This is a genomic window from Brevibacillus sp. AG (assembly GCF_028369215.1).
GTDB lineage: Bacteria > Bacillota > Bacilli > Brevibacillales > Brevibacillaceae > Brevibacillus > Brevibacillus porteri.
Window position 1 is genome coordinate 227810 of sequence record NZ_JAQMYO010000006.1, and the last position, 57671, is coordinate 285480.

Sequence of the window (57671 nt, forward strand, 5' to 3'; positions counted from 1 at the left end):
CCTTCACTTTATTGGGGATGCTGGTCTTTGCCCAATTGATGTTTGTCGCAGGGCTGATCGGATTTGGCTTGTACCTTGTTATTTCTCCCAAAAAATCGAAATCGGCCTCCTGATACACGTAGTCTTTTTTTCACCTTCTAGCCATAGGATGTACCAGTTGGGAGGTGTCGGGATTGGCCGTATTTCGACCCCGGCGGCGTTGGAGAAACCCGCTTTCACGTACGAAAGCGTTTTTGATCGCGTTGGTTATCTTTTTTGTTTTGACGATACAGACACTTGTGTTTTTGCAAAATCGATTGGAGCCTACTCTCTTGATTCTGGCTACGCAAAAAGCTGAGCAATTGGCGAAAGAAGCGATAACAGATGCCGTAACCAAGCGGATTTCACAGCAAGGCGTCGATTTCAACCAGATTGTCAAAATCGAGAAGAACAACGAGGGGCAGATTCAGGCGTATCAGTTCAACTTCAAGGAATATGCAAGAATCGTGGGCGAAACAACAGCGAGAGTCCAGAACAAGCTCCAAGAGTTCGAGCAAGATAAAGTAGACCGCACGATCCCGCTTGGTTTGGCTACCGGAAACTCCTTTTTGGCATCGATGGGGCCGAATTTGCCAGTGACTTTCGTGCCCATCGGCTCGGTCAAGACTAAGCTGGAGACAGAGCTGAAGGAAGCAGGCATCAACATGGTGCTGGCGACGGTATATATTTTCGTGGAGGTCGATCTGCGCATTGTTATCCCTTTTGCGACTGAGGAGCAGACGGTCACGACGAAAATCCCGATCACCCACTCCTTGATCATTGGCGATGTCCCGACGTATTTGTACAACAACCCGGAAGGCAAGCCGGATGTGCCGCGGATTCCTGGGGATGTACCGAATAGCACTCCGTAATCGCGGAATAGGAAAAAGCGACAGCGCATTGCTGTCGCTTTTTTTGTGCGCACCCAGCATGTAGACTTGGATGATACAGGTAAAATCCTTCGAGAATAAGTTTGAGGAGGAAATTTGATGAATATCACTAAGGTAGTTGAGGGCATATGGGGAAAGAAATGGTCTCCTTCAGAGTATGTGGAACAAGTACAGAGTGTGATACAGCTCTCTTAGATCATAGTCATCTTGTGGCGGAACGTTTCCCGCAAAAAAGCTTTAATCTGGATAGATTCCCCTTGCAAATAAAAAATCAAACTGTTTTTGAACAGGTAAATATCTTTTTTGATAGGACGGATGATAATCCTAGCCTACTTCCATCCTATCTAAGAGAAGAAGAGAAATTTAAGCAGGTATTCCGTAAACTTTGGGCGTACAATTCAGTTTGGATTGAAACAGCATTACCTAATGTAAACGTGGAAATAGCAGCAGATGCTCTAGATAGTGAGAATAAAAAAATAAGGGTTAAAGAAATTCATTCACAATTGAAAGCATCTGGTAGTAAGAGCATGAAAATAAATAATCTACATGATTTTGAATTATTCCTTGAATTAGGGCTTCGTGAGAAAGTTTCTACCGTGTTTGTATTTGAAGATATGAAGATTTGTGTATGGTCAAATTTTGATTTTACGTTACCGTTGTATTCTGATGATGATAAATACACGGAGCTACTCCAAACGATTTGTACTACTGAGGGAATATATTTGCGCTCATTAACTGATTGATCACTATGAATTGACGAGATCACGTATTAGGAAGGAAAATCGCGTCTATGGACTTGAAAAAACTACACTACTTTATTGCAGTTGCAGAAGAACTGCATTTCAATCGCGCTGCGAGTAAACTGAATATGACACAACCACCGTTGACTCAACAAATTCAAGGTCTGGAGGAAGAACTCGGTGTGAAGCTGTTGGAGCGGACCAAGAGACAGGTTCGTCTTACGGCAGCAGGCGCGATTTTTTTGGATGAATCAAGAAGAATTGTTTCCCAGTTGGAACGAGCCGTTACGAGGACAAAACGGGCAAGCCAAGGGAAAATTGGACATTTGTCCATTGCATTTGTAGATTCGGCAGTAGGCGGTATGTTAGTTAACGTCATAAAGGGATTTCGGGAGCGTTTTCCCGAGGTGGAGCTGTCTCTATTAGAAATGACATCTGCCGAGCAACAGAAAGCTTTACTGGACGGAAAAATTGATGTTGGCTTCCTTCGTGTGGCAGAACCGTCCATCCATATCACTTCTCGCTTGTTTACCAACGAAACACTTGTTGCTGTATTGCCGAAGAATCATCCCCTTGCCTTACAGCCATCCCTTTCTGTACAGTCATTAGCGGACGAGCCTTTTATTTTGTTTCCGCATCGGATGGGGGCTTCTTTTCACGACTTCATTTTAGACTTTTGCAGGCAACATGGATTTTTGCCTCACATCGTGCAGGAAGCTGTTCAAATGTATACCATTGTGAATCTGGTAGCTGCTGGTATAGGTATCTCCATTGTTCCCTCTTCGGTAGCTGTATTCCAACGCAGTGATGTCGTGTTCCGAACTTTTATCGAAGAGCCACCTCTCGTCCCACTCTATGCCGCTTGGAAAACTGATAGAAGCGAGTCTGTTCTGGCAAACTTTCTGGATGTGATGGAAGAAACGACAGCTTAGCCTGTTTTTCTGGGGTCAAACTCTGCGATGCCAGCTAACATGTGATTGATTTGCTTCATGACCTGAGAATCTAGTTTGACTCCTGCAGCTTTGACGTTTTCTTTGATTTGTTCGGGGGTAGAGGCGCCAATAATAGCGGAGGATACATGCTGGTTTTGAAGAACCCATGCAATGGCAAGTTGCGGAAGCGTCAAACCGGCTTCTTGTGCCATCGGCTTGATTCTCTCTATTACCTGAAGAACTTCTTTTTGTAGCCATTGTCCGACCAGTTTATCGAAAAAGGGAGAACCAGCGGTCGAAGCCGCTCGGGAGCCCTCTGGTAGTGGCTTGTCGGGTGCATATTTTCCAGAAAGAATGCCTTGCGCCAGTGGTGACCAGACAATCTGTCCGATTCCTTCACGCTCGCAAGCTGGTATGACCTCGGCTTCAATCACACGCCACAGCATGGAATACTGAGGTTGACTGGCTACAAAGGGAACTCGATATTCCTTTGCCAAAGCCGCTCCCAGTTTGATTTGCTCTGCCGTCCATTCACTTACCCCTACATAAAGCACCTTTCCCTGCCGAACCAAATCGGAAAAGGCCAAAAATGTTTCTTCCAGAGATGTAGCTGGATCAAAACGGTGTGCATAATAGATGTCAATGTAATCCGTTTGCAATCTGCGAAGGGATGCGTGGCAGGCTTCCATGATGTGTTTACGGGAGAGCCCCCGATCGTTTTTTCCGGTACCGGTCGGATGAAAAACCTTCGTGCACAACTCAATACTCTCACGACGAATCCCCTTTAAAGACTCACCCAAAATTGCTTCCGCTCTCGTCTCCGAATACACATCAGCGGTATCGAACGTAGTGATTCCAGCGTCTAATGCAGCGTTTACGCAGGCTTGTGCTGTGGTGTCATCTACTTGTGCACCGTGAGTGATCCAGTTTCCCAATGCAATTTCGCTTATGGACAAGCCGCTTTTGCCAAGTCTCCGATATTCCATGAAGTCCTTCCTCCTTTCGAATTTCAAACTGAGTATAACAAGTGAAATTAAATATGGAAAATATATAAAATCATCAGGATTAATATGAAAAACATATTATTTGGATCAATCCGTATCCATTCACCAAGGTTTGTTAATTATTCACATTTTCTGCAATCATTTGCCGCTATGATGAGAGTTGGATGTGATACCTATGAAGAAACAAAGGAAAATCCTCTTTCTCATCTTGTTTGTGGCAGGAACTCTGCTCGATTGGTCCAGTAGTCAGCAAAAACAGGACGTCGATCTTTACACGATAGGAATTGTGATTGCCAATGAGGATAGAAAAGATAAAGTAGCGGGATTAAAGGCGGGATTGCAATCGTTAGGTCTCAGTGAAGGCGCACGTGTTCAGTATGTGCCCGTTTATTTGAATGCGGTTCAGACGCTAGAAGAGGAGCGCTCCCTTGTCCAGGACTTGATTTCAAAAAAGCCTGATGTAATCGTAACGACAGGTGCGCACGAGACCTTTTTGATTCAACAGGGGACAGCGACGGTTCCGATTGTTTTTATCGGTGTCGCCTCAATGGCAGAGCTACCGCTTGTTGAGACCGAGGGAACGGTTACGTGTGGCATCAGTAATGGCCAAATGAATGTCATCGGGAAAAGATTGGAGCTGACAACTCGTTTGTTGCCTGACGCCAAGCGCTTTCTGGTCATTGCCGATTCTCATGCTCCTACGACAGAGCAAGCCATCGTAGAAGCAGAGTCAGCTGCTGCCTCGCTTGGCATTCGTTTACAGGTGAAGCAGGTTGCCTCCCCAAAAGACTTAGAGCAGTTGCTCAGTGGGCTCTCTCCAGGAGAATACGATGCCATGCTTCCTTTACCTAGCTACGTTCTGGAAGATGCGCTTATCGATTGTTTACCTCTTTTGATCGAGAAGCAATTGTTTGTCATGGGCGCATACCCCGAGCAGGTGAAGGCTGGTTTGTATGCCGCTTACGGCGTTTCTTTTCATGCACAAGGCATGCAGGCTGCTCATATGGTGGCTCGGGTGTTGGATGGAGTCCCTCCTACCGCTCTGTCAATCGAATGGCCGGATGACGTGCGGTTAGCTGTCAATGCCACTTCCCTGTCCAAGCTTCCCATTACCGTAACCGACCAACAATGGTCACTGGCACAAGAATGGTATGGAGTGAGGAACAAATGAGGAGGAGCAGACTACCGCGAATCAATCGACTGAAGACAAAAATGCTCCTGTTTGGGCTATGTATGTCCATCATCCCTTTTCTGATTCTTGGTTATTTCAATTTGCATACCAGTAAAGAAAAGGTTCGAGAAGAGGTAGACAGAGCCAATCAGATCTACGTGGAAAATACGTTGGCGCAGTTAGATATGCTTTTTTTACATACGTCCCAATCCATGCAGGTGGTTCAGCAGCGTTTTCTCAATGAGCGCCCTAGCGATGACGATGCTTATTTCTTGCTGAATACGTTATTGAAAACGTCAGCTTACATGGAGGAAGTCGCGCTTTTTCATCAGGATGGAGAGCCGCAGTATTTGCTGAATCGCTGGAAACACCATAGGCAGGACACACCCAAAGAGAGAGACAACCAACTTCTTTCCACGATCCAGTCGGGAAAACCATACATCGGAAGCATTGTCCGATCAGCAGAAGGGAAGCTGCTGGTAACTGTCGCGATCCCTCATGTATCTGCCAACGGTGTAAAAGGCGGCATGTATGCAAAGCTCAATGTAAAACAGTTACTCGAACAAATCACACTGCGAGCTCGCTATGAAAACGAGGCCTATTTGTTCGTCACAGATGGGAAAAGCGATAGGTTTGCCGATCCATTTATGCTGGGCAAGCCTTCTGATGGCTCTTTGACCTATTATGAACAAGCGGTTCCTCCCTCCTGGACACTACCAGATCGAACGGAAAAGCCTGTTATCCGTACGTATCAAGCTTCCAATGGAGATGTCATGGTCAACTATGCCATGCGCTCTTCGGTCACACATTGGGTCATTATGCTGGAGCAGTCAAGCCAAACGGCGTTTGCTGCCTTTTCAAAATTGGAACAATCTCTGCTCTTTACGACCTTATTTATCGCACTTATCGTTCTGGGGATTAGCATTGTGTTCTCTGTCTCGTTTAGTCGATTAATGGAAAAGATCGAATCGGCTGTGCAAAAAATCGCAGGTGGCGACTTATCCGTACGAATACCAGTGACGACCTCAGATGAAATTGGCAGGTTAGCAGCGTCCTGTAATGCAATGGCACAAAGTCTGGAGATGAAGACCAATCAGCTTCTCGAAGAAAAGAAACGGCTTGATCTCGTCGTCAGTGGTATGGGGATGGGGCTGATTCTCGTAGATGAGTCTTTTCGCATTCGCTGGATTAATCAAACAGCATCGGCGTGGTTCCAGGATGCTTCTAATCTCCTGGGAAAAGACTGCCATCAGACGATTGGTCAGCAATTCAGTTCATGCAGTGGTTGCATGCTCCGAACGCGACAAATGGTAAACGAAAAACAGACTGACCTTATTTCCTCCAGAGTCGATCAGGATGGACGTGTCCGTTCTTATCGACATCAGGTTTTCCCTCTGCATCCGGAGAAAGAGTCGTCTGCTTTTCTAGAGGTCATCGAGGACATCACGGAGAAACGAGAGCTAGAAGCCGCTATTGCACAAGCAGACAAGCTCGCTGCTATTGGACTCTTGGCATCGGGCATCGCCCATGAAATCAATAATCCATTAGGTATTCTGTCGGTGTATGGACAAGACTTGCGAGACCGTCTCGTGGACGAGGATATTCGAGATTTGCAGGACACAGGTGAGCTTACCCAATACTTGGACACGATGGATAAACAAATTAACCGTTGCAAGGAAATCACGACCCGATTGCTGCATTTTTCGGGGAAATCACCCGTTACCGTAGAAAAAGTAGATATTCATCAAGTCCTATCAGACATTCTCATTCTTCTGTCCCATGAAATACGTGTCAAACAGGTAACGGTGAACCTGTCTTTGCTGGCTTCTGCTCCGTATCTTCTCGCTACGCCTGGACAACTTCAGCAAATCGTGCTCAATTTGTTAACCAATGCGCTGTACGCGACCACAGAGCGAGGAAATATCGAGATAGCAACTGATTCTCCATCGAATGATCGACTCCGTCTGTGGATCAGAGATGATGGATGCGGTATACCCGCAGCAGATTTGCCCCATGTTTTGGAGCCTTTTTATACAACCAAGCCTCCTGGAAAAGGGACTGGTCTGGGGTTATCGGTCTGCTACGGGATTGTGACGAATTTAGGCGGAGAAATCGAGATCGAAAGTACACCAAACAAAGGCACGACTGTTACGGTCATCCTGCCGTCAGCAAAGGGGGAATGAACAAAAGATGCACGCAGACACACGTATACTCATCGTTGATGACGAAGCAGATTTCCGCCATCTATTAACCAGTCGATTAAAGAGAAAGGGATATACCACGCTGGAAGCATCTGACGGAATCAGCGCACAGAAGCTAGTAACCAGCGAAACGATTCATGTCATTCTGCTTGATTTGAAAATGCCCGGGATGGACGGCCTCTCCTTTTTGCAATGGTGCAAGGAAACCTCTCCTGCCATTCAAATCATTGTTGTGACCGGACACGGAACAATCGAAACAGCTATCGAAGCGATGAAACGCGGCGCTTATGATTATTTGACAAAGCCTTACAACCTCAATGAATTGGAGGTTTTGATTTCCAAGGCCGTCGAAAAACAGCTGCTGACCGAGGAAAACCAACAGTTGAAAGAAGCTCTATCGACAAACGGGAAAACGACGTTTCAAATCGTTGCGGAAAGCCCGAGGCTAAAAGAGGTCCTAGCAACTGCTAGGCGAGTAGCCAGCACGGATTTTCTCGTTCTCTTAAAAGGGGAAAGTGGAACAGGGAAAGATGTCATCGCGAGACTCATTTTTGAATGTAGTGAGCGAGCAGCAGAGGCATTCGTACCGATCAATTTGGGGGCGATACCAGAAACGATGCTGGAGAGTGAACTGTTCGGGCACGAAAAGGGAGCTTTTACAGGCGCAACGGCGCAGAAAAAGGGACTGGTAGAGATTGCCCATCTGGGGACGCTCTTTTTGGATGAAGTAGGGGACTTACCTTTTCCTTTGCAGGTCAAGCTACTCCGTTTTCTGGAAACTGGCGAATTTCGCCGAATAGGGAGCCCGATTCTGCACAAGGTGGATGTTCGTATCATTGCTGCTACCAATGCTGATCTGGAGAAGAAGGTGGAAGAAGGAACGTTTCGATCTGATCTTTATTTCCGGCTGCATGTCATGGATATAACGATTCCACCTCTCATAGAGAGAAGAGAGGACATTTTGCCACTGTCGGCTTTCTTTTTGAATCGACTCAAGCGAAAGTATCCAGTCAAACCGCTTTCTGTGAAAGCGCAGGCAGCTCTTTTGGCCTACTCATTCCCGGGGAATGTTCGGGAGTTGGCTCATATGATCGAACGGGCTGTCGTTTTGGCAAAAGGAGAGGAAATTGACGACAAGGATCTCTTTCCTCACGAACAGCCAGTACCTCACAACGCGTCAGATAGGAAGCTCATTTCATCAGCGGAAACTGGCGAGGAAGAGGCGTTTTTACTGAAAAATGTAGAGCGAGAACATATCAAGCATGTGCTGGACGTTCTGCAATGGAACAAGACCAAGACAGCAGAGAAGCTGGGGATCAGCGTACGTAATCTGTATCGAAAAATCGAAGAGTATGAGCTGCGACCGTGACATTTTGTCGCGTACTGACCATGACATTTTGGCATGGTCTTTTCTTTTTCTTGCTATTCGGAAGCGTTAGGCCGTTCGTTTTCCTGCATCTATCGTATGGCACGCCTCTTGCTACTCTCCTGTAGTGAATGCACGATCAACATGGAGGAGTGAGACCTATGATTAAAAAAGAGAAGACAGGCTGGAAGAAGCTGTCTATGGTAGTAGTGGCGATGCTGGTCTTTGCAGGCTGCGCTACACAGCCGACCGCTCAACCCACCTCAACAGCGAGTGAGGCCAAAGATAAAACAGCGAGTGGGGCAACTGGAGCGAGCAATCTAGATACCTACACCCCGCCTAGTATGGACAAGGTACCAGAGGGGCCATTGGGAGAATCGATTAAGTATGGACATAAGTTAATGAATGAAACGAGTACAGCGATCCCTGAATACACAGGGAATAAGCTCTCCTGCTCCAGTTGTCACGGAAATGCCGGAATGGATGCTACCTCTCCTTTAACGGGTGTCACAGCAGTCTATCCCCAGTACATTCCAAGGTCTGGCAAAGTGCTTACCATTGAGGATCGCATTAATGGTTGTTTTCAACGAAGTATGAACGGAAAGCCATTGCCTTACAACAGCGATGAAATGAGAGCGATGGTTGCCTATCTGACGTATATCTCAACAGATGTACCAGTAGGAATTAAAGAGCGTCCGTGGATAGAGAAAAATGATATGAAGAGCGTACCTCAACCGAATGTGGCAAATGGAGAAGCACTCTTTCAAAAATCGTGTTTGCAATGCCATGCAGCTGATGGTTCAGGAACAGGACCAAACTCTGGACCAGCGCTATGGGGAGATAACTCCTTCAATATTGGTGCAGGTATGGCCCGAATTTCCAAAGCTGCTGGCTACATTCAGCGCAATATGCCTCTAGGTGAAATGGGCGGTATCAAGCAAGGCTCGCTAACGGATCAAGAAGCAGCGGACCTAGCAGCCTATATTTTGTCCAAACCACGTCCAGACTTTGCCAAAAAGGCACAGGATTGGCCAGCTGGAGGAGTTCCAAAGGATGTGCCGTATGAAGTAGAGAGCGCCAAGAAGAAGCAATAGGAACTCAATATCTAACCCAAAAAGGGACTGTCCCAAACGTTATAAAATGACGGAGGGATTGTCCTCTTTTTGATAAAATGGAAGTATCAATCACAGAACAGCTCCTTTTCATATTTGCAATGGACGGTAGGAGGCTTGTATCCTTGCTTTTTGGGAGGACATGCAGCACTATCAATCCTTCATGGAGATGGACCACGATCCGATTTTTCATCAGTCGGGGCAGAGTCAGACGTACGAAGCCATATCGGTAAAGCTTTTCTCAAAGATCGTGGATATGGGTGAACGAAATATCCTGGATGCTCTTGAGAGCGGGGAAATTCTTCGCGTAGTCTGTGCGAAAGACGGGATGTCAACGACCGAGACCATGCTGGGAGGAGTCGTTGCTCAAAGCCAAAAGAACAGCATGGAGTATTTGACCGTGTCGCTGTGGAAAAAGGATAGTAGCCAAGTCAACGAAAATGAGCAGCCACCAGATTATTCCGTTATTCTTGAACCAGCATGGCGTGTTGTCAAAAAAGGAGGCGCAAAATGAGCAGAACCTTTCAAAAAGGCATTATTTTCGATATGGACAACACTTTGTTGCAATCCAGGATCAACTTTGCCGAGATGAAGCGGGCCATTTTTCAGCTATGGGTGGACAATGGGATCGTTCCTTCTACACTTGAGTGGGAAAAGCATACCGCGTCGCAGCTTATTGAGATCGGGCGAAAAGCGGAGCAGATGACGAGCGAGTTGGAGCAAGCGATGTGGGATGCGGTAACCGCGATCGAGAAGGAAGGGATGCATGGCGCTGTATTGGAGCAGCACGCGGTAGAAGTGCTAGAGGAGTTGAAGAACCGCTATCAGCTGTATATCCTGACCAACAACGCTTATGCCGCCGCAGAGGAGGCTTTGAACGAGACGGGAATCGCCTCTTACTTTGATGAAATCGTAGCCCGCGAGCAGATGATGGTCTTGAAGCCATCCCCATCGGGCATTCACTATATTCGCAGCCGCATGCCAGATTGGCCTGTTTCGGCTTGGACGATGATTGGGGATTCGTGGATCGATGGAAAGGCGGCATGCGACGGACAAGTCGCTTTTATTGCCTATCAAGGGAATGAGCAGGACATGGAGCAAAATGGTGTTGTGCCAAAGGCGTACATAAATGATTTGAAAGAACTCCTGACGGTCCTCGAAGAGTGCGAGCAAGAGTAAGTGCACTTCTCCAATAAATGATTACAGACAATAGCGAAAAATGTGCTATACTTTGCCTAACTGAATACCAGCCTTCAGGGTAGGGTGCAATTCCCGACCGGCGGTAATGACGAACGCACGTCTGAGCCCGCGACTCGCTATCGTAAGCAGTTGATAGCGACTGACTTGGTGCAAATCCAAGGCCGACGGTACAGTCCGGATGGGAGAAGGTATTTGGAACGGCCTGTTTCGCTGTTTTTTCAAAAAACGGTAGAAACAAGGCTTCTTTCTGAACGCCCTGAGCATAATATTCATGGGCGTTTTTATTTTTCATAAAACTTCATAGCGACAATCTTCAGGGCAAGGTGAAATTCCTGACCGGCGGTAATGGCGTACGTACGTCTGAGCCCGCGACTCGCTGACCACGCTTGCAGCGACTGATCTGGTGAAAACCCAGAGCCGACGGTACAGTCCGGATGGAAGAAGATTTTTGTGCTTTCTTCATTTGTTTTTTTCAAAAAACGGATGAGGTAAGGCTTCTTTCCCTATGCCCTGAAACGCTTTGAGGTTTCAAGGGCTTTTTGCGTTGTGCTTGGCTGGAATGCTGGACAGAAAGGAGTGCGGTATGGAACAGGACAGCAAGTACATGGATCTGGCGCTGGAACTGGCAAGATCGGCAAGAGGCCAAACCAGCCCGAATCCCATGGTCGGAGCTGTGATTGTGAAGGATGGAACCATCGTGGGAATGGGAGCGCATCTGCGGGCAGGAGAGCCCCATGCTGAGGTGCACGCACTGTGTATGGCTGGGGAAAAAGCGAAAGGCGCGACCGTGTACGTGACGCTGGAGCCTTGCAGTCACTACGGGAAAACACCGCCGTGTGCAGAGGCGTTGATCGCAGCTGATGTACGTCGTGTCGTTGTAGCGACGCTCGACCCGAATCCACTAGTGGCGGGAAGAGGAATGGAGATGCTGCGAGCAGCAGGGCTGGAAGTGGCGGTGGGCGTGAGAGAAGAGGAAGCGAAGGCGCTCAATGAAGTCTTTTTCCATTACATCCAGACCAGACGTCCATTTGTGACGGTAAAGACGGCCAGTACATTGGATGGGAAAATAGCTTCGTTCACGGGACACAGTCGGTGGATTACTGGAGCAGAGGCTCGGGCAGAGGTGCATGAACTGCGCAGGCAGCACGATGCGATCCTGGTTGGGATTGGGACGATTCTCGCTGATGACCCACTGTTGACGGCGCGCCAGGAAGAGCAGTGTTTTGGAAGTCAGCCAGTTCGAGTGATTTTGGACAGTCATTTACGGACGCCGCTGGATGCCCGCGTCGTCCAGAATGCAGATACGAAGACATGGATCTTTACGACAGATGCAGCGCCAAGGGAAAAGCAGAAGCTGCTTGCGGCAAGAGGAGTAAATGTCATCACGACGGAAGCGCCAATTCGCGTGGAAAAGGTGCTGGATACGTTGGGAGAGCTGGGGATTACCTCGTTGCTAGTGGAAGGCGGGCAGGAAGTAAACGGCTCCTTTTTGCAGGCGAGAGCGATTCAAAAGGTAGTGAGCCATATCGCGCTAAAGCTGATCGGGGGAAGCGGCGCGCCCTCGCCATTCGGTGGTCAAGGCTTTGCGACGATGGGAGAAGCGGTACAGCTGACAAATGTTACTGTCACACCGATCGGGAAAGGTGATGTACAAATCATCGGGTACCCACAATGGGAGGATCAGACGTAGCAAGTGAGGAGGAGAGAGCATGTTCACGGGACTGGTCGAAGAAGTGGGCGTGTTGGAATCGATTCAAGGGAACGAGCAGGCGAGTCGACTGGTCATCCGCGCACAGCAGGTACTCGAAGGGGTGAAGCTCGGGGACAGTATCTCGGTCAATGGCATTTGCCTTACGGTTACTGCTTATACGAATCGTCAGTTTAGCGTCGATGTGATGCCAGAGACGATGAACAAGACGAGCTTGCGGCAATTACGCAGCGGACAGCGAGTGAATTTGGAGAGAGCGATGCGGTTGGGGGACCGTTTTGGCGGGCATATCGTCTCCGGGCATGTAGATGGGACTGGAATGGTTGCTTCACGAGAGGTGAATGCGAATGCTGTCGTGTTTCGGATTGAGGCCAAACAGCAGCTGTTGAAGTATGTTATTGCCCGTGGATCGATTTGCATAGATGGCATCAGTCTCACCGTGGTGGACGTAAACGATAACGGTTTTACCGTTTCAATCATTCCGCATACGCTGGCGAATACGAGTCTTGCAGACAGACGACCTGGGGACTTGGTGAATCTTGAAACAGATGTCATCGGCAAATATGTAGAGCGTTTGTTAGGTTATCAAAACCATGGCGGTACAGAGAAATCTGGCGGGCTCAGTCTAGCCTTTTTGCAGGAAAATGGCTTCGCGTGAGAAGGAGGGAGAAAGTATGTTTCATCGCATAGAAGAAGCATTAGAAGATTTGCGTCAGGGCAAGGCGGTCATTGTGGTAGATGATGAGGATCGGGAAAACGAAGGAGATTTTGTCTGCATGGCCGAAGCGGCTTCGCCTGAAATGATCAACTTCATGGTTACACATGGAAGGGGACTCGTTTGCGTACCGGTGACAGAAGAGCACGCAACTCGTTTGCAGCTCCATCCGATGGTGAAGTCCAATACAGACAAGCAAGGAACGGCTTTTACCGTGTCCATCGATGAAGGGAGTACACACACAGGGATATCCGCTCACGAGCGCTCTCAGACTGTCTTGGCGATGCTGGATGATCAAAAGACCGCAGAAGATTTCCGTAGACCGGGACATATTTTTCCGTTAATCGCGAAGTCTGGCGGTGTATTGCGCAGAGCGGGACATACGGAGGCGGCAGTTGATTTGGCTCGCTTGGCGGGGGGCATACCGGCGGGAGTCATTTGCGAAATTATGAACGAGGATGGCTCCATGGCACGTCTGCCGCAATTGGTAGAGATCGCACGCCGCTTTGATCTCAAGCTGATTACGATTGCAGACTTGATCGCGTATCGGATGAGGACAGAATCGATGGTGAAAAGGGAAATCGAAGTGCAGCTACCGACCGCCCACGGTGATTTTCGGATGGCAGCCTATACGAACGAGCTAGATGGAAAAGAGCATGTGGCTCTCATCAAGGGAGAGATCGGACCGGATGAGCCCATTCTCGTTCGCGTTCACTCGGAGTGCTTGACAGGAGATATTTTCGGCTCTCATCGCTGCGACTGCGGTCCACAGCTGCACGCTGCATTGGAACAGATCGAAGCGAACGGACGCGGCATTTTATTGTACATGCGCCAAGAGGGCAGAGGCATTGGCTTGATTAATAAGCTGCGTGCCTACAAGCTGCAGGAGGAAGGCTTGGATACCGTTGAGGCCAATGAAAAGCTAGGGTTCGCCGCTGATCTGCGAGATTACGGTATCGGTGCGCAAATTTTGCGAGATTTAGGAGTGCAACGCATGCGGCTTTTGACTAACAACCCACGAAAAATCCGCGGGCTTATCGGTTACGGATTAACCGTAGAAGAACGGGTGCCGCTTCAAATGCCGGAGCATCTGCACAACAAACAGTACCTATCAACAAAACAAGAGAAGCTGGGTCACCTGCTTCATCTGCACGGATAAGGAGAGGGAATAAGCATGAGAACATTCGAAGGACATTTGGTTGGAACAGGTTTGCGTGTAGGGATTGTGGCAGGACGCTTTAACGAATTGATCGTAAGCAAGCTGGTCGGAGGGGCTCTCGATGCCTTGAAGCGTCATGGTGTAGAAGATGAGCAGGTAGACGTGGCTTGGGTACCGGGGGCATTTGAAATTCCGTTGATCGCTAAAAAAATGGCAGAATCCGGTCGCTATGATGCGGTTGTTACATTGGGAGCTGTCATTCGTGGCTCCACTCCGCACTTCGATTACGTCTGCAATGAGACCGCAAAAGGAGTTGCGTCCTTATCGCTATCGACTGGGATACCTGTTATTTTCGGTGTTTTGACGACAGACAATATCGAGCAAGCCATCGAGCGAGCGGGAACAAAAGCAGGCAACAAAGGCTGGGAAGCAGCAACGGCAGCGATCGAAATGGCTAATTTATCTAAGCAGTTCGCTTAATCATTTCATAGGGAACGAGATGTTTCAACGGGGGCTACGGCTCCCGTTTTCTATTTTTTTGGATAAAATCACCACAGACAGGCCAAAGTAAGAAAGATTTTCCTGAAAAAAGGGGGGATCTAGCGTGAAGCCGACTGATTGGTGGAGAGCGCAAGTACAGGCCATACAAGCAAAGCGGCGCATCGGTTCGGTTCAAGCGCGGCGAAGCGAACAAATTACACCCGATATGGTAAAACAATGCATGCAAAACGTGGATGACCTCAGTAGCTTGTCATTGAAGATGAATGACGAAGAGGTACACGTTTTTTTTCTCGATACGCTGGTGGATGTGTCCCAGATTTATGAGAATGTCTTTCTTCCGTTGCAGCGTTCCGATGGTAGAGATCCGATGCAGGCGCTTCCTTTCTCTCAGGAATGTCTTTTTGACGATATGGAGACGTTGATGAGTAACTTGCTACGCGGTCATACCATCTTGTTTTTCCTGGAAAGAGACCTCATTCTGCATGTGAATACATTTCAGGTCGCGCATCGTTCCATTACGAAATCCGAGACGGAGGCGACCGTCCTTGGACCGCAAGACTCCTTTGTTGAAATGCTGGAGATCAATTTGTCTTTGCTTCGGAGAAGACTGGCTACGCCTCATCTGAAAGTATCGAGCTACACGATTGGTACCCAGGCACAGAACAAGGTAGCTGTGATTTATTTGGACAATATCGCGAACGCGGAAAATGTGGAGCGCGTGAAAAAAAGGATCGACAATGTCATTTACCACGGATTTGTCGGGATGCCTATATTGAAGCAAATGCTGGAGGACAAGCCATACTCTCCGTTCCCGCAGTTTGGCTTGACGGGTCGGCCTGACAATGCAACAGCAGCTTTGTTGGACGGCAGGATCGTGATCATGCTGGATGGCAGTCCGGATGCCGCGATCTGCCCGACTTCCTTTCTGGAGATGTTTAGTAGCCCTGAAGACTTTTATAATCGATGGTCAACGGCGAGCCTGCTGCGGATGATTCGCTTTTTCGGTTTATTTATCACTATTATGCTCACATCCAGTTACGTCTCTGTCTTGACGTATCATCCGGAAATGCTTCCCCCCGCTTTACTGACGATTTTGTCTGAATCGCGCAGCCGGGTGCCATTTCCGCCTGTGATCGAGGTGCTCATTATTGAGCTTGTCATCGAGATCCTGCGGGAAGCGGGGATACGCATGCCGACTAAAATCGGCCAGACCATCGGTATCGTTGGCGGTATCGTGATCGGGACAGCGTCTGTACAAGCGGGGTTAGCCAGTAATATCTTGATCGTCCTTGTTTCTGTATCGGCACTGCTTTCTTTTGTGCCACCCAATTTTTTGATGAGTAATGCGATTCGGCTCGTTCGCTATGGTTTCATCTTGATGGCAGGTGCATTGGGCATGTACGGCCAGATACTGGCACTGGCCTTTTTATTCGCGCACTTGCTCAATCTCACTTCACTCGGGACGCCGTACATGGCTCCGGGGGTTCCGCGTCAATGGACTGATTTGATGAATAGTCTGGTACGTGCACCATTAAGGTTTATCGTCAATCGCAACCGCATGTCCCGGGCAAAGCAAAAGCATGTCCGGCCAGTTGGGGAGGACTAGGGTAGATGGATAGAGGGAGAATTCACAGCCTGAATCCGATCCTGGTAATCGGATTGATTATGAATACGATGGTAGGGGTTAATTTACTTGGACTGGCTCATCATGCGAGCAAAATGGGCTACAATCTGTGGTGGTCTCCGATTTTGCTGGGATGCATCGTCAGCTTAACGCTAATCCCGATGATGGCCTTGTGCCGTCGCTATCCAGAGGATAATCTTTTTCGGATTCACGAAAAGCTGTTGGGAAAATGGCTGGGAGGCTGTTTCAATATCCTGATTATCGTCTACGCCATTCTGAATGTATCTACTGCGAATGAAGGATATATCAGGTTGGTGCAAACCTCCATGCTGAACAATCAGACTGTCACATTGCCCTTGCTAGGATTGACATTAGTCATGGTCTACATTACAAACGGCGGCGTCAAATTGATCGCACGTTTTTGCCTGCTAACGTTCTTTTTTACGGGCTGGATGATTTTTCTTTTGCCGTACGGATTTCAAAAGGGAGGAATGATGCATATTTTTCCTCTTTTTCATACAGATTGGCGCAGTATAGCCGAAACGGTTCACAATTCTTACGCGAGCATGCTTGGGTATGAAGTGGTCTTGTTTTTTTATCCATATATCCAAGAGAAGAACAAGGCACACAAGCATGTGCTGATTGGGGTATGGATCGTTGTTTTGTTGTACGTCATGATTCTGCTCACGAGTGTGTCTTATTTTTCCGAATGGCAAATGGACAATCTCATTTATCCCATTTTGAATTTGTTTAAGGCTGTAGAGCTGTCTTTTTTGGAGCGGATCGAAAATCTCGGGATTGGTCTCTGGGTCTTCCTTATTCTCAGCACGAGTACGGGTTATTTGTGGGTTGCGCGTACTGGTCTTGAAGAAATGGCAGAAAAGACAAGGCTGTGGCATCTACTTGTACCGACAATCATTTCGTTTCTATTCATTGTGGGGCCATTATCTGTAGAAAAACAACGCTACATTTATGACAAGGTGACAATTTATATGGCCTATGGATTGATCTTGTGGCCGATTTTTTTGTTATTGCTGCATTCCTTGAGGTTTGGTAGAGGAGAGCGAGTATCATGAAGAGGGCGAGCTGGCTCATTGTTTCGGTTATCCTCTTGCTCAGCCTTTGCAGTTGTGGGCGTGAACTCGAACGGCCGGCACTGGAAGACATGGCCATGATTGGGGTTATGGGCTTCGATTATGTGGATCGTGAAAAGATAGATATCACCGTAGCGGTACCGGTTCCCTCCAAAAATAAGGAATCGACACAGGTGTACTCGACTCATGCCTCGATGACGAGCGAGGCAATGCTGAATCTCGCAACAAAAGCAGAGAGGACCATGTCCCTCTCGCAATTGCGTGTGATTTTGTTCAGTGAAGAATACGCCCGCAAAGTAGGGATCGGAAAAGTCATCCTTGATCTCTATCGCAATCCGATTGTAGGAGAAAATGTATACATTGCCGTCGTAAAAGGAAAAGCGAAAGATGTCATCAAAGGAACCTATAACCACAGGCCGGAAATCAACACGTATTTGAACAACTTGCTTCGTCCGCGAGTGGAAACGGCCTTTTCTTCTTTTTCGACCATTCACGATTTTGTTTTTATGATGACCAGCAACACGATGGACCCCAATCTTCCTTATCTCATTCACAGCAACGGAGAGATTCAGATCATCAAGGCGGCTCTTTTTCGAGTAGACAGGATGATCGGAATGTACACGCAGCGAGAGGGGAAGCTGGTTCAGGGGTTTTTGGGAAGAGAACGCTTGCCCCGTATGAGCTTCGAGTTCCAGCACGAGACGAAGACAGGTAAAAAACAAACGGAAAAGGTCGTCTTCGATTTTGTGCGAGCAAACACGAAGGTAAGAAGCAAAGGCAGCCTGAAAAAGCCTGTCATCAACATCGAGCTTCGGGTAAGAGGGATGCTGGTGGGCTATTCAGGCAGCAAGGATTTGGAGAAGCGGGCTCAATTTCGGACCATGGTTCAAGAACTTGAGAAAAGAATCAAAAAGGAAAGCATGGAGATGCTGGTACGTTTTCAAAAGCAAGGGGTTGACCCGGCGCAGCTAGAAGAGAGCATTCGCCAAAAATATTATGGCAAATGGACACGGCAAACGGGTCTCGCCCTTTATAAAAAAGCGAAAATCAACGTTAAGGTTCATGTGGATATCGTCGGTTTTGGCACACTGAAATAAGGAGCGATAGCAATCCGGCGTGGTTAGAACAGACGCTTGAATTCGCGCCAGATCGCACCCAAAGTCCGACGATTTACATTTTGGAGCTTGCCGTACAAGAGGTTCGTCAATCCAATAAAGGTGAGCTCCTGATCTTTCGTATACGGATACCAATTGAACTCACGCTTGCGTTTGCCCGGATCATGGATGACAGAGATGCTATGCGTAAAGGCTTGCAATCCGGAAGGTCCGCGATAACGGCCGATGCCACTCTGTTTGACTCCGCCAAAAGGCAGATGGGGATTGGCGTAGCTGATAATGATGTCATTGATGCACACATTGCCGCTTTCGAGCTGACGAGCTACGCGATCTGCTTTTGTTTTATCGGCTGACCATACCGAGGCATTCAGCCCGTACGGTGAGCTGTTAGCCAGGCGGACAGCCTCCTCTTCGGTGGCAAAAGTCATGATCGGCAATACCGGACCAAAGGTCTCTTCCCGCATGATTTTCATGTCAGATGTCACGTTTGTGAGAATGGTCGGCGCGATATACATGCTGTCAGAGGAAGGGAGTCCTCCGGTGACTGCTGTCGCGCCCGCAGCCAGTGCTTCGTTCACATGCTCACGGACAATTCCGATTTGTTGGGAAGACGTCATCGAACCGACCTCGGCCTGATTCGGATAACTTAGGCGCAATGCTTTTGTCTTTTCAGTGACCAGCTTGAGAAATTCAGGATAGACCCTTTCATGGACAAAAAGCCGTTCAACAGACATACATACCTGCCCGGAGTTCGTAAAAGCCCCCCATACCGCGCCATTTGCTGCCCGTTCCAGATGAGCGTCTTCAAACACGATCATCGGGTCTTTTCCGCCAAGCTCCAGTTCTACCGGGATCAAATGCTCCGATGCTGCCGCCATAATTTTTTTGCCTGTCGCGACAGAGCCTGTGAAAAAGATTTTATCTGGGCGAGCAGCTACCAGCGCCTGTCCAGCTTCGCGTCCTCCATGCAGAACGGTAACGACTCCATTCGGCATAGAAACAGCGGAAAACACCTCTTCAATGAGCAGTCCGGTAGAAGCAGTCACCTCGGAAGGTTTTAAAATAACGGTATTGCCTGCTACGAGGGCAGATAATACGGGAATGACGGCAAGCTGAAAAGGATAATTCCACGGAGAGATAACCGCGACGACACCCATCGGCTTGTAGTGGATAAACGATTTCTTCGGCCACAGCACGAGGGAGGTTGGTACCGGCTGATCGACAAGCATCTGATAAGCATGTTTTTCATAAAACCGAATCGTGTCGACAGTGACGAAAATTTCGGTCATGTACGCTTCCAATGTAACTTTTCCGGTAGCCTCACTAATTTTTCGGGCGATTTCTTCGCCGTGATCGACTAAATAGTGCCGCAACCGTGTCAAATAGTCCAGACGCTCAGCCAATGATGTAGTGGACCAAGCTGGAAAGGCGAGACGCGCACGTGCCATCGCGTCTTCTACTTGTTCTGGAGTCGCTTCCTGTAAAGAACCAAGCAGCTCTCCAGTGGCGGGATTTTGCATGGACATGACTGCCATCATGATTCACCTCGATTTAGGAGATAAAGATTCAGAAGAGAAGAGTGTATGCATCAAATAGGCAAAGGTCTGTTCAAAACGGGCAATCGCTTCTTCCGGCTTCTGTGACTCATCGAGCAAAAGTTGAAAAAGGAATCCGTCGATTGCAGAGTAAATGAGGGAGATTGCGGAGTCTTCGTCGATGGTCAATGAGGATTGTTCTTCGCGCTGCAACCGTACGAGCATACGAGAGATGAGCTGATGCAGACGGGACCGAATGACTTTTACCTGCTCACCAAACGCAGGAACGTACATGGCCTGTACCTGTAAGTCATACCAGAGCCGATGCAGCTTCCGATCCTCTTGTAGACTCCGGCACAAGACACGAGCTAGAGCTGCTGACCATTCACCAGATGGAGCTGCGATCACTTCGCGTTCCAACTCTTCCATGAAACGTCCTTTGTAGCTAGAGATGACAGCGAGCAAAAGCTCTTCTTTGCTTGCGAAGTAATAATGCAGAATGCCAAGTGAGACGCCAGATTCCTTGGCTATGTCGCGCAAGGAAACATGTGCATACCCTTTTTCAGCCAGACAAGCAGTCGCTTGCTCAATCAAAAATGCCCGTTTTGCTTCGGCTTTTTTCTGGGTAGTCACTTTTTCACCTCTTTATTGGACGACTGTCCAGTTTTTCTAATTTTATTGTATTTTTACAGATGATGTCTGTCAATGAAAAGAGCTGCCCATAAAAAAGAAGCGGCTTCATTGCCGCTTCTTTTGCCGTTCCCAACGACGTAAATACGGATAAGGATCAAATGACCAATCTGCGCCACCTGTTTCCCGATACATACCGTAGTGCAAATGGGGAGGGAATTTGCCTGAGGTGCCGGGCTTCCCATATCCAGAGCTGCCGATATATCCGAGCACTTCTCCTGGCTCCACGATGTCACCCGGCTTCAATCCCTTTTTAAATGAGGACAGATGTGCGAAGTAATGGTAAACATTGCCCATGTCACGCATGCCGATCCGCCATCCGCCAAACCTGTTCCAGCCGATTACCTCAATGACTCCGTACGCTGTGCTGAGTACAGGGGTGCCGTGACTCGCAAAAATATCGGTCCCCTCGTGGATCCGACGACCACCCCAGCCGCGTGGTGCCCCCCATGTACTGCGGTAGCTGTAATCGTACCTCGCAGGGATAGGAAAATGCCGCTCATCCAGGTGCAGATGGTGATACTTTGCATACACCTGCGCGAACTGTCTGATCGTCTTCACGGAACGATCCCGCTGGTAGTACGACCAAAGACCAATTTGCCAATCCTCATGGGAGAAGCCGTATTGGGATAGGTAGTGAATGAAGGTAGTGAGTGCATCGAGATCGTTGTGACGATCTGCGACACCATCGCCATCTCCATCCATCCCGATGCCTTTAAAAAATTGGATGGATACCGGATTCGTATCCTCTGCATCAGGATTGAATGCACCTGCCCAACGATCGCTTGGAATGTCCACGGCTGTTAGTCGTGAAACGTTTTCTTGCTCCTGCTTCTTCCGGCGTATTTTCATGGTTCGCTCGTATTGATCAATGGCTGCTAAATAATTCCACGGAATGCCGTACATCGATTCCAAGCGCAAAAAAACTTGCAAGCGCTCTTGAAGAACCGGGTCTTGCTCATTGGCGGACGGAGCAACTCCGGCGACGGATTCTAGTGGTGAAATAGCTGCAACCACGCACAAGCTGATCTGAATGATTAGGCGGAAAACTCGCATGCCGTCTCCCTCCAGCCTCGTAGTCTTTTGTTGTAGTTTCTGCCAGTTGGAGTGGATTATCCAAGATACTTTTGGAAAGCGTTTTAGTTGTTGTCGAGGAAAGTTTTGTAAATTCGCAGGAAAGGAGGCAGGAGCATACTGTACAGCCAAAGAATTGAAATCAGGAGGAGTGTATTCCTTAAAAATCGTCATGAGGAGGCTGTGTGATGAGCAAAAAAGTGTTGATTGTAACAGGTGATGCTGTAGAAGCACTGGAGGTTTTCTATCCGTATTACCGCTGCTTGGAAGAAGGGTATGAAACGGTCATTGCAGCACCCAGCGTGAAAACCCTACACACCGTTTGCCATGATTTCGAAGCACACAGTGAGACATACACAGAAAAGCCAGCTTATCAGCTTCCAGCCCATGCTGCATTCTCAGACATTAACCCTGAGGCGTTTGACGCCTTGATTATTCCGGGTGGAAGGGCACCTGAGCATATCAGGCTCAATGAACACTTGAAGCCGATTGTGGCGCACTTTTTCGAGACCAACAAGCCAGTCGCAGCCATCTGCCATGGTTCCCAAGTATTCACCATCGTTCGCGAGCACTTAGCCGGACGTGAAATCACAGCTTACCAGGCATGCAGACCCGATGTAGAGGCGTGCGGAGCGATCTACCAAACAGAAACGCTCCATGTCGATGGCAATCTTGTTTCCGGACATGCATGGCCAGACTTGCCAGGCTTCATGCGTGAATTCCTTCGTTTGCTCAAGTAAAAACCAAATCCCCCCAACTTCCGTCACTGCTGGCGGAAGTTTTTTCGTTCTGACAGATGCTTTTCATCCAGCCTTTTCCTCTGTATCATAAAGGGAAAGTATGTTCGTCTGTTTCATGTGAGGAGTGGAATTGATCGTGCTGTCATTTATTCATACAGCGGATGTCCATCTGGATGCGCCGCTTCAAATGTTGGGGGAGCGTTACGAGCTGCGTCAGGATGATTTTCGTCAAACGATGAAAAGAATCCGTGACCTCGTCCGAGAAAAGGAAGCAGACTTCTGGCTCATTGCCGGAGATTTGCTGGAATACCACGGGGGAAGACGATCAACTGCGATGTTTTTACGTGATCTTTTTGCCGGCATCGCACCAATCCCTGTTGTGATCGCACCTGGCAATCACGATCCGTGGCGAGCAGATTCGTTTTATCAAACGTTGGAATGGTCAGGGAACGTCTACTGGTTTACACCCGAGTGGGGTGTGTATGAATTTCCCGAAAAGTCATGCGTGATCTATGGCTGGGGCTTTGGGCAACCACATGTGTACGAGTCGCCACTCGAGACGTTTCCAGGAAAATTGGAAGGGTATGCCCATCATTTGATGGTTCTGCATGCCAGTGTGCTTTCCGATTCAGGTGCCGAAGAGCATCATCCGTATGCGCCTGTCACCTTGCAGCAGCTCGTACAGACGGGCATGGACTATGTTGCGATGGGACACATTCACAAGCCGGAGCAATTCATACATCCTGTCAAAAAACAACCGTTCGCAGCTTACCCTGGCTCTCCAGAAGGATTGACGAGTAAGGAAGCGGGAGAACGTAATGTTTTGTATGGAGAGCTAGATCATGATGGCAGATTGCAGCTCACGGCGATTCCTGTCCAGTCACGCAAAATTAGAAAGCTGGATATCAAAGGGAATGGAGTCGAAACGACTGAGCAGCTCATTGATCGGATGGAGCAGCAACTCGCAGAGGAAAAGGATTCCGATATGATGTACATCACGCTGACAGGAGAACGTGCTGCGCATTTTCAGCCTCCATTGTCCGTCCTTCAACAGCGATTTTCCCGTTTTTTTGTGCTGCAGCTGACAGACCAGACCTGGCCTGATGTGGATGAGGACAAGCTGATCGCAGAGGGTGGCGTCTGGGGGAGATGGCTTTCCAAGCTGGCAGAGGCGGAATCCCGTGCGCAAAATGAGGACGAGCGAGAAATCGTCAGGTTAGCCAAGCAAGAGGCTTTGGCGCGGATTGGAGGGACCATTCGATGAAAATAGAGGAGCTAGTGCTGGGGAGCTTCGGAAAATGGCAGGATGCTACCTTTCGTTTTGCTCCAGGCATCAATCTGTTTTATGCCCCTAATGAGTCAGGAAAATCAACGATCCTACAAGGTATTTTCGCTGCCTTGTATGGAATGAAGCGTGATTACGTCAAATCGGCAAGATACTTGCCTGAATATGAAAAATACCGTCCGTGGCAGAGTGGTGCGTACGAAACGATCATTACGTACAAATTAGCGGGCAAAACTTATCGCCTCCATCGTCAGTTGACGAAGGAACGGGAGGATGCGCGCCTCTTTTTGGACCCCGAATGGACGGAAATGACTGATCTTTATTTGGAAGACAGACGCAAAGAACGGAATTTTATCGAAAAGCATACGGGTCTTACACGCAGTCTATTTACGGATTTGACGTGGATCAGGAGGGAACCACTTCAGGCGGCTGAGCATTTGATTCCGACTTTTACGACTGCGGAAGAAGCCAATCCGGCTGTCCAACTAATTTTGGCGGAGCTGGATCGGGAGGTTGCGGTCATCGGCAAAAAAGAACGGGCCGAAAATACACTTTTGGGAAAAGCCGCTACGAAGGTGGCGCAAAAAGAGCAGGAGAAGGAAAACGCAAAAGAAGCGTGGCGAACGATCAGCCAACTGACGCTGCAAATAGCGGAAGCCACAGAAGAATGTCAGCAATTAGAACTGCGGCGCAGCAGATTGCAGCAGCGTCTGGATCGCTCAACCGGACAAGCAAAAGCGTTGCAGGAACGCTGGCAACGAAGCCATGCCCCTGTCAGTCAACAAGACTGGACGTGGTGGGAGCAAACGGCTCGCTCTGAAGCCGAGCTGGCTATTCACGAAGAGGCAAGACGTGGTTTCACTCAGGTAACTATGCCGACGGTAGCCGTACAACAGAGTGATGGCCAGCTCATACCCTTACAGCACGATTATGAAAAAGGCGTACAATTGCTCAAACAGCGAGAAGCATTGCATATTCGTTTGGCGTCACTGGCTGTATCGGCCCTTTCCACAAGTCCGCGAAGTACAGCATCACGAAGGACTCGCCAAGGCAATCAGGCGAAAAGGAAGCGGGGAGCTGCACTCATGTGGGGCGGCGCAGGGATATTCTCTGTTCTCGGGGTAATCGGCTTCGTGAGTGGACATCCCGTTCTGGGAGGAGTTTCTGTGACTGCCGCTTTGTTGCTGTTCGGCTTTGGGGTTTTCTTGCTGCGAGTAAAAGGGAGTACGGGCGAACCGAAACAGATAGCAGAAAATGATACGGTACAGGAAAGTCAAAGAGTACAAGAAGAGATCGCTTCACTCGATGCTGAACTCGCCATACTCGTTCAGAAATGGGGGACGAGTAATTGGGATACATTTTTGGAAAGACGGGAAGAGCTACTGAAAAGCACGCGCACGCAACAATCTGAGCAGCTACTATCCGAGATGGCGAAAACGAAGCAGGAGGCTGATCTGTCTGCAAGCTGGGGGGAGGCACTTCGAACCCTACTTGATCAGGAGAAAAACGCGCTTGAGACAGAGCAAGGCAAATTGCGTATCGAGATGGTGGAGATTGAGGAGAGACTGCAGGAGCTGCGGGAACAAATGGCTAGAGGAAATGGGGAGATGGCGGTTCATGAGAGCCTGTCATTATCTCGCGCGACTGATGAGCTTGAGGAAGCGCAGGCAGCACTTCGTCAGCTGCAAAAAAAGCGGGATGCTCTTCAGTTGGCTCGGGAAATGCTTCAGGAGGCAGTAGGGGAATGGAGACGGGATAGCACCCCTGCTGTAAATCAGCAGGCTTCAGAGATCATCGAGCATATTACAGGGGGAGCGTATCGGGATGTCAGACTCGATCCCCGTGACGGATTTGCCATCCGTTTGCTTTCGCCGACCAAACAAATGGTGCTCGAACAGGACCAATGTTCCACGGGGACCATCGATCAGCTATACCTTGCCCAGCGTTTGGCATTGGTGCATCATGCCAAGCAGTCAGAGCCATTGCCGCTGTTTTTCGATGATCATTTTGTCCATTATGATGAAGAGCGTCTGCGTCGAACGCTTGACTATGTCGCGATGCTGGCACAAGAACAGCAAGTGTTTCTTTTCACCTGTCATGAACGAGAGCTGCGTATGCTGGAGCCATTGCTTCGTCAAGGGAACCGTCATACCGTGCATCGGATTGGGTAATTGTTTCCGGGGGAGGAAAGAGGTTGCCCCTCCGAAATCCAACCTCTATAATGGAGATTGTTATTGTCTTGTATCATGATGTCACATGAGGAGTGAGCCCTATGACGCAACGCAAGCCGGAGTGGCTCAAGATCAACCTTGTTTCAGGATCAGAACTAGCCAGCTTTAAAGAGCTTAAGCAAACCATGCGCACGAAGACGCTACATACCGTTTGTGAAGAAGCAAAATGCCCCAACATTCATGAATGCTGGGCAAGCGGTACAGCAACTTTCATGATTTTGGGTGATATATGTACCCGAGCCTGTCGGTTTTGTGCAGTAAAAACGGGACTACCGACGGAGCTGGATACAGCTGAACCAGAACGTGTAGCAGAAGCAGCAGAACAAATGCGTTTGAAGCATGTCGTTGTTACTTCCGTTGCTCGTGATGATTTGGCAGATGGAGGCGCACAGATTTTTGCCGATACGATTCGTGCGATTCGTCGTCGACTGCCGTTTGCCTCTGTAGAAGTATTGATTCCCGATTTTATGGGGAACTGGGATGCGTTAAAAGTGGTCATGGACGCAAAGCCTGACGTACTAAACCACAACATTGAGGCGGTTCGCCGGATGTCAGATCGCGTACGGGCAAGAGCCAAGTACGATCGGACGCTGGAACTGTTGAAAAAGGCGAAGGAATTCCAGCCGAGCATTCCGACGAAGTCCAGTCTGATGATTGGTGTAGGCGAGACGATGGAGGAAATCATCGAAACGATGGATGACCTGCGTTCTGTCGACGTCAATATCATGACGATTGGCCAGTATTTGCAACCGACCAAGAAGCATTTGAAGGTAGAAAAATTTTACCATCCAGATGAATTCGCTCACTTGAAGGATGAAGGCATGAAGCGTGGCTTTAGTCACGTGGAGTCAGGTCCATTAGTACGCAGCTCGTACCACGCTCACGAGCAGGCGAGTGCCGCGAAGGAAACGATTGCGAAAGAATCCATGCCGAAAGCGCAATAATAAGTAACCCCCTCAAACCGCCCTACACGAGCGGAAAAGAGGGGGTTTTTCACTATATGGGGGAGAGGGCTTTAGCGACTGGTTGTAGCTTTGTGAGTTGCCTTCACGTTATGAGATGTTCCACCCATACGCTTGATAAGCGTTTCAATGCTTTTCGCATCTTCTGTACGTGCTGTACTCACGTTGCTGGAGCGGCTTGCTACACGAGCGATTTCTTGGATGTCATTCGGATTATCGGTAACATACACTTTGTAATAGCGTGGTGAAACCGATTCAGCGTTCATTTTTGCCTGTTTTTTCGCTGTGTGCGCATCTGCTCCTTGTGTGTGCACACCTACAAAAACTTCTTTATCCGTTACCAAGACCGTAGAACGCTGAACGCCAGGGCAACTGGCAGTGACATTCCCTACAGCTTTTGCCAATGCATCACGGTCTACATAGACGTTTGTTACACTGGCGGTTTTCATATGCTGACGGTCAGTCTGCGCATAGCCCATGCGTGGCATTCCGGTTTGCATGACTCCTGCTCCACCGCGGTTCCAAGAATGCTGTTGATAAATGGAATGGTGTCTTCCGGTCGGAGTATTGTAAACACCTGCTGTACCCGTACCCATACCAGCTTTATGATCCGTAAAGGCATTGTACGGTCTCATCCCGCTGGTGAAGGCGTTGTAGTTGTTTACATTTGCTCGTGGAGAGGTACCATTTGGATAGACACCGTTGTTAATCCCAGCATTGTTGGTCAGTCCCATGCCATCGTAGTTGCGGACGTGAAGCCCGTCACGCATGCCATCGTAGTTACGGACGTGCATTCCATCAAAATTTCGAACGTGCGGAGCAGACTGGTACGACATCGTCTTGTTCGGATGCGTGTAGTTAGGCGCAGCATTGTTGTAACAACCAGTAGCTAAGAGCGCAATACCTGCAATCGCAGGATACAACCATGTCTTTTTCAATGGTAACACCCCCTACACGATAGAATGTCCAAAGGCACAGGTCAGTTATCGTGGGAAATTTAGCTCATGTTGCGTGAAATATGATAAGATGGACATAGTATACATGCGTAAGGAGGAAGCGAGTTTGATTCGCACGCAAGCCGGTACTTATGAAGTCATGGAAGAAAATCGAGACGGCTGGAACCTTGAAGCGTTCAAGGAGCGCTATAGCGACATCCTCGACAAGTACGATTTTATTGTAGGGGACTGGGGCTATGGTCAGCTTCGTCTTCGTGGGTTTTATACTGACGCTAATCGCAAAGTACCGTTCGAGCAGCGGATCGCCGCTTTGGATGAGTACCTGCATGAGTTCTGCAATTTTGGTTGTCCGTACTTCGTTTTACGCAAAGTAAAAGCAAACGTTGGCAACGGTGACGACCAGAGCGGGCAAGACGAAGCTGGCTTTGATGTCATCATTGATATTCGTCAGGACATCCCTCGTGAAGAGGGTGGCTCTTCGCCTTTTGTAGAACGAAAAGATCGCAGACGCTATCACCCGCGTCAAAATAAACAGGATCGCCAGAACAATACTGGCGCTGATCGCAATGGGGCAGGGAGAAACGAGCGTGGGGAGAAGCCAAAGTTTCAAAAAGATCGACCCGATAAAAACGGCAAGGATTCCAACTCACGAGAGCGCCGTCCCAATCAATTGAAACCCAATCGCGAACGCGATAAAGTCCCAACAGGACCAAATACGCCGAAACGTGAATCCTAAAAATGAATCAGAATAACCGAAGCATAAAAAAGAGCCCTGTATGTCAGGGCTCTTTTCGTTTTTCGATCTAAAAACCGCCGCCAAAACCACCGGGTCCGCCAAAACCACCGGGTCCGCCAATACCACCGGGACCACCAAAACCACCGGGACCACCAAAACCACCGGGTCCACCAATACCACCAGGACCACCAAAACCACCGGGTCCCCAACCAGGCCAGCCCCATGTGGGCCAATAGCCAGGCCAGCATGTATTGCATCCCCACCAAGGATATGGCTGTGGGACGACAACGACTTCAGGACCTCGTCTTCTTCGGAAAAAGACTGGATGTGCCTGATCTTCTGGAATGTATCGAAAATCCTGGTCTGCTGAGTAATAAGGTGGTTGGTCATATTGAGCGGGAACAAATTGGTTTTGATCGTATTCGTTTTGATCATATTGAGTTTGATGGTATTGATTTTGGTCATATGAGCTTTGGTCGTATGAGCTTTGGTCGTATGGATAAGATTGCATGATGCGATTCGCACTCCTCTCGTTATCTGTCTGTGCAGTAGCAGTATACGAGGCATACGCCTGTAAGGAGCATTGTCCAGTAGGAAATGGGCGGGAGCTACAAATAAAAAAAGGAAGAGCCCTCAATCGCTCTTCCTTTGGTGAATTAAATAGCTGCTTCCAAAAATGATTTCAATTCTTCTGCTTCACTCTCGTTCAAGTTGAACGCGAATTCCAGATAGCCTTCTTCTTCCAGATCATCATGTCCAATAATAGCGGAGCGTCCATTTTGAATGTTGATGACAATCGCCTTCCCATAAAAACGGTTGGTCGTTGTAATCGCGAGGTCAAAACGTGTAGCTTCGCCCGTGAAGCTGACAAAGCGCGTTCGCGTATCCTCAGCTTCGTCGTACAAGTAAAACAAATCATTTGCCATATAGGTATCCCTCTACTTCCATAAAAGATTTGGTTTGTGTTCGGTATTGTGTACAGCGCGGACAAAGCGAATGGTTTTGGTTTGGGCACGCATGACGATCGAATGAGTTTCCACCATATCATCACCGAGATAGCGCACGCCTTGCAACAGCTCTCCATCAGAGACGCCTGTTGCCGCAAAAATGGCGTCGTCCCCTTTGACCAGATCGTTCAGCGTCAAGAGCTGCTCCGGATTGTCGAGCCCCATTTTGATGCAGCGTTCGCGCTCGATGTCGTTTTGCGGCTTGAGCTGGGCTTGCATGTCGCCACCCAGGCACTTGATCGCCGCGGCACTGATCACGCCCTCTGGCGCACCACCGATACCCAAGAACAGGTCAATCCCTGTATGCGGCAGACAGGCAGCAATCGCAGCACCTACATCGCCATCTCCAAAAAGCTTCACTCGCGCACCCTTTTCACGAATGGCGTCAATAATCGCCTGGTGGCGGTCGCGTTCCTGAATAATGACCGTTACATCTTGCACGCGCTTGTTGTTTGCTTTTGCTACAACCTCTATCATTTTATCCACGGGATCGTAAAGGTTGATTTGTCCGGCAGCACGTTTGCCGACGGCCATTTTCATCATGTACATGTCTGGTGCATGCAACAGTGTTCCACGGTCGCCGATGGCGATAACAGACATGGCATTGTTGTGACCCTTGGCGACAATCGTCGTTCCTTCTAGCGGATCAACCGCCACATCTACCTCAGGCCCGCCTGCTTCCGGATTACCGAGCTTTTCACCGATATAGAGCATGGGGGCCTCATCCAGTTCACCTTCGCCAATGACGACGGTACCCCTCATGTTGATCGTATCAAACATGGCGCGCATGGCGCTGGTCGCTGCTCCATCTGCTTCATTCTTTTTCCCACGTCCCATCCAGTGAGAAGAGGCGAGTGCAGCCATTTCCGTTACCCGCACAATTTCCAGAGCCAATTCGCGTTCCACAGTGTGTTCCTCCCCTTATGCTTGCCGGCAAAAATTCACCCCATCATTGTAACATAAAGTGAACGATCAAAAAGTCGTCTTTTCAGCACCGAGAAAGTGGCGAGAACCTGTAGAAGGAGGAGCGGAGTGTAGGGGAGCTACATGAGCACCCGTGATCAAAAGACGAACGTGATTCGTGACAGGTCGTACAAATTTGGTATACTGAGGGATGAAAAGAGGTGAAACCGGTGAGCAATTCCTATTTGCAGGAAGGGGAATTGGTGCTTCTCGTCCTGGTGCTAACATTTGTGTTTACCGTTTACTACTCAAAACGCAAATCAAAAAAGCGAAAGTAAGGAGAAATATATGTACGACGTGAATACAAAACGAATCGACCAAGTATTGGAACATATGTCTCGTATGCTTGATCTGTTGGACAAGCTCAGCGAACGAGGAGCCAAAGCGGTTTTGGCAGATGAAGTAGCTGTTGCAGCGATGGAGCGAGCCCTGCACTTGTCTATCGAAGGAATAGTGGATGTCGGAAACGCGCTGATCGACGGATTCATTATGCGCGATCCAGGAAGCTACAGCGACATCGTGGAAATATTGCGGGATGAACAAGTCATCACGGATGAACAGGCTTTGATCCTGACACGTGTTACTGATTTCCGCAAGCATCTGGTTAATGATTATACAAGTGTGCCGGCCAATGAGATGTACAGCCTGGTAGAAGAAGCTGCCGGTGCCATTCGTCAGTTTGAGCCACAGGTGAGAGCCTTCTTGAAAAAAGAACTGTTTTAAAATGTTTTCATTCCAACACTAGGTAGCGGATATTTTATACAAAAGACTTTCGTTTGTTTACTAAAACGTCTACATCCACTACAATAGGGAGAAAGGACGGTGATACGTATGACAAACGAAGGAACGTCCACTCGTGATCAAATCCTGCACATGCTCAAGGTCAAAGGTTCACTCCCTGTCAGCGACATGGCCGTCGAGCTAGGGATTACTGAAATGGCGGTTCGACGTCATTTGAACACCCTGGAGAGAGATAATTTGATCAAGTCTACGCTTGTTCGCCAAGCGATGGGACGCCCAACGAATGTTTATTCATTGTCGCAGGAAGCAGACGAACTGTTCCCGCGCAATTATTCTCATTTGACATTAGATTTTTTACAAGACATAAAGGAAATCGATGGTTTGTCCAAAATAGAAATGCTATTTAGACGCCGCGAGAATCGCTTGGAGGAGACTTATCGCTCCCACATGCAAGGTGACTTGGAAAAGCGTGTAGCCAAGCTAGCCGAGCTGCAAAACGATAAAGGCTACATGGTGGAATGGGAAAAGGACGAAAATGGAGACGGCTATCGGATTCAGGAGTTCAATTGCCCAATCTCGCAAGTAGCTCGTGAATTCAACCAAGCGTGTAGCTGTGAGCTCTCGTTGTTCCGTCGGGTCTTGAATGCCAATGTCGAGCAAACCACGTGCATGGCAAAAGGCGGAGACAAATGCGTGTTCCACATCAAGGAAGCGAAATAACGAGCTATAACGAAAGTCCACTCAAATCGGGTGGATTTTTTTCTTTTGTTTACAAGATTTTCGCGGCACAGGATTCGGTTAGGGTCCTGTGCCTTTTTTCTGTAAACAGGCAGGTATTAAGTACCCTTTTACTACATTCTAGCAATCTTAATGTTGTTTTAACGTTTTCTTTATGTTGGACATCTACTATTTATGGTGTAAAAAACAACAAAACACAGGGAAAACAACAGAAGGGCGGAATGATATCAGGATAATATTGCTTATTCGGGTGGGTGTCGTGACGAAAACAGATGAGGAGTGATCCGTAATGAAAAAAATGGTATCAAGTATAGCTGCTTCTGCCATCTTGTTGGGTGGAATCCTTCCAGTCGATGATTCCGCTCATGCAAAAGAGAAAAAGGTGACGATGACATTTGACGTGATCAGTGACATCCAAGGAGACCTCAGAGATTTTGATCACGTTTTGCAAGACATTAATGAGGAAAATTCAAAGTCCGAAGCGCTGATCATTAACGGTGATATTACTCCTCGCGGCTATGATTTTGAATATCAAGCCGTTCAAGATGTACTCGATAAAAATCCTCACCCTGAAAACGTGTGGTACAGCATCGGTAATCATGAGTTTTATGTGCCGAAATGGAAGAATCCCCAAACGCTTGCACAAAGTAGCTGGCCAAACGGCACAACGGAAGAAGAGTTGTTCGATAACTTCTACGAATTCAGCGGAGAAGACAAAGTCTATCACCAAAAAGAAATCAATGGATATCCCTTTCTCTTCCTCGGCACAGAAAAATACATGAAATACCACGATCCAAAATTGTGGGATGAAGTATACATGAGCGACGAGCAACTGGATTGGCTGAAAGAAAATCTGAAGCATTACAGCAAGCAGGACGAGAACAAGCCCATTTTCGTATTCTCCCACCATGTGCTTCCAGACAGTGTCTCCGGCTCCAAACAAAATCCATACATGAACGATTACCTGAAGGTGGACAAGCTCCTTGACATCTTGAAAGACTATCCGCAAGTCGTTTTCTTCACGAGTCACACCCATTGGGATCTGAACCTACCGGACTGGGCAGGCAAAAAGAAAGTCAAAGGCGGAGACAAACGCGGTTTTACCGTCGTAAACACGGGCGGGATTGAAACGGGATGGATGTCAGCCGGTCCAGACGGCGGCGAAAAAGTCGCGCCGGATGGAGGGGCTTTCAAGCAAGGACTACGCTTGCAAGTGTACGGTAATGATGTCGTCATCCAAGCGTATGACTACCAACACGACAAAGTCATTAAGAAGCTAGGCATCCATAATGGAAAAATCGAGCAGTTGCCGCCGGATGTACAGGCAGATGATGATAATAATGTGCTTGTCAACGCGACGCCATACATGGAGTACGCAGTTGGCAAGCAAAAAAACTGGCGGGATTTTGATCCCGAAAATCCACCGACATTTCCAGGAAACCAGACCGTGTATGTCCGTCATAAAGGGGAAATGAACCTAGAAGACGGCAAGCCAATCATGGTTAAATTCAAGAAATAATGGGACTTCCGTGCATTGTTCGTTAAAAGAGGGCCGATCGGGTCCTCTTTTTTTGCGATAGAAAGGATGAAGGTTTACACTAAGAGGGGAGAGCTTGTACAACCGGCTTACGAAACAGATGGGAGATGGAACAACGTGAAACCATATAAAGGCTATTTACTTGATCTGGATGGAACGATTTATCGGGGAAAAGAAGCGATTCCGGGAGCCGCAGCATTCATCACCCACTTAAAAACTCATCAGATTCCGTATTTGTTCCTGACCAACAATTCTTCAGCCTCTGCAAAGCACGTGGCGGAACGACTGGTGGCAATGGGCATAGAGGCAGAGGCTCGGGACGTATATACCACGAGCATGGCGACCGCTACTTATTTACGAGAGCAAGCACCAGCGGGTACACGCGTCTACGTGATTGGAGAGGCGGGCTTGCATGATCAGCTGACGGATGCAGGTTATGTGATTACAGAAGAAGATCCGGCTTATGTCATTGTTGGGATTGATCGTGCTTTTACGTATGAAAAGCTGGCGATCGCCGCACGCGCTATCCGTGCAGGAGCAACCTTTATCGCTACAAATGCAGATGCAGCCCTGCCGACGGATGCCGGTCTGTTCCCTGGCAATGGTTCACTGGTGGCAGCCGTCTCCGTTGCGTCTGCGACCAAACCAATCGTGATTGGCAAACCAGAGTCCATCATCGTCCGATATGCTCTGGATCAGCTTGGTACTGCTGCGGCTGACACGCTGATCGTCGGGGACAATTTATATACGGACATTGAGGCAGGTGCCAACAGCGGCTTGGACAGCTTGCTCGTTTTGACAGGCTATTCCACCCGCGAAGAAGCAGACAAGCATCATGCTGCGCCTACCCATATTGCCGAAGATTTGCCTGAATGGCAGCGACAAATCTCCCTATGATTCTGCGCATTCTTCCTGCTGCTTCTGGCGGTGGGCAATACGGCTGGAGGCGGCTGCTGCGACCGCACCGACGAGATCGTCCAAAAAAGTATGGACACCAAAACGCTTGTCGTTGAGGTCGGCGAGTTTGCCGTGCTTCAGCTTGTCTACATAACCGAAGTTGGTGAATCCGATGCTCCCGTACAGGTTGACGATGGCGAGGGCGAGTACCTCGTCTATGCCATAGAGAGGCTCGTCTGATTCAATAATCGCCTGGAGCGGAGGCAGCAGCTGCTTTTGTTCTGCGAGGATGTCGAGTTGAATCCCAGTCAGCAACGCGTTTTGGACCTCACGTTTTTTCAAGACGGCAGTAACACTGTCCAGACACATGTCCAAGGTGATGTCCGGGATATATTTTGACTGTAGGAACATGACAATTTCAGCAATGTCGTTCATACTGACTCCTCGTTTTTCCAAAAGCTCAATAACGAAGTCCAGACAACTCTCACTATTTAGTGGATGCTCACTCATGCTTGAGGTTCCTCCTTTTTCACGTGCGTGTTCAATAAGTCGACTTTTCAGCACCCAGAAAGTCGGCATGAATGTATCTAGTATCTGCATACAGATAGGCACCTATCCCGATCTAACGACATACAATGCCAGAAGAGCAGTATGCAAGGAGGGTGAACGACTGTATGGAAGAAAAAGAGCTTCTTCAGGAGAAGTACGGTTTTGAACTCCAGGGATATCGCACGACGGGTGCAAGCAAGGTACTGGAAACGGATCGAGGCCTTTACTACATGTTCGAGGCGCCAGCCGGATATAAATACAAAAGCAAGTTTATTGAAAAAGTAAAAAATCATTTGAGTCAACAGCAAAACATTCGCTTGTTAAAGCTGGTGAATACAACAAGCGGGCAGGCTCACATCGTTGATGATGAGCAGCTTTACTATTTATACAGAGGCGTGCGGGAGGCGGTTCCTGACAATCCATTTTATGCCAGCGGCCAATCACTCGCACAGTTCCATCTAGCCACGAGTGATTTTTCATCTGACAAGATGTTTATCCCTTATAGCTCTCTTGGCAACTGGCCGAGTATGTGGCGCAAAAAGCTACGGAATTTTAATGAGTACCGGGATGAGATGGATGAGGATAATGTAGAGCTCGCGCCAATGGATGAATATTTGTTGACCTGCTTCACCTACATTACTCAGCTTGGTGAATTGTCCGTTCAATATTTGTTGGATGCTGGATACGATAAAGTTGTGAAGGAAACAGCTAGTCTCGGGAAAGTAGCCTACCAAAATTTTGATCAAGGGTATATGCTATGGAAAGAGAAGGATGTACGTCTAATGGCAGGTGAATGGAACTGGGTTCTTGATATGCGTACTCGTGATGTGGGGCAGTGGATCAAAGCCGAGACAAAGCGAAACGGCTGGAATGAAGAGGCTGTGACCAGCTTTCTCGACGGCTACAACAGCGTCTCTGCGCTACAGCCAGCTGAATATGCCGTGATTTATGCGCTCATGCTCTACCCAGGCAGGTTCTTGAGGCTCGTGGAGACCTATATGGAGTTGCCAGTAGAAGAGCGCCAGGAAGTCAACATCGAAGCATGGCAAACGCAGTTGGAAGACGAGCTAACCAAAATGGAAGACGGACTTCGAAAGTACCCCCTATTCATTGCACAGCGTTATGACGTATCCATTCCACAAATTGACTGGTTGTGGAGGAAAAAAGATGATCAAGCAACAAGTTTTCGTTACGAGGAAACTCAATCCTGAAGTGATCGCGATGCTTGAAAGAGTAGCCGAGGTCGAGCAATGGACAAAAAATACACCGATCCCGCGTGAGTTGTTGCTGGAAAAGATTGAACATGTAGATGCCGTCTTGACCATGCTGACAGAACGCGTGGATGAGGAATTTTTGGCGCGTACAAAACGACTCCGAATCGTGGCGAACATGGCGGTCGGTTACGACAATATTGATTGGGAAGCGTGCAGACGACACGAGGTCATCGTAACCAACACGCCTGATGTGCTAACAGAGTCTACAGCCGATTTGGCTTTCGCTTTATTGATGGCAACAGGCCGCCGATTGACGGAAGCCAATCGATTTTTATTGCAGGGGGAATGGACATCGTGGAGTCCGACCCTCATGGCTGGACAAAATATATATGGTTCGACTCTGGGGATTATTGGGATGGGACGAATTGGGGAAGCTGTGGCGAGACGCGCCAAAGGATTTGGCATGCGGATCTTGTATCACAACCGGAATCGCAAACCGCAGGCTGAGCAAGAGACAGGAGCACGGTATGCTGATTTGGCGGAGCTTCTGCAAGAGTCCGATTACGTCGTTCTGCTTACACCGCTGACAGAGGACACACGCATGTTAATGGGGGAAAAACAATTTTCGCTCATGAAAGAAACCGCTGTGTTTATCAATGTTTCTCGTGGTGGGACAGTCGATGAGTCCGCATTGTATCAAGCGTTGGTAGACAAAAAAATATGGGCGGCAGGCCTGGACGTTTTTGCGGTCGAGCCTGTCCCGATGGATAACCCGCTCTTGCAACTGCCAAATGTAGTCGCATTGCCACATATCGGTAGTGCGACTGTGCAAACGAGGGCAGAGATGGCGAGGCTGGCTGCTGCTAACATCGTAGCTGTACTAAGTGGGAGGGAACCTCTGACTGCCATATGAACACGTTCTTTGTAGGAATCACAGGACTCTTATTGCTACTCTTGATTGCAGCAGTAGCCGTGTCGTTTCACGTAACCTGGCGCTTGACGCATCCCGTACGAAAGCCGGTTAACATGGACCCCCGAGATTTTGGGATTGAACAGGTGGAATCCATCGTTTTTTCGAGCAGGGAAACGACCATTTCGTTGGCTGGATGGTACTTGTCAGCTGAAAAAAATGGGAAAGTCTCCAATGGACGTACTGTAGTCTTCGCCCATGGGTATAGCCAAAACAGATTAGAACCGCATCTTCCCGCTCTGTCACTAGCGGCAAGACTTGTTCATGCCGGCTTTGACGTGCTGATGTTTGACTTTCGAAATGCGGGTGAGTCCAGCGACGCGCTGACTACGATTGGTCTTCGGGAACAGCAGGATTTGCGGGGGGCCATTGATTTTGCGGCAGCCAAGAAGCCGGAACATACACTGGGTCTCGTCGGGTTTTCCATGGGGGCGGCAACCTCCTTGATGGTGGGAGGAGTGGATGAACGCATCACTGCGATTGTAGCGGATTCTCCATTCTATTCCTTGCGTGAATACTTGGTTGAGAACTTGCCGCAGTGGACGGGCCTGCCTCGCTTTCCATTCAACTGGCTCATCCTTACCTTGTGTCCTATATTGCTAGGAGCTAATCCGCGTGACGTCAATCCGTATCAGGCAGTCAAGCAAGCGGAAAAGCCGATCCTTTTTATACACGGAACAGGCGATACGACGATCCCCATGGTGAACAGCGAACGACTATTTGAGCTGACGCAAGACAAAGATTCCGAGATTTGGATCGTACCGCGAGCGGGTCACGTCCGCAGTTATCCGTTAGTTCCAGAGGAATACGAGAAACGCGTTATTGCTTTTTTGGAAAAGGGAATGGGGAAGAGGAAATGAAAAAAGCAGCTACGCGGTTGCTGTAGCTGCTTTCATGTCGATGTGACTGGATTAGAATACTTGTTGAACTTCCTTGATGCCTGGGATTTCTTCCACCAGTGCACGCTCGATTCCTGCTTTCAGGGTGATGGTAGAGGAAGGGCAGCTACCGCAAGCACCCATCAGGCGCAGCTTCACGATGCCATCTTCTACATCAACGAGTTGTACGTCTCCGCCGTCACGTTGCAGGTAAGGACGCAGTTTATCGAGAACTTCTTGTACTTGATCCATGATATCCATGTTACATTCACTCCTTTCCAACCTCTCCTTTATTATAATCATACCATGGTGAGAAATCCATGGCTTACATGCCCTGTTGACACTTTGAAGTTCCGCTGACACACCGAAGTTTAGTAGCATGGACTTTTTGTAATCTTTGCATGTTATAATGAAAAAGAAAGAAGCAAGTACTTCAATATAAGGAGTCAGATCTTCGTGAACGTATTTCGTAATGTGAAGGAACTGATTGGTAATACGCCGATCGTCGAAATTACACAATTTGAGCTCCCTGAAGGTGTCCGCTTGTTCGCCAAGCTGGAATATTTTAACCCAGGAGGCAGCGTAAAAGACAGACTCGGCATGGAGTTGATTCGTGCCGCAGAGGAGAATGGCCAATTGGCCCCAGGTGGTACCATTATCGAACCGACAGCAGGAAATACAGGAATTGGTGTAGCGCTGGCCGCTGTAGGAACTGGTTATAAAGTCATCTTCTGCGTACCAGCGAAGTTTTCCGAGGAAAAGCAAGAGCTGATGCGTGCCCTCGGAGCAGAAGTCGTCAATACACCGACAGAGTTGGGGATTAAGGGTGCAATTGCCAAGGCAAAAGAACTCGCAGAATCGATTCCAGGTGCTTTTGTACCACAGCAATTTGCTAACCCGGCAAATCCAGACGCACACTACAAAACAACAGGTCCGGAAATTTGGAGTCAAATGGACGGCCAAGTAAACGTATTTGTGGCAGGCGCGGGCTCTGGCGGTACTTTCATGGGTGCTGCTCGTTACTTGAAAGAACAAAACCCAAACGTAAAAACGGTAATTGTCGAGCCAGAAGGTTCCATCTTGAATGGGGGGGAATCCGGCCCGCATAAAACAGAGGGGATCGGCATGGAGTTTTTGCCTCCATTCATGGATACGAGCTACTTCAATGCTATTCACACGATTCTCGATGTGGAAGCATTCGATCTGGTCAAGCAGCTGGCTGCCAAGGAAGGCTTGCTCGTAGGCAGCTCCTCAGGTGCAGCTATGGCAGCGGCACTGCGCGAAGCAAGAGAAGCTGCTCCAGGGACGAATATCGTTACACTGTTTGCTGACGGCAGTGAACGTTATCTAAGCAAGAAAATTTACCAGGGGGGAATTTAAGATGCGTATCAAAACTCGTCTGATCCACGGCGGAATCGATGGAGATCCACATACAGGAGCCGTATCCGTTCCAATTTACCAGGTAAGTACTTATAAACAGGAAGCAATTGGCGTTCACAAGGGCTTCGAATACTCCCGTACCGGGAACCCGACTCGTCACGCTTTGGAAACATACATCGCAGAAATCGAAGGCGGCGCTCGTGGCTTTGCATTTGGTTCTGGTATGGCGGCACTCTCTACCATCCTCTCCATGTTCAACAAAGGCGACCATCTCGTGGTAGGTGACGATGTATACGGTGGTACTTACCGCGTCGTTACACGTGTATTCTCCCGTATGGGTCTGGAAGCAACCTATGTAGACACGAGTGATCTGGCAGCAGTAGAGGCGGCAATTCGCCCGGAAACCAAAGCAATCATTATGGAAACACCGACAAACCCGCTGCTGAAAGTAAGCGACATCAGCGCGTTGGCAGGCATCGCGAAAGCAAAAGGCGTGCTGCTCGTGGTAGACAACACGTTCATGACACCATACTGGCAAAATCCGCTGGATCTCGGTGCTGACATCGTGTTCCATAGCGCAACGAAATATTTGGGCGGACACAGCGACGTAGTAGCAGGTCTGGTCGTAGCAAAAGATGCGCAAGTGGGCGAAGACCTCCATTTTGTGCAAAATGCAATTGGCGGAGTGCTCGGGCCACAAGATTCTTGGCTCTTGCTGCGTGGTATGAAGACGCTGGGAATTCGGATGGAAGAGCATGAGCACAACGCACGTACGATAGCAAAATGGCTGTCTGAGCGCAGTGACATCAAACGCGTGATCTATCCTGGACTGTCCAACCATTCCGGTCATGAGCTGATTCAAAAGCAAGCGCGTGGCTTTGGTGGCATGATTTCCTTCGACGTAGGCAGCGCAGAGCGTGCTGACGAAGTGTTGGCAAAGGTAAAATACTACACGCTGGCTGAATCACTGGGTGCAGTGGAGAGCTTGATCAGCGTACCTGCACGCATGACACATGCATCTATCCCGGCAGAGCGCCGTGCTGAGCTGGGCATTACGGATGGCTTGGTGCGCATCTCTGTTGGTATTGAAGATGTTCAGGACTTGATCGAGGACCTGGAACAAGCATTGTCCTAAGCTAGCTGACCCGGGGGAGGGCGGATATAGTGACTGTCGATATCAAGGTTTTTGGGACAGAGCAATTGTGCGCAAGCTGCGTCAATTTGCCATCTGCAAAGGAAACAGCCGAGTGGCTGGAGGCGGCACTCTCTCGCAAATATGGGAGTGACAGCATCCGCATCGTTTATAGCGACTTTCAACAGCCGCAGACAGACGATGACAAAAGCTGGGCGAATCGCATTATCGAGGAAGATTTATGGTATCCGCTTGTCGTAATTTCCGGGGAAATTGTCGGTGAGGGAAATCCGAAATTAAAGGATATCTATGAAAAGCTGGAGAACATGGGCGTGCAGCCGATTGCTTCTTTGGCAGAATAAGATCGCTCAAGAAACGACCAGATGATCTATATCTGGTCGTTTTTCTTTTTAGAGTAACAGTCTGAGCGCAACTTCGAAAGCCAAGAAGCGTTTAACTAGTATCAAAAATAAAAGGGTGATTTTTCTATGTTTGGAAAAAAGATAGTGTTTAGCGTTCTAGCTTGCTCCCTTTGTTTATCCACCATACTTGTTACCCCATCTGCTACAAATATTGCAGAAGCAAACACAGCGAGCTACCGAATTACATATAAACTTCCGCCCAATCCGGAAAAATACTTGTTTTTGAATGTACAGATGGTCTCTATTACTAATCCGCATCCATTGTCTTTGCAACTGCGCCCTTATTCATCCGATGACTATATAATCGACATGGAAACGGAAGAATCGTATCACAAAATGAATTTCTCTTATCGCGTGAAATTCTTATCCTCGAAAAAAGGATTTCTCTGGAATCTGTATCACTTTATCGGTACTCTACCTCCAGCATATCCGGCTGACATGAATCTGGATGAGCTAGACCAAGGCATTAAGAATACGGACGCCTATTCAAATGAGGGGAGAGCTCTACGAGAAACCAGAGCCCAAAGCAATATGAATGCCCGCCTGCAGCCTCTTGTTCAAGCCGGTTACGTCATGCCAAATGAGATCGACGATGGGATCGCAACGAAGGAGTTCGTCGCGACCGTTCTGTATCGGATGTTCGGAACCGTTCGACCTTACCACGGAGGAATTGATCTGAAGGATTCGGAGAATGTCGCTGTTCGCTGGGCAGTTGAAGTAGGCTTGCCGGGTTATGTAGTAGATAGCGAAGGCTATATTTATCCTGATTCACCGCTTAGCATGGAATCCGGCCCGGAAAAATACGCACAGGAGCATGCGTATGATCGTCTGCAGCATTTTATGAAACTCATTCTTCCCGGGAAAAAGACTGAATCAGGTTGGGAGTACTATCAGGTGAAATTAGCACCGGGCATGGTGCCGACACAACCGCGCGATCTCATTTCAGTCAATGGAAAGCCCTATAATGATGATCCTGTTTCCTCTATTACAGAGACCCAAGAATACCAAAATGCTAGTAGAAAAATCGGGCAGTACTTTATTCCGAAGTTTCCCCAAATGCTCGATCAAGCACGTAAGGATGCCCTAAAGCCTCGGGCATGGGACTGGAGCCGCGATCTAATTCACCATCCTCATTTTTCCAAGGAGATTGCCGCCTATCGTAAAAACAAAAGCAGCAAAAATCTGAATGCCGTCTACCAAGCTGTAAGAAAGCACTACAACCTCAGTATCCGTCAAGACTCGGCTGCCATTATCAAAAGTGTGTTAGATAACGTCAAGTAATGTGCTGTTTACTATTTGTATATCATTCGTAAACCTTTTGTAACGAAATGGAACAGGCTTCGTCCTATAGTAGTAAATGTAACCAATAACTTACCATCTAGTGGAGGCCATAACGATGAATAAAAAATGGATGAAGCCTGTTACATATTTGCTGCTTGCAGGGGTTGTAGGCGTAGCTGGATTTTCTGCAATGAATACACAAGTAGCTCACGCAGACTCTGAAAAAGGAAAGCTTTTCTCGGCTGCGGCTGAACTGAAACTCGACAAAAACACCTATGTGATCGATCAAAAAACGGCTGACGTCAATGGCGATAAAAAGGATGACATTGTATATCTGATCGGCCAAAAAGAAAAAGCGGATGACATCTATGCTTCCAATATGAACATCGTAGTGAAAGACGGAAAATCCGGCGCTTATAGCCAAACGGATATCAAAGAGCTGGGCGGCTATGAAGGCGAGCTGACTCTCGTAGACTTCACGGGTGATCACGTTGCAGATGCTTTCGTTAAAACAGCGACTGGCGGAAGCGGCGGTGTTTACAGCCACGTAATCGCTACTTTTGAAAACAACAAGCCAGCCGTGATTTTTGGTGAAAAGGAAAACGAAGGAATCCGGTACGAGGGGAAATTCGTAGATGGCTTTAAAGTAGAAGGCAAAGGCTCCCATCTGGATAAGCCGCTGACGCTTGATGTGAGTGCCAACCAGGATGTATACGTAGCTGCCAAGCTGTATGACAAAGCAGGCAAAGTACAGCCAACAGAAGATGCTGTTTCTGTATTCTCCTATCCATTCGGTTCTCTGACTCCAGTCGATATGGATGCGAACGGTACATTTGAGCTGGTAGGAGAGCAACGACTTGTAGGTATGAACAACACAGATACCGTTTCCCGCATTAATTCTGTTTGGGGCTACCAAGGTGACGGCAAATGGAATCCATGGGAAGTAGAGTATTCTACTTTCTTGAAAAAACACCCGGGTGAAGCGATTAACACGATGATTGAAAAGTAAAAATTGTAGAGCTTGATACGCAGCCTCCTTTTCATGACGGAAATGAAAAAGGAGGCTGTTTTTCGTTACCAGCGAATGGTTCTACCAACCGACTTTTTCTCATATGGATTTTGGGTACAGGGGTAACCAAAGGAGGAAGAGCGGATGGACCAACCGATTGCTCGCTACTACGAGTTGAAGGAAATTCAAAAGCAGGTAGAGGAAGAGTTGAACGAGCTGCGGGGGAAACTGATTGAAGCTTACAGCGAAGCAGGCAGCGCAGAGGAAGGCGAATACAAGCTGCTGATCTCCTATCAGGAGCGGCGAGAATACAATGATGATCGCCTCTACAACGCCTTGCCAGATCCTTCGCTTTGGCGCCTCATGTCGAAGGCGGATACCGGGAAAATTTCGAGTTTGCTCAAGCTGAATGTCATCCATGAGAAGGTGTTGGCAGACACCTTTGAACCGAAAAAAGTACCTGTTTTACGTGTCCAAAAGCGATAAACCAGCAAAATGAGGAAACCGTCAGGACTTATCTTGACGGTTTTTTTGCATGGAAAGAATTATTTTGTATAATGGAAGGATATAGAAAATCCCTGTTTTTTCCTTACTTTTTCTCTAACATCTGGAGGAGGATCGTGCAGATGAAAGTCTTATTTTGCAGCCAGCCATTTCAAGAAAACAAAGTCGATGAAACCTACGAATATGAGTATACGTGCGCAAAACAACTCGGCTTGGACATTCATCTAATCAGCTTGGAACAACTGATATACAATGATAACCCGTTAGCGGCTGTGAAACAAATACAACCCGCTCCTGAAAAAGTAACGGCTATCTACAGGGGATGGATGCTAAAACCATTCCTGTACCAAAAATTGTACGACGCCCTGCTAGCCCAAAATATAGAGTTAATCAATACACCCGAAAAGTACGTGCATTGCCATTACCTGCCTGAATCTTATGAAGTCATCAAAGATTTCACACCGCTTTCGGTCTGGCTGTACAAGGAAGAGATAGACGCGTCATTTGAGAGCGTGCATCGGATCGTAAATAGATTTGGTCAGTCTCCGATCATGATCAAAGATTTTGTAAAATCTCGAAAGCACGATTGGAATGAGGCTTGCTATATCCCCGATGCTTCCGATAAAGAAAAGGTACAGCAAGTGACCAATCGATTTCTGGAGCTGCAGCAGGATGAGTTGAATGAGGGAATCGTCTTTCGAGAATTTGTGAAGCTTCAATTTTTGACCCATCACTCGCAGAGCAACATGCCATTATCTCAGGAATATCGCATTTTCTTTTTGGATGGCGAACCCATGTACATGGCAAATTACTGGGAAGAAGGACAATATGACGATACGCCGCCAGACCTCCAGACATTTTTAGAGGTAGCGAAAAATATCAAGAGCCGCTTTTTTACCATGGACATCGCAAAGCTAGAAAATGGCTCGTGGACCATCCTCGAGCTAGGGGATGCACAGGTGTCTGCTCTGCCCGAACAGGCTGACATATTTGAATTTTTCACAAAGATAAAAGGAAATCTATCATAGAAGAGGTATCTACCCATGAAAATAGGTTTGGCCCAGACGAGGTTTCCCCAATCAGCGGCGGAGGGGCTTGCGATCATTAAGCAGCAGATGAGAAATGCCGCCAACCACAACTGCGATCTGATTCCTTTCCTGAATCCGTCATTCCGGGGCTGCGCGGAGTAGGCTATGAAGTGGAAGCATACGATCACCAGATTCAGCTGGGAGCACTAGGGGAGATTCGTGCGATGGCAAAGGCATGCAAGCTCGCCGTGATTTTGCCGATAGAATGGAAGGATGAGTGCGGGTATCATCTGGTCGCCTTTGTCATCGGAAAAAGTGGAGAAGACCTCGGGATGCAAATCAAAAATCAGATTGATCCAGATGAGGATCTGTTCGATTATGTTCCTGGTGAAGGGCGCCAGTTGTTTGAAATGGAAGGCGTGGCTTTTGGAATTGTCATCTGTCATGAAGGATGGCGGTATCCAGAGACGGTACGGTGGGCGGCACGCCGCGGGGCAAGCATCGTTTTCCATCCGATGTTTACAGGGGAAGTCAGCAATCCCGATTTTTACAACGGGGCAATGGTTTGCCGAAGCTTGGAAAACAACATCTACTTTGCCAGCGTGAACTACGCGATTCCGAATCAACAGGTGACGACGGCTTTGATTTCGCCTACGGGGGAACGACTGTGTGTCGCAGCTTCAGGGAGCGAGGAACTGCTCGTGTATGAGATTGATCCTGCGAGAGCGACACGATTATTGGCCCAGCGCTTCCAGCCTGAGTTGGTTGATTAGTTAAAGAAAGAGTGTGAATGAATGAATCCAGAATTGTTTCAACCGAGTCTGAAGCCTGGTGTAAACTATGAAACCAAATCGTACAATCTGACCTCTTATCTGTATGCATGTATGATTGGTGGTTTTTTACCCGCGCTTGTGTTGGGGATGCAAAATGCAGTATGGTTACGGGCTAACCCTCTGTGGCGTAGCATCATTTTGGTAGTGGGAATTATTCTTTATTTCGTCTTACCACTAGGGATACTCCGATTTTTTTTAGGGACATGGATTGGGATTGCGTATTACTTTTTAATGGAACGAAGATATAAGGTTCATAAAGGAATCCATGCCACAATACAGCCAATGCTCCAAACAGCTATTGGGTGCTCTTTCGTAGGCAGGATGCTCGAAGTGGCTTATATAGTAAAAGGAGTGCCGTTATTATATGGATCTTGAAGTTTTGGAGAGTTCTGTCCTCTATCAGCTTGGCGAGCACTACTATGAGATGGGGCGCTATGAACAGGCAAGAGAGCAATTTAAGCAGGTATTGGCCAAAAACGCAACGCATCCCAGACTGCTGTATATGATGGCATATTGTGAATACCAACTGGACAATTACGAAGAAGCCTATGAGCTTTGTACATACGCCATCAATGAGGGCTTGGTCACAGAATATGTATATAATACCCTTGGACTGATTCTGATACAGCAAAAAGAATGGTATGAAGCGGAGCAGGCGATGCTTTTTGCGTTGTCCTTAAACCCCAGCGAACCGAGTATCATTGCTACGTATTCGTTCCTGATGTACGAGACGGGCCATCTAAAAAAGGCCAGGCTGCTGATGGAAGAAGCGAAACGCCTAGACCCGATGGACTCAACCGTGCTGCAATACCAGTTTTATATGTGCATGATCGACGGAAAGAAAAAAGAGAAGCACGAAGCGCTGGCAGGGTATATGCAAGGAGCCGAAGACGATTTGTACAAGCTAATCAAAATTGGAGAAGAGGCTTACTTTCGAGATGATTACAAAACAGCGAAGGAAGCTCTGGTCCAAGCTTTTATGCTAGACCCGACAAATTCGCGAGTAAAGGAACTTCTGGACGGAATTGAAAAGGAGACCCATTTCCTATTTTTTCCGAACCGGATTGTGCGTAAGCTGGGAGGACCTATTGGTTCATGGGTAACGAGTGTGGGGCTCATTTTACTGGCTATTTACTTGTATCCACCAGCATTTGGGGCTATTCTTCTCTTTCTGCTCATCTTTAATGTTTACACGTGGATTTCGGGGTTTGTTTATAAATTGTTTGTAAAGTGAGGAGTTTCGTTTGAATAAAATCGATGTCGTCAAGCAAATGGCAGAAAGCAATCCGGAAAATGGGTCTGCATGGTATCTGTTAGGTCTGGAATATGCGCAGATTAACAAAAATAACGAAGCGCTGCAAGCGTTCACCCAGGCGCTTCGTTATAGCGATCATGCACTTCAGCAGCAAATCATAGTAGAGCTAGGAAAGATTGCTTCTGCAAACACTACATCTAGCCAGTCTTCCATTAACCAGCGCTCCATGCCACAAAAGGCTATGGTAGGAGCCTCAGAAGCTACCCAAGAAGTGGATAACCAGGAACAACTTCATGATGACCACAATTCATTTCAAGTCATTCCTGGCGGACAAGTAGGAAGACGGGATAAGGTGAAGGATCACGTGACCTTCGAGGATGTTGGTGGTTTGCACGAAGTGAAGAATGCCATTCATATGAAAATTATCAAGCCGTTTGTGTCTCCTGGACTGTTCGAGCTCTTCAAGAAAAAAATAGGGGGTGGAATCCTCCTGTATGGGCCTCCAGGATGCGGGAAAACGTTCATTGCCAAAGCCACAGCAGGGGAATGCCGTGCCCGCTTTGTGCCCATACATATTTCGGATATTCTCGATCCTTATATCGGCGCTAGTGAGCAAAACCTCCGAGAGATCTTCTCGTCTGCGAGAGCGAACAAGCCGAGTGTCCTGTTCCTCGATGAAATGGATGCGCTCGGTTACAATCGCAGCCGTGCTTCGTCTAATACGATGCGGACAGTTGTTGATACGCTCTTAACCGAGATCGAAGGGATTGATACCAGCACAGATAAGATGCTCATCATCGGTGCGACCAATATGCCATGGGATGTAGACCCTGCCTTTAAACGTCCGGGTCGTTTCGACAAGATGATTTTTGTCTCACCTCCAGATGAAGAAGCGAGGAAGACAATTTTTCAAATCAAGCTGGCCGAACGTCCAGTGGTTGAGATCGATTACGACTGGTTAGCCAAGGAAACGGACCTGTATTCTGGGGCAGACATCGAGAATGTCGTCGAGATTGCTACAGAAATGGTGATCGCGGAAATTATGAAGTCAGGTGTTGAACGCCCAATCCAGATGAATGATTTGAAGCAATCCATTGCATCCACACATCCTTCTACCATTGACTGGCTGCGAACAGTCAAAAATTACGTGAAATATGCCAATCAGGGCGGGCTGTACAATGATGTAGAGTCATTCTTATCGCGTTATAAACGAATTTGATATAAATCTAAGCAAAAAGCTTATTCCAAAAGAAAGTCTGGAATAAGCTTTGTTGTTTTATTGTGCGAATTATAGGGCCTTAATGATCAGATTGGTTTCTTCTTCTCCTTCACGAAATCATGTTTCTATGAAGGATTCGCCGATCTCCATCAGCCCGCCAGGTTCCTTAGATTATACAAAAAGAAAACCTGTTAGACCATCCGGCCAACAGGCTTGTGCTTTATCCCATATGCTTTTTGTACATCCATAGCTGACCGCTCTTGATGACACGAGCCATCTGACCGACCAGAGACATTTTTCCCATGCTGGCAAAGCCTTCCTTTTTGCCGAGGGAACCGAGGAAGCCTTTGTGCTTGAGAGCAGGCAATGAAGCTGGATACTCCTCACCTTTGATGTCTTTTTTCAACATCAAGGCAATTTGTTCGCCTTGGATCTCAGCTGTTTGTGCGCTCGGCGCGATGATGGTACTTGCACAGTCACCTACCACATACACGTTCGTATGGGATTGGATTTGATGATACTGATTTAGTTTGGCGCGTCCGATGTTATCTGTTTCGATCGGTAGAGAGCGCACGATTTTGTTCGCTTGAATACCTGCTGTCCATACGATAACATCACTTTCAACAGGCTGGTTGTGGTTGTACACGATCCCTTGCTCGATGCTAGTGACATTTGCCATGGAAACAAGCTGTACATCGTGCTCAATGAACCATTGAGATGCGTATTCCTGAAGCTTTTTCGGGAATGGGCTCAAAATGCTTTGACCGCGGTCGATGATGCGTACATTCAGGTCGGGACGGCTCTCGCGTAGCTCAGCAGCCATTTCCACCCCGGAAAGACCACCACCCACAACGCTAACCGTGCCGTATGGGTTCACATTATTGATTGCCATGTATGTGTTGCGGGTAGCTCCCATGGATTGAATCGAACACGTAAATTGTTCAGCACCAGGGATATCATGGTAACGATCCTCACAACCCAATCCGATTACAAGCCAATCGTAGGAGAGGGTGTCCCCGTTAGCAAAATTGACGACCTGCTCGTCCAATTCCACACCAGCAATTTCACCGTATTTGACGGTCAGGCGTGGATCGTTTGGAAAATTAACACGCAGGTGAGATTCCGGTGTAGTACCTGCCGCCAGAGCGTAATACTCTGTTTTCAAGCCATGAAACGGCATACGGTCTACGAGGGTTATAAACACGTCATCTGGTAAATCAGGGGACAGGACTCGCTCAATAATACGAAGACCCCCGTATCCTCCTCCAAGGATCACAAGTCGTTTCATAGAAGGTCTAGTCCTTTCTTCTGTCCGTTTTTTACAGCACCCACTCTATTTTTAGTCTCTTTCACTAAAAATGCAAGCAGAATCTTTTTCCCGTTTTCTCCGCTGGATTTTTATCAAAGTCGCGGTACAATAAAGTACGTGATGATGTCGAAATAATCGGTAGGTGACAATAGATGAAACCACTAGTAGAATTTTGCGCGAGCAATGTTTCCTCCTATACGCAATCCGTCGTGGATGCATTGGAAAATGATCCTGATCTGGATGTGGATGTACTCGAGTACGGCTGTCTGGGGTATTGCGGTGAATGCTACATGGAGCCATTCGCGCTCGTAAACGGCACATTGGTACAAGCTCCAACAGCCGATGAATTACTGGTGAAAATCAAGAAGAAATTACGCGAGGAAGAAGAACTGCTGGATGCAGATTTTCCTCTTTAGGTTGTTCTCTTAGGATGTTCATTGGGGAGCATGATCAACCGTGCATGTTTCAAAATAGTAAAGCTGATGCCCAAGTGATAGGGAGCATCAGCTTTTTTTCATGGATTAATGTTCTTTGATCACATTGTAGAAGGTATCACGTTCCAGCGCGCGTTTTCCTGCGCCTTTGATCAACCAAACCAACTCATCTACAGTCAGAGCTTGCTGGGTAAGTGCACCGGCTGAGTGGCTGATACGCTCCTCGATCAAGGTTCCGTGAGCATCGGAAATTCCCATTTGCAGAGAAAGTTGTGTGAGCTGGGTACCGATGTTGATGAAGTATGCTTTGATATGCTGGAAGTTATCGAGCATCAGACGGCTGATCGCCATTGTTTTCAAATCATCAATGGCAGAGTTGCGGCGTTTGATACCAGCTGTTGCTTTGATCGGTTGAACAGCCAATGGAATGAACACCATGAAGCCGTTTGTGTCATCTTGCAGCTCGCGCAGGCGGAGCATGTGAATCACGCGCTCTTCCAATGTCTCGATGGAGCCGTACAGCATGGTGGTATGTGTTTTCAAGCCCAACTCATGAGCTGTGCGGTGTACTTGCAGGTACATGTCTGTACTTGCTTTTTCCGGGCTCATTTTCATACGATAGCGCTCAGTCAAAATTTCAGCGCCACCACCCGTAAGGCTTTGAAGACCAGCTTTCATCAGCTCTTGCAAAACCTCGCGGATGGATAGACCGGAAATGCGGGAGAAGAACTCAATCTCTGCACCTGTATACGATTTAATCGTCACATCCGGGTACGCTTTTCTCAAGGTACGAATGGTGTCGAGGTAGTATTCAAATGGCTTGTGCTGGTTATGTCCGCCAACGATATGGAATTCACGGATACCTGGATGGAAGCGAGTTTCTACATAATGAAGCAACTCATCTGTGCTCATCGTGTAGGCACCCTCATCCCCTTCATCGCGGCGGAAGCCACAGAATTTGCAATGAGCTTCACATACGTTCGTTGGGTTGATGTACAGATTTTGCAAAAAGTAAACGTTATCCTGATTCTTGCGATAGTTAACAACGTTAGCCAATTGTCCAATCGTCAAAAGATCGTTGGAATTAAAAAGGGTGACACCGTCTTCCAAGGTAAGTCTTTCGCCATGCATAACTTTTTCTGCGATTCCGGCGAGAGATTTGTCTTGTATGGCAATCGTTTCAAGCGCCATTCCAAACACTTCCTTTCAAAGTCAATGGTTCTTAGATGAAAGAGCTTTAATCCAGTCATACCCAATCGATATTCGTTCCATGGGAGTGGAAAGGCTCTTAGGAATAGAGTAAATCTCGGGCAACAAGAGCACCTATATTATAAACCTCTTGGTAAGTACGAACAATATCATAAGTTCTCCAACTCTCTAGAAGGAAGTTGCGGATGTAAAAATAAAACAATTACCGTCGTATTTTTGGTATATTTTCGGAAATAAAGGAATTTTTGTTTGCGAAATTCTAGCTGTTCTTGTAAAATATAGTAAGAAATCCTGATCTATTACTAGGAGGAGCTTCAAATGCGGGACGTTTTGCTCGAGAAAATCGAACTCCTTCGACAGCGTATGGTATATATGGGGTTAGAGTTTGGGTTAGATCATCCAGATGTCCTCGAATACAGTATACAAATTGATCAACTACACAACGAACTGAACCAGATCGATCATAGTCTGTCTAAGGCAGGGAACCGGAAGAAAGCTTATAGATTTTATCTAATGGAAAACAATGCACATTTTGCATAGGAAGGGGAAACCCTTCTTTTTTATTTTGAAAAGAATGAACGCGTAAAGTGCAGGGGAACCTTGTGGGAAGAAGCGTTTCTTAGTAAACTGAATATACTGGTTGTAACAAGTGCAGGAATAATGAGCCTGTGAAGGAGGGAAAGAAGCATGATTACATTGACAGAGCGCGCCAGTCTGAAAGTAAAAGAAATGCTGGCAGCAGAAGGTAAGCCCGATGTGTTTTTACGGGTAGGTGTCAGAACTGGTGGTTGCAGCGGCTTTACCTACGGGATGGGCTGGGACGAAGAGATAAAAGAAGGCGACGAGACCTTCGAGCAAAACGGTGTGAAAATTGTTGTCGATAAGGACAGCTACCCATACATTAAAGGTACAGAGATTGATTTCAAGGAATCGATGATGGGCGGAGGCTTCTCCATCGAGAATCCGAATGCAGTCGCTTCTTGTGGCTGTGGATCTTCGTTTAAGACGGCACTCGCTGAAGGTAAAGCGGAGAAATGTGACGACTAAGGCCTTTTGCTAGTATTTGGTGATTAAGAGTAATAGAAACCTCTTTGACTTGTGCAGATATTGCGCATGAGTTGAAGAGGTTTTTTTGTTGGGAGTATTCGGTTAAAAAATTTCCAAATCATGTCACAAAATGACGCTTTTGTTTGTTATACGTGCGAATCGGAGGTGAGAGGGATTGGATCATAACGAAATGGAGCAAGCGCTAAAGGAGGTCAGAGCCGGGGATATCGACCAATTTGGTTTGATCATCGATGAGATGCAAAAGCCGTTGTTCGTGTACTGCTATCACATGCTGGGACACCGACAGGAAGCGGAGGATGCTGTCCAGGAGGTTTTCTTGAAAGCATTCGAGCAGCTGGACAGCTATCGGCACACTGTTTCTTTTTCAGCATGGATGTATAAGATTGCGTATCATCATTGTCTGAACCTCTTAAACAGAGCGAAGCTGAATCGTGTGTTCACTTTTTTGCGAGCGGGGATTCAGACGGTCAGTCGCCATGAGGGAGAAAAGAAGGTAGAAGATACGGAGTATTTGAACAACCCTCTTCATGTAGCAATAGCAAAGCTATCTGTAAAGGAGCGCAATCTCCTGATTTTGCGTGTGGTGGAAGACCGAAGCTACGACGAGCTGGCCTTGTTGTTTGATACGAAGCCAGCTACGCTGCGCAAACAGTATGAACGGGCATTGAAAAAGTGCAAATCCTACATGCTCGTGAATGAAGGCGGTGATAGACATGACTCGATCTCAGCAACCCGATGATTGGAAACAACAGTTAACTGCCGCCGCCGATGATTTCGATGTCAAGGAACAGGTCCTTCAAAAAATGAAGGAACAAAAAATGAGGTCGGAGGGGAAGCAAGTGAAAAAAAGATTGGGATTACTTGTCGCAGCGATTCTTGTGTTTGGGGGAACATCCGCTTATGCAGCCATGAAGGTATACGAATTGAAGAATGAAAAAGGGGAAGCCGTTGTAAAAGTGCAGCAGACTGCTACTCCACAACCGCAAAGTAAATCTGGAAACTGGAAGAGTTTTCAAGATGTAAGGGATTCGCTTAAGCAAGGAGAGGGAGCAGCTGTATATATGGCTGGCCCAGACAATCCGAAAAAACGTGTTTCTTTCACCTATATTCCTGTTATTCATGAATCCACACGGCCACTACAGAAAGAAGTGGGGAGCTTTTATGAGGTACCAGCTGAGCTAGCGGGTGGTTACAAATTTGTAAATGGGCATGTAAATTACCCATTTGATTATAGCCAAGCAGAATTATTCGAAGAAATGTACAAGGAAGCAGAGAACGAGAAGAAGCAAATCGTTGTGCGAAAGGTATCTCCTAAGTCAAATTTTGATAGAGTCTATACGTTGTACAAAGGGAGTGAAGGAAAAGAGCGGGACGGGGACGTATACATCGCCATCACGAATTTTGAAGGTGTGAAATACATCGAGGAAGAAGCAGGGCAGGATGCCATCGTAGAAAAAGTGAGAGTGCAAAACTATGAGGGACTGTATATAGCTGGCAAGCTAATAGATGGAACCGAAGAAAAGGTCGTAAAGGTCTATCAAGAGGACAAGAATAGACTCATCGAAGTGGTTGCCATGAATCCTGTTCTGACGAAAAAAGATTTACTGATGATTGCCCAGAATTTAAAATAAATACACCTAACCAAAAATGTAACATTTATCCAGATACGCGCGTATTTACAAGAGCAGCTCCTTATGGGAGTCTGCTCTTGACTTTTTTAAGGAAAAAGCATGAGTAAGGAGTGAAAAAGGTGGCTGATGTTACGCAAGAACAAAAAGGCTTACAGTGGCTATTGCTGGGGGCATTTGGGATCGGCTTACTGTTTGACTGGATGTTTTACGGTAAAGGATTTGGCATCTCTTATCTATTGTTCGTAATCGGCTTGTATGGTCTTTTTATTTGGCAGGCTAGGCAACGCATTCCTATACGCTTTTCTCGAAAGCAAGTATTCGACTGGATATGGACGCTTCCGATTTTTCTATTGGCCTTTACTTTTTTTCTATTTTCCAATCCGCATTTTCATCTGTTCAACCTGTTACTGATTCCGTTTTTATTCGTGATCCAAACGATCCTGATAACCAAGCGTCATCAAGCGAAATGGTACGAGGCAGGCTTTTTCATGGAGATGTTGGAGATGCTGCTCCTTTACACCCCGAAGTATATGCGGATGCCTTTTAGGTTGTCAAAGGAATGGATCAAGGGTAGGGTGAATCAGGAGAAGTATGGGGTGATGAAGAAGGTTTTCATCGGAATCGGCATCTCGGTGCCTCTGCTGGTGATTGTACTCTCCTTGCTCTCGAATGCGGATAGTGTGTTTGGACATTTTCTGGGTCAAATACCGCGTAGGGTCATTGATGTCCATTCACTTGAAGCAATCTTTCGAATGATGCTAATCGCGATCATTACGATCCTCGTGTTTGCTTACATGTATTCTCTTTTCGGGAAACGAGAAGAAGTAGTGGAATTGCCTGTGCCTGAAGATGAAAAGAAGATCGTCTGGGACGGGGTTATCCTTGTAACGATTCTGGCGATCATCAATATGGTGTACACAGCGTTTACATACATTCAGATATCGTATTTGTTCAGCGGGGCGAAGCGAGTTTTACCAGATGAATTGACGTACGCCGAGTATGCTAGAAATGGCTTCAATGAGCTGGTGACGGTTACTGTTATTAATTTCTTGATTCTCCTATGTTCGATGCACTTTGCATCACGGGCAAAACCAATGCTCTACCGGATCATTCAAGTTCTGCTGAGTATGCTGACGATTTGCACAGGTTTCATGCTCGTGTCCGCCTATTTTCGCCTCTCACTGTATGAGGATGCTTACGGATATACGCATACGCGGCTGTTAGCTCACGTTTTCATGATATTTCTGTTTGTGTTGTTTATCATTGCTCTCTTGAAAATTTGGCGCGACGGTTTCTCCCTGATCAAGTATTACGCGATTGTGACACTAGTGAGTTACGTCATTCTGAATTACATCAATATGGACGTCATCATTGCCAAAAACAATGTACAGCGCTATCATGCGACTGGACACATCGACATCGAGTATTTGAGCGAGCTGTCTTATGACGCCATACCAGTGGTTATGGAGCTTGTGCGGGATAAAAAGGTAGAAGAGAGGTTTATGGAGATGCTACAGGAGCGAAAAGAGATTTTGTATGAGGACAATAGCTGGCAGTCCTTTAATCTCTCGGAGTATCGTGCAAAGGCTTATCTTCCATGAAATTAATGAGGGCGGAGACGAGGTGATTATCGTCTCCGTTTTGTTTGGAACCAAAAGAGGTAGAACAAGACTCCTCCTGAGATGATGATGACAATAACAATAACAATAACTATGGCTAAATAATCATTCCAATTGAGATTTGCTGAAGGGACAGGTACTGTACCAGACCCCAATACTTGCAAGTCTTCTCCTGCATCTGCTTTGAGGATTGTTCGTGTACAGATGTTGGTTTCTAGCTCATTTAGCTCCCCATAAGACGCATAGACAAGATATTCTTGCCCCAATTGAAAAGGAATGCCACATGCGCCTCCAAGCCCATCGGTGACAATCAAGACTTGTTGCTGATCTCCTCCTTTCCAAGTGGACTGTACCTCGAACATAACGTCAAAACCTTCCCGAACGGGTTTATCCCAAAACGAAAGCATACCAATCCAGTCTGTACGCTCATTCACCTGTAGCACCTTCCCTGTAAAAACAGCAGCAGACAAGTTCTTTGCCGTTAGTGTGTCGGGAGGTCTGGCACAACTACAGGCTGACGCAGGGAAAGGGTGGATGAAAAAGGTAAAAAGAATCGCTATCGAGAAAAGAACTGCTATGGTACCACGATTTTTTTGAAGCATCATGACTGATCCACTCCTATTAACCATAAGACGGGTGAGAAGGGGAATTGTTCCAAAATGATGACGACGATTGTTTTGTGTATCCTGATGGGAATGATATTTTTGGCCTATCATACGATTTATGTCAAAGCAACGACAGTGAAGCTGACACTACCTGGTGTATCTCCCCTTACTTTGATTCACCTGTCTGATCTCCATGGACGAACACGCTTTTTGAATGGAGAGTTGCACAAACTGGTGAATGCTTATGATCCGGATATTGTGATAGTGACGGGGGATTTGACACAGCACAGGGGGCAGTTGACACGTGTGTTGAATGAGCTAGCGAAAATAAAGAGCGAGGATGGGATATTCTTCGTCCCTGGCAATTACGAGAGAGAAGCAGGAAGATTTCGCAAAAAGGCCTATTCCGCTGCTGGTTTCCATTCCCAAAAAGAAGCTTGGCAACAGGTAATGACAGTGTTGGAAAACGAGAGTACCGTGATCGAAAAGGACGGCAGTTGCATTTGGATATACGGCTTCGATAATTCGATTTACGGCAATGAACGGCGTCCTAGGCAAGAGATCCAGCAGGCGAACTTGACGATATTTTTGGCCCACTCTCCCAATATAGTCTCATTGATTCACAGTGAGAGTTTGAAAGCTGACCTTCTCTTGACCGGACATACTCATGGGGGTCAAGTTCGCTTATTCAATTGGACTGTTGGTGCCTACAAGCATTTTCATGTGGGGCAAAAAGAGGATCAATCCGTTGGCGTATTTGGCATCAGTCGCGGGCTTGGTACTTCAAGACTGCCAGTCCGGCTGAATTGCTTTCCAGAGATCACGGTATACGGGATCAATCGATCATGAGTGCTCGTGTTCATCAATCGTTCCCCAATTCGTCACTGTTCGTTCACACGATCCCAGATTTTGGATTGATTTCATCGAGTAAGATGGAAGTGTAGAAAAAGAAGAAAGAAGGGGTCAAAAGTGAATAAGAAGTGGGGTCTGTTGGTTTCTTCAGTTGCATTGTCTGCAATGTTGATTACAGCATGCGGCGGAGGCAAGGATCAAGCTGCTAGCACGGATGCAGCGGCTCCTGCAGCGACTACTGGCACACAAGTGAATATCGAAGGTAGTAACTGGAAATTCAATCAAGAAACCTTTGAAGTAAAAGCTGGCGAAGAGTTCACGCTCAACTTCAAGTCGACAGAAGGCTTTCACGGTATTGGTATCCAAGGGCTGGATGTAGACATGCAAAAAGATGGCAGCAAAACGATGAAAATCGATACAGCTGGTGAGTACACCATCTTTTGCAACGTGATCTGTGGACCGGATCATGGAAAAATGGTTGCAAAATTAGTCGTGAAATAATTCGATTCTCTTATTGGAATATAACAACAAACAAGCACTTTGGCCTGCATAGCGGGTCAAGGTGTTTTTTCATTTCAATGGTAGGGACATACTACATGGGTAGCCACTCACGAGTAAGGGAGGGAAC

60 protein-coding genes and 2 riboswitches (1 of these 62 cut by a window edge) are annotated in these 57671 nt (G+C 47.6%); of the genes, 47 read left to right on the forward strand and 13 right to left on the reverse strand.

The window, feature by feature from the left end:
* From POF51_RS17390 to POF51_RS17405, 4 genes are all read left to right on the forward strand, one after another.
* Positions 1 to 113 carry the 3' end of an MFS transporter gene (locus POF51_RS17390; RefSeq protein WP_069848773.1) on the forward strand. It extends 1078 nt beyond the left edge of the window, so 113 of the gene's 1191 nt are visible here — the last part of the coding sequence; its start codon lies off the left edge, out of view; its stop codon occupies positions 111 to 113.
* A gap of 51 nt (positions 114 to 164) precedes the next feature.
* Entirely contained in the window at positions 165 to 890 is a 726-nt protein-coding gene (yunB, locus tag POF51_RS17395; RefSeq protein WP_017251397.1) for a sporulation protein YunB, read from the forward strand.
* Between the two features lie 146 nt (positions 891 to 1036).
* Positions 1037 to 1651, forward strand: coding sequence for a hypothetical protein (locus POF51_RS17400; protein WP_271755789.1), 615 nt, complete (start codon positions 1037 to 1039; stop codon positions 1649 to 1651).
* A 47-nt stretch (positions 1652 to 1698) separates the two neighbouring features.
* A complete protein-coding gene (locus POF51_RS17405) occupies positions 1699 to 2580 on the forward strand; it encodes a LysR family transcriptional regulator (protein WP_069848770.1) in 882 nt (293 codons plus the stop codon).
* Here POF51_RS17405 and POF51_RS17410 read toward each other — a convergent pair.
* The gene (locus POF51_RS17410; RefSeq protein ID WP_069848767.1) at positions 2577 to 3566 is read right to left on the reverse strand and encodes an aldo/keto reductase family protein; all 990 of its coding nucleotides are present in this window, start codon (positions 3564 to 3566) and stop codon (positions 2577 to 2579) included. The genes POF51_RS17405 and POF51_RS17410 overlap by 4 nt on opposite strands.
* A 193-nt stretch (positions 3567 to 3759) precedes the next feature.
* Here POF51_RS17410 and POF51_RS17415 point away from each other — a divergent pair, with 193 nt between their 5' ends.
* The 13 genes from POF51_RS17415 to POF51_RS17475 all read left to right on the forward strand — a co-directional run bounded on the left by POF51_RS17415 (position 3760) and on the right by POF51_RS17475 (position 18532).
* On the forward strand, positions 3760 to 4755 hold the full coding sequence (locus POF51_RS17415) for an ABC transporter substrate-binding protein (RefSeq protein WP_069848765.1): 996 nt from the start codon (positions 3760 to 3762) through the stop codon (positions 4753 to 4755).
* Positions 4752 to 6938, forward strand: coding sequence for a sensor histidine kinase (locus tag POF51_RS17420; protein ID WP_271755790.1), 2187 nt, complete (start codon positions 4752 to 4754; stop codon positions 6936 to 6938). The genes POF51_RS17415 and POF51_RS17420 overlap by 4 nt, the downstream gene beginning before the upstream one ends.
* A gap of 7 nt (positions 6939 to 6945) precedes the next feature.
* Positions 6946 to 8325 carry a sigma-54-dependent transcriptional regulator gene (locus POF51_RS17425; protein ID WP_271755791.1) on the forward strand — a complete coding sequence of 460 codons (1380 nt, stop codon included), beginning with the start codon at positions 6946 to 6948 and terminating at the stop codon, positions 8323 to 8325.
* 158 nt (positions 8326 to 8483) lie between these two features.
* Entirely contained in the window at positions 8484 to 9416 is a 933-nt protein-coding gene (locus POF51_RS17430; protein ID WP_069848758.1) for a c-type cytochrome, read from the forward strand.
* A 139-nt stretch (positions 9417 to 9555) separates the two neighbouring features.
* Positions 9556 to 9948: a DUF4937 domain-containing protein gene (locus POF51_RS17435; RefSeq protein WP_271755882.1), complete on the forward strand. Its 393-nt coding sequence runs from the start codon at positions 9556 to 9558 to the stop codon at positions 9946 to 9948.
* On the forward strand, positions 9945 to 10613 hold the full coding sequence (locus POF51_RS17440) for an HAD family hydrolase (protein WP_069848752.1): 669 nt from the start codon (positions 9945 to 9947) through the stop codon (positions 10611 to 10613). Before POF51_RS17435 ends, POF51_RS17440 begins: the two co-directional genes overlap by 4 nt.
* A gap of 66 nt (positions 10614 to 10679) precedes the next feature.
* A riboswitch (FMN riboswitch) is annotated at positions 10680 to 10828 on the forward strand.
* A 111-nt stretch (positions 10829 to 10939) separates the two neighbouring features.
* Positions 10940 to 11084, forward strand: a riboswitch (FMN riboswitch).
* 133 nt (positions 11085 to 11217) lie between these two features.
* A complete protein-coding gene (gene ribD / locus POF51_RS17445) occupies positions 11218 to 12324 on the forward strand; it encodes a bifunctional diaminohydroxyphosphoribosylaminopyrimidine deaminase/5-amino-6-(5-phosphoribosylamino)uracil reductase RibD (RefSeq protein WP_271755792.1) in 1107 nt (368 codons plus the stop codon).
* Positions 12325 to 12343: 19 nt separating this feature from the next.
* The gene (locus POF51_RS17450) at positions 12344 to 13000 is read left to right on the forward strand and encodes a riboflavin synthase (protein ID WP_069848749.1); all 657 of its coding nucleotides are present in this window, start codon (positions 12344 to 12346) and stop codon (positions 12998 to 13000) included.
* 16 nt (positions 13001 to 13016) lie between these two features.
* Positions 13017 to 14216, forward strand: a complete 1200-nt coding sequence (locus POF51_RS17455) for a bifunctional 3,4-dihydroxy-2-butanone-4-phosphate synthase/GTP cyclohydrolase II (protein ID WP_271755793.1) — start codon at positions 13017 to 13019, stop codon at positions 14214 to 14216.
* Between the two features lie 15 nt (positions 14217 to 14231).
* A complete protein-coding gene (gene ribH, locus POF51_RS17460; RefSeq protein ID WP_015893048.1) occupies positions 14232 to 14696 on the forward strand; it encodes a 6,7-dimethyl-8-ribityllumazine synthase in 465 nt (154 codons plus the stop codon).
* 124 nt (positions 14697 to 14820) lie between these two features.
* Positions 14821 to 16323 (forward strand): spore germination protein, encoded by a 1503-nt coding sequence (locus POF51_RS17465; protein WP_069848746.1) that lies wholly within the window; start codon positions 14821 to 14823, stop codon positions 16321 to 16323.
* Between the two features lie 5 nt (positions 16324 to 16328).
* Positions 16329 to 17417 carry a GerAB/ArcD/ProY family transporter gene (locus POF51_RS17470; RefSeq protein WP_069848744.1) on the forward strand — a complete coding sequence of 363 codons (1089 nt, stop codon included), beginning with the start codon at positions 16329 to 16331 and terminating at the stop codon, positions 17415 to 17417.
* Complete coding sequence (locus tag POF51_RS17475) at positions 17414 to 18532, forward strand: Ger(x)C family spore germination protein (protein WP_069848741.1); 1119 nt, start codon at positions 17414 to 17416, stop codon at positions 18530 to 18532. Before POF51_RS17470 ends, POF51_RS17475 begins: the two co-directional genes overlap by 4 nt.
* Positions 18533 to 18555: 23 nt before the next feature.
* Here the strand turns inward: POF51_RS17475 and POF51_RS17480 are convergent, their stop codons facing one another.
* The 3 genes from POF51_RS17480 to POF51_RS17490 form a co-directional block, all read right to left on the reverse strand.
* Complete coding sequence (locus tag POF51_RS17480; RefSeq protein ID WP_271755795.1) at positions 18556 to 20088, reverse strand: aldehyde dehydrogenase family protein; 1533 nt, start codon at positions 20086 to 20088, stop codon at positions 18556 to 18558.
* Positions 20089 to 20091: 3 nt separating this feature from the next.
* Positions 20092 to 20718 (reverse strand): TetR/AcrR family transcriptional regulator, encoded by a 627-nt coding sequence (locus POF51_RS17485; RefSeq protein ID WP_271755796.1) that lies wholly within the window; start codon positions 20716 to 20718, stop codon positions 20092 to 20094.
* Between the two features lie 105 nt (positions 20719 to 20823).
* Complete coding sequence (locus POF51_RS17490; protein WP_017251379.1) at positions 20824 to 21831, reverse strand: M23 family metallopeptidase; 1008 nt, start codon at positions 21829 to 21831, stop codon at positions 20824 to 20826.
* A gap of 206 nt (positions 21832 to 22037) precedes the next feature.
* Here POF51_RS17490 and POF51_RS17495 point away from each other — a divergent pair, with 206 nt between their 5' ends.
* The 4 genes from POF51_RS17495 (at position 22038) to lipA (ending at position 27049) form a co-directional block, all read left to right on the forward strand.
* Positions 22038 to 22589: a DJ-1/PfpI family protein gene (locus POF51_RS17495; protein ID WP_069848733.1), complete on the forward strand. Its 552-nt coding sequence runs from the start codon at positions 22038 to 22040 to the stop codon at positions 22587 to 22589.
* Between the two features lie 136 nt (positions 22590 to 22725).
* On the forward strand, positions 22726 to 23853 hold the full coding sequence (locus tag POF51_RS17500; protein ID WP_069848731.1) for a metallophosphoesterase family protein: 1128 nt from the start codon (positions 22726 to 22728) through the stop codon (positions 23851 to 23853).
* Positions 23850 to 26045, forward strand: a complete 2196-nt coding sequence (locus POF51_RS17505) for an ATP-binding protein (RefSeq protein ID WP_069848728.1) — start codon at positions 23850 to 23852, stop codon at positions 26043 to 26045. Before POF51_RS17500 ends, POF51_RS17505 begins: the two co-directional genes overlap by 4 nt.
* A 101-nt stretch (positions 26046 to 26146) precedes the next feature.
* Complete coding sequence (gene lipA / locus POF51_RS17510; protein WP_017251375.1) at positions 26147 to 27049, forward strand: lipoyl synthase; 903 nt, start codon at positions 26147 to 26149, stop codon at positions 27047 to 27049.
* Between the two features lie 71 nt (positions 27050 to 27120).
* Here lipA and POF51_RS17515 read toward each other — a convergent pair whose 3' ends face one another.
* Positions 27121 to 28014, reverse strand: coding sequence for a YhcN/YlaJ family sporulation lipoprotein (locus tag POF51_RS17515; protein ID WP_170831599.1), 894 nt, complete (start codon positions 28012 to 28014; stop codon positions 27121 to 27123).
* A gap of 79 nt (positions 28015 to 28093) precedes the next feature.
* On the opposite strand from POF51_RS17515, the gene POF51_RS17520 reads away from it, so the two are divergent.
* Entirely contained in the window at positions 28094 to 28759 is a 666-nt protein-coding gene (locus POF51_RS17520; protein ID WP_069848724.1) for a YutD family protein, read from the forward strand.
* Between the two features lie 67 nt (positions 28760 to 28826).
* Here POF51_RS17520 and POF51_RS17525 read toward each other — a convergent pair whose 3' ends face one another.
* From POF51_RS17525 to glpX, 3 genes are all read right to left on the reverse strand, one after another.
* Entirely contained in the window at positions 28827 to 29270 is a 444-nt protein-coding gene (locus POF51_RS17525) for a hypothetical protein (protein ID WP_083261663.1), read from the reverse strand.
* A 145-nt stretch (positions 29271 to 29415) separates the two neighbouring features.
* Positions 29416 to 29685, reverse strand: coding sequence for a DUF3055 domain-containing protein (locus POF51_RS17530; protein WP_017251371.1), 270 nt, complete (start codon positions 29683 to 29685; stop codon positions 29416 to 29418).
* 12 nt (positions 29686 to 29697) lie between these two features.
* Complete coding sequence (gene glpX / locus POF51_RS17535) at positions 29698 to 30672, reverse strand: class II fructose-bisphosphatase (RefSeq protein WP_069848719.1); 975 nt, start codon at positions 30670 to 30672, stop codon at positions 29698 to 29700.
* Positions 30673 to 31017: 345 nt separating this feature from the next.
* Here glpX and POF51_RS17540 point away from each other — a divergent pair, with 345 nt between their 5' ends.
* From POF51_RS17540 to POF51_RS17555, 4 genes are all read left to right on the forward strand, one after another.
* Positions 31018 to 31452, forward strand: a complete 435-nt coding sequence (locus POF51_RS17540; RefSeq protein ID WP_069848717.1) for a DUF86 domain-containing protein — start codon at positions 31018 to 31020, stop codon at positions 31450 to 31452.
* Positions 31453 to 31560: 108 nt separating this feature from the next.
* Positions 31561 to 32190, forward strand: coding sequence for a helix-turn-helix transcriptional regulator (locus POF51_RS17545; protein WP_026043310.1), 630 nt, complete (start codon positions 31561 to 31563; stop codon positions 32188 to 32190).
* Positions 32191 to 32497: 307 nt separating this feature from the next.
* Positions 32498 to 33727, forward strand: a complete 1230-nt coding sequence (locus POF51_RS17550) for a DUF4073 domain-containing protein (protein ID WP_069848714.1) — start codon at positions 32498 to 32500, stop codon at positions 33725 to 33727.
* Positions 33728 to 33862: 135 nt separating this feature from the next.
* Positions 33863 to 34642 (forward strand): TIGR01457 family HAD-type hydrolase, encoded by a 780-nt coding sequence (locus tag POF51_RS17555; RefSeq protein WP_069848712.1) that lies wholly within the window; start codon positions 33863 to 33865, stop codon positions 34640 to 34642.
* Here the strand turns inward: POF51_RS17555 and POF51_RS17560 are convergent.
* The gene (locus POF51_RS17560) at positions 34637 to 35152 is read right to left on the reverse strand and encodes a phosphatidylglycerophosphatase A family protein (RefSeq protein ID WP_017251365.1); all 516 of its coding nucleotides are present in this window, start codon (positions 35150 to 35152) and stop codon (positions 34637 to 34639) included. The two genes, POF51_RS17555 and POF51_RS17560, sit on opposite strands and share 6 nt — an antisense overlap.
* A 164-nt stretch (positions 35153 to 35316) precedes the next feature.
* Between POF51_RS17560 and POF51_RS17565 the strand changes: the two genes are divergently transcribed.
* From POF51_RS17565 to POF51_RS17575, 3 genes are read left to right on the forward strand one after another with little or no spacing between them, the layout of a single operon-like run.
* Positions 35317 to 36402, forward strand: a complete 1086-nt coding sequence (locus POF51_RS17565) for a hypothetical protein (protein ID WP_069848709.1) — start codon at positions 35317 to 35319, stop codon at positions 36400 to 36402.
* Positions 36359 to 37318, forward strand: coding sequence for a 2-hydroxyacid dehydrogenase (locus POF51_RS17570; RefSeq protein ID WP_069848706.1), 960 nt, complete (start codon positions 36359 to 36361; stop codon positions 37316 to 37318). Before POF51_RS17565 ends, POF51_RS17570 begins: the two co-directional genes overlap by 44 nt.
* On the forward strand, positions 37315 to 38235 hold the full coding sequence (locus POF51_RS17575; protein WP_069848703.1) for an alpha/beta hydrolase: 921 nt from the start codon (positions 37315 to 37317) through the stop codon (positions 38233 to 38235). Before POF51_RS17570 ends, POF51_RS17575 begins: the two co-directional genes overlap by 4 nt.
* A gap of 51 nt (positions 38236 to 38286) precedes the next feature.
* Here the strand turns inward: POF51_RS17575 and POF51_RS17580 are convergent, their stop codons facing one another.
* Positions 38287 to 38514 (reverse strand): NifU family protein, encoded by a 228-nt coding sequence (locus tag POF51_RS17580; RefSeq protein ID WP_007715787.1) that lies wholly within the window; start codon positions 38512 to 38514, stop codon positions 38287 to 38289.
* A gap of 195 nt (positions 38515 to 38709) precedes the next feature.
* Between POF51_RS17580 and cysK the strand changes: the two genes are divergently transcribed.
* From cysK to POF51_RS17630, 10 genes are all read left to right on the forward strand, one after another.
* Positions 38710 to 39633, forward strand: a complete 924-nt coding sequence (gene cysK / locus POF51_RS17585; RefSeq protein ID WP_007715789.1) for a cysteine synthase A — start codon at positions 38710 to 38712, stop codon at positions 39631 to 39633.
* A gap of 1 nt (position 39634) precedes the next feature.
* Positions 39635 to 40768 carry a bifunctional cystathionine gamma-lyase/homocysteine desulfhydrase gene (locus POF51_RS17590; RefSeq protein WP_069848700.1) on the forward strand — a complete coding sequence of 378 codons (1134 nt, stop codon included), beginning with the start codon at positions 39635 to 39637 and terminating at the stop codon, positions 40766 to 40768.
* Positions 40769 to 40797: 29 nt separating this feature from the next.
* On the forward strand, positions 40798 to 41127 hold the full coding sequence (locus tag POF51_RS17595; protein WP_069848697.1) for a YuzD family protein: 330 nt from the start codon (positions 40798 to 40800) through the stop codon (positions 41125 to 41127).
* Between the two features lie 126 nt (positions 41128 to 41253).
* On the forward strand, positions 41254 to 42468 hold the full coding sequence (locus POF51_RS17600) for a hypothetical protein (RefSeq protein WP_069848695.1): 1215 nt from the start codon (positions 41254 to 41256) through the stop codon (positions 42466 to 42468).
* 115 nt (positions 42469 to 42583) lie between these two features.
* Positions 42584 to 43477 (forward strand): hypothetical protein, encoded by an 894-nt coding sequence (locus POF51_RS17605; protein ID WP_069848693.1) that lies wholly within the window; start codon positions 42584 to 42586, stop codon positions 43475 to 43477.
* 144 nt (positions 43478 to 43621) lie between these two features.
* Positions 43622 to 43963 carry a hypothetical protein gene (locus POF51_RS17610; RefSeq protein WP_017251357.1) on the forward strand — a complete coding sequence of 114 codons (342 nt, stop codon included), beginning with the start codon at positions 43622 to 43624 and terminating at the stop codon, positions 43961 to 43963.
* A gap of 140 nt (positions 43964 to 44103) precedes the next feature.
* On the forward strand, positions 44104 to 45009 hold the full coding sequence (locus POF51_RS17615; RefSeq protein ID WP_069848690.1) for an ATP-grasp domain-containing protein: 906 nt from the start codon (positions 44104 to 44106) through the stop codon (positions 45007 to 45009).
* A 170-nt stretch (positions 45010 to 45179) separates the two neighbouring features.
* On the forward strand, positions 45180 to 45782 hold the full coding sequence (locus POF51_RS17620) for a carbon-nitrogen hydrolase family protein (protein ID WP_244521772.1): 603 nt from the start codon (positions 45180 to 45182) through the stop codon (positions 45780 to 45782).
* A 424-nt stretch (positions 45783 to 46206) separates the two neighbouring features.
* Complete coding sequence (locus POF51_RS17625) at positions 46207 to 47076, forward strand: tetratricopeptide repeat protein (RefSeq protein ID WP_069848684.1); 870 nt, start codon at positions 46207 to 46209, stop codon at positions 47074 to 47076.
* 10 nt (positions 47077 to 47086) lie between these two features.
* On the forward strand, positions 47087 to 48316 hold the full coding sequence (locus POF51_RS17630; protein ID WP_069848682.1) for an AAA family ATPase: 1230 nt from the start codon (positions 47087 to 47089) through the stop codon (positions 48314 to 48316).
* A 220-nt stretch (positions 48317 to 48536) separates the two neighbouring features.
* Here POF51_RS17630 and POF51_RS17635 read toward each other — a convergent pair whose 3' ends face one another.
* On the reverse strand, positions 48537 to 49604 hold the full coding sequence (locus tag POF51_RS17635) for an NAD(P)/FAD-dependent oxidoreductase (RefSeq protein ID WP_069848679.1): 1068 nt from the start codon (positions 49602 to 49604) through the stop codon (positions 48537 to 48539).
* Between the two features lie 173 nt (positions 49605 to 49777).
* On the opposite strand from POF51_RS17635, the gene POF51_RS17640 reads away from it, so the two are divergent.
* A complete protein-coding gene (locus tag POF51_RS17640; RefSeq protein ID WP_069848677.1) occupies positions 49778 to 50041 on the forward strand; it encodes a YuzB family protein in 264 nt (87 codons plus the stop codon).
* Between the two features lie 105 nt (positions 50042 to 50146).
* Here the strand turns inward: POF51_RS17640 and mqnE are convergent, their stop codons facing one another.
* A complete protein-coding gene (gene mqnE, locus POF51_RS17645; RefSeq protein WP_017251348.1) occupies positions 50147 to 51250 on the reverse strand; it encodes an aminofutalosine synthase MqnE in 1104 nt (367 codons plus the stop codon).
* A gap of 336 nt (positions 51251 to 51586) precedes the next feature.
* Here mqnE and POF51_RS17650 point away from each other — a divergent pair, with 336 nt between their 5' ends.
* The 5 genes from POF51_RS17650 to POF51_RS17670 all read left to right on the forward strand — a co-directional run bounded on the left by POF51_RS17650 (position 51587) and on the right by POF51_RS17670 (position 55568).
* Positions 51587 to 51808: an aspartyl-phosphate phosphatase Spo0E family protein gene (locus tag POF51_RS17650; RefSeq protein ID WP_017251347.1), complete on the forward strand. Its 222-nt coding sequence runs from the start codon at positions 51587 to 51589 to the stop codon at positions 51806 to 51808.
* A gap of 147 nt (positions 51809 to 51955) precedes the next feature.
* Entirely contained in the window at positions 51956 to 52315 is a 360-nt protein-coding gene (erpA, locus tag POF51_RS17655) for an iron-sulfur cluster insertion protein ErpA (protein WP_017251346.1), read from the forward strand.
* A 175-nt stretch (positions 52316 to 52490) separates the two neighbouring features.
* A complete protein-coding gene (locus POF51_RS17660; RefSeq protein ID WP_069848674.1) occupies positions 52491 to 53075 on the forward strand; it encodes an RNA polymerase sigma factor in 585 nt (194 codons plus the stop codon).
* Positions 53050 to 53967 carry a hypothetical protein gene (locus POF51_RS17665; RefSeq protein WP_069848671.1) on the forward strand — a complete coding sequence of 306 codons (918 nt, stop codon included), beginning with the start codon at positions 53050 to 53052 and terminating at the stop codon, positions 53965 to 53967. The genes POF51_RS17660 and POF51_RS17665 overlap by 26 nt, the downstream gene beginning before the upstream one ends.
* Before the next feature lie 119 nt (positions 53968 to 54086).
* On the forward strand, positions 54087 to 55568 hold the full coding sequence (locus POF51_RS17670; protein ID WP_069848668.1) for a DUF4153 domain-containing protein: 1482 nt from the start codon (positions 54087 to 54089) through the stop codon (positions 55566 to 55568).
* 26 nt (positions 55569 to 55594) lie between these two features.
* On the opposite strand, the gene POF51_RS17675 is transcribed toward POF51_RS17670, so the two are convergent.
* On the reverse strand, positions 55595 to 56020 hold the full coding sequence (locus POF51_RS17675) for a hypothetical protein (protein WP_271755802.1): 426 nt from the start codon (positions 56018 to 56020) through the stop codon (positions 55595 to 55597).
* 225 nt (positions 56021 to 56245) lie between these two features.
* Here POF51_RS17675 and POF51_RS17680 point away from each other — a divergent pair, with 225 nt between their 5' ends.
* Both POF51_RS17680 and POF51_RS17685 read left to right on the forward strand, forming a co-directional pair.
* Complete coding sequence (locus POF51_RS17680) at positions 56246 to 57040, forward strand: metallophosphoesterase (RefSeq protein ID WP_069848662.1); 795 nt, start codon at positions 56246 to 56248, stop codon at positions 57038 to 57040.
* Between the two features lie 120 nt (positions 57041 to 57160).
* Positions 57161 to 57544, forward strand: coding sequence for a cupredoxin domain-containing protein (locus tag POF51_RS17685; protein WP_271755803.1), 384 nt, complete (start codon positions 57161 to 57163; stop codon positions 57542 to 57544).
* The last annotated feature ends 127 nt before the right edge of the window (positions 57545 to 57671 follow it).

Excerpts from the sequence above, each read along its gene's own strand:
- POF51_RS17440 (WP_069848752.1), top strand. The coding sequence starts at position 9,945 with ATGAGCAGAACCTTTCAAAAAGGCATTATTTTCGATATGGACAACACT.
- POF51_RS17570 (WP_069848706.1), top strand. The coding sequence starts at position 36,359 with ATGATCAAGCAACAAGTTTTCGTTACGAGGAAACTCAATCCTGAAGTG.
- ribD (WP_271755792.1), top strand. The coding sequence starts at position 11,218 with ATGGAACAGGACAGCAAGTACATGGATCTGGCGCTGGAACTGGCAAGA.
- erpA (WP_017251346.1), top strand. The coding sequence starts at position 51,956 with ATGATTACATTGACAGAGCGCGCCAGTCTGAAAGTAAAAGAAATGCTG.
- POF51_RS17400 (WP_271755789.1), top strand. The coding sequence starts at position 1,037 with ATGGGGAAAGAAATGGTCTCCTTCAGAGTATGTGGAACAAGTACAGAG.
- mqnE (WP_017251348.1), bottom strand. The coding sequence starts at position 51,250 with ATGGCGCTTGAAACGATTGCCATACAAGACAAATCTCTCGCCGGAATC.
- POF51_RS17550 (WP_069848714.1), top strand. The coding sequence starts at position 32,498 with ATGAAAAAAATGGTATCAAGTATAGCTGCTTCTGCCATCTTGTTGGGT.
- POF51_RS17605 (WP_069848693.1), top strand. The coding sequence starts at position 42,584 with ATGAATAAAAAATGGATGAAGCCTGTTACATATTTGCTGCTTGCAGGG.
- POF51_RS17495 (WP_069848733.1), top strand. The coding sequence starts at position 22,038 with ATGAGCAAAAAAGTGTTGATTGTAACAGGTGATGCTGTAGAAGCACTG.
- POF51_RS17600 (WP_069848695.1), top strand. The coding sequence starts at position 41,254 with ATGTTTGGAAAAAAGATAGTGTTTAGCGTTCTAGCTTGCTCCCTTTGT.
- POF51_RS17540 (WP_069848717.1), top strand. The coding sequence starts at position 31,018 with ATGTACGACGTGAATACAAAACGAATCGACCAAGTATTGGAACATATG.
- POF51_RS17525 (WP_083261663.1), bottom strand. The coding sequence starts at position 29,270 with ATGCAATCTTATCCATACGACCAAAGCTCATACGACCAAAGCTCATAT.
- POF51_RS17425 (WP_271755791.1), top strand. The coding sequence starts at position 6,946 with ATGCACGCAGACACACGTATACTCATCGTTGATGACGAAGCAGATTTC.
- POF51_RS17580 (WP_007715787.1), bottom strand. The coding sequence starts at position 38,514 with ATGGATATCATGGATCAAGTACAAGAAGTTCTCGATAAACTGCGTCCT.
- POF51_RS17490 (WP_017251379.1), bottom strand. The coding sequence starts at position 21,831 with ATGCGAGTTTTCCGCCTAATCATTCAGATCAGCTTGTGCGTGGTTGCA.
- POF51_RS17405 (WP_069848770.1), top strand. The coding sequence starts at position 1,699 with ATGGACTTGAAAAAACTACACTACTTTATTGCAGTTGCAGAAGAACTG.
- POF51_RS17575 (WP_069848703.1), top strand. The coding sequence starts at position 37,315 with ATGAACACGTTCTTTGTAGGAATCACAGGACTCTTATTGCTACTCTTG.
- ribH (WP_015893048.1), top strand. The coding sequence starts at position 14,232 with ATGAGAACATTCGAAGGACATTTGGTTGGAACAGGTTTGCGTGTAGGG.
- POF51_RS17475 (WP_069848741.1), top strand. The coding sequence starts at position 17,414 with ATGAAGAGGGCGAGCTGGCTCATTGTTTCGGTTATCCTCTTGCTCAGC.
- POF51_RS17470 (WP_069848744.1), top strand. The coding sequence starts at position 16,329 with ATGGATAGAGGGAGAATTCACAGCCTGAATCCGATCCTGGTAATCGGA.
- POF51_RS17650 (WP_017251347.1), top strand. The coding sequence starts at position 51,587 with ATGCGGGACGTTTTGCTCGAGAAAATCGAACTCCTTCGACAGCGTATG.
- POF51_RS17665 (WP_069848671.1), top strand. The coding sequence starts at position 53,050 with ATGACTCGATCTCAGCAACCCGATGATTGGAAACAACAGTTAACTGCC.
- POF51_RS17455 (WP_271755793.1), top strand. The coding sequence starts at position 13,017 with ATGTTTCATCGCATAGAAGAAGCATTAGAAGATTTGCGTCAGGGCAAG.
- lipA (WP_017251375.1), top strand. The coding sequence starts at position 26,147 with ATGACGCAACGCAAGCCGGAGTGGCTCAAGATCAACCTTGTTTCAGGA.
- POF51_RS17640 (WP_069848677.1), top strand. The coding sequence starts at position 49,778 with ATGAAACCACTAGTAGAATTTTGCGCGAGCAATGTTTCCTCCTATACG.
- POF51_RS17520 (WP_069848724.1), top strand. The coding sequence starts at position 28,094 with ATGGACATAGTATACATGCGTAAGGAGGAAGCGAGTTTGATTCGCACG.
- POF51_RS17635 (WP_069848679.1), bottom strand. The coding sequence starts at position 49,604 with ATGAAACGACTTGTGATCCTTGGAGGAGGATACGGGGGTCTTCGTATT.
- POF51_RS17410 (WP_069848767.1), bottom strand. The coding sequence starts at position 3,566 with ATGGAATATCGGAGACTTGGCAAAAGCGGCTTGTCCATAAGCGAAATT.
- POF51_RS17610 (WP_017251357.1), top strand. The coding sequence starts at position 43,622 with ATGGACCAACCGATTGCTCGCTACTACGAGTTGAAGGAAATTCAAAAG.
- POF51_RS17565 (WP_069848709.1), top strand. The coding sequence starts at position 35,317 with ATGGAAGAAAAAGAGCTTCTTCAGGAGAAGTACGGTTTTGAACTCCAG.
- POF51_RS17450 (WP_069848749.1), top strand. The coding sequence starts at position 12,344 with ATGTTCACGGGACTGGTCGAAGAAGTGGGCGTGTTGGAATCGATTCAA.
- POF51_RS17430 (WP_069848758.1), top strand. The coding sequence starts at position 8,484 with ATGATTAAAAAAGAGAAGACAGGCTGGAAGAAGCTGTCTATGGTAGTA.
- POF51_RS17420 (WP_271755790.1), top strand. The coding sequence starts at position 4,752 with ATGAGGAGGAGCAGACTACCGCGAATCAATCGACTGAAGACAAAAATG.
- POF51_RS17615 (WP_069848690.1), top strand. The coding sequence starts at position 44,104 with ATGAAAGTCTTATTTTGCAGCCAGCCATTTCAAGAAAACAAAGTCGAT.
- POF51_RS17680 (WP_069848662.1), top strand. The coding sequence starts at position 56,246 with ATGATGACGACGATTGTTTTGTGTATCCTGATGGGAATGATATTTTTG.
- POF51_RS17415 (WP_069848765.1), top strand. The coding sequence starts at position 3,760 with ATGAAGAAACAAAGGAAAATCCTCTTTCTCATCTTGTTTGTGGCAGGA.
- POF51_RS17530 (WP_017251371.1), bottom strand. The coding sequence starts at position 29,685 with ATGGCAAATGATTTGTTTTACTTGTACGACGAAGCTGAGGATACGCGA.
- POF51_RS17560 (WP_017251365.1), bottom strand. The coding sequence starts at position 35,152 with ATGAGTGAGCATCCACTAAATAGTGAGAGTTGTCTGGACTTCGTTATT.
- POF51_RS17480 (WP_271755795.1), bottom strand. The coding sequence starts at position 20,088 with ATGATGGCAGTCATGTCCATGCAAAATCCCGCCACTGGAGAGCTGCTT.
- POF51_RS17590 (WP_069848700.1), top strand. The coding sequence starts at position 39,635 with ATGCGTATCAAAACTCGTCTGATCCACGGCGGAATCGATGGAGATCCA.
- POF51_RS17625 (WP_069848684.1), top strand. The coding sequence starts at position 46,207 with ATGGATCTTGAAGTTTTGGAGAGTTCTGTCCTCTATCAGCTTGGCGAG.
- POF51_RS17505 (WP_069848728.1), top strand. The coding sequence starts at position 23,850 with ATGAAAATAGAGGAGCTAGTGCTGGGGAGCTTCGGAAAATGGCAGGAT.
- POF51_RS17545 (WP_026043310.1), top strand. The coding sequence starts at position 31,561 with ATGACAAACGAAGGAACGTCCACTCGTGATCAAATCCTGCACATGCTC.